At 65.0% G+C, this 57671-nt stretch carries 53 protein-coding genes and 2 pseudogenes (1 of these 55 running past the window's edge); 31 read left to right on the top strand and 24 right to left on the bottom strand.

Annotated elements, in window-relative coordinates; all coding sequences use genetic code 11:
* Window positions 1-665: the 5' end (the start) of an MFS transporter gene (locus L1892_RS14635; RefSeq protein ID WP_235724338.1), read on the bottom strand. It extends 832 nt beyond the left edge of the window; the window shows 665 of its 1497 coding nt (coding positions 1-665); its start codon is at window positions 663-665; the stop codon falls past the left edge of the window.
* A 120-nt stretch (window positions 666-785) separates the two neighbouring features.
* Here L1892_RS14635 and L1892_RS14630 point away from each other — a divergent pair, with 120 nt between their 5' ends.
* The 6 genes from L1892_RS14630 (at window position 786) to L1892_RS14605 (ending at window position 4205) form a co-directional block, all read left to right on the top strand.
* Window positions 786-1259: a MarR family winged helix-turn-helix transcriptional regulator gene (locus tag L1892_RS14630; protein WP_235724337.1), complete on the top strand. Its 474-nt coding sequence runs from the start codon at window positions 786-788 to the stop codon at window positions 1257-1259.
* A complete protein-coding gene (locus L1892_RS14625) occupies window positions 1256-2155 on the top strand; it encodes an SDR family oxidoreductase (RefSeq protein WP_235724336.1) in 900 nt (299 codons plus the stop codon). The genes L1892_RS14630 and L1892_RS14625 overlap by 4 nt, the downstream gene beginning before the upstream one ends.
* A 42-nt stretch (window positions 2156-2197) precedes the next feature.
* Window positions 2198-2593, top strand: coding sequence for a nuclear transport factor 2 family protein (locus L1892_RS14620; RefSeq protein WP_235724335.1), 396 nt, complete (start codon window positions 2198-2200; stop codon window positions 2591-2593).
* Window positions 2594-2668: 75 nt separating this feature from the next.
* Window positions 2669-3037 (top strand): ArsR/SmtB family transcription factor, encoded by a 369-nt coding sequence (locus L1892_RS14615; protein ID WP_235724334.1) that lies wholly within the window; start codon window positions 2669-2671, stop codon window positions 3035-3037.
* A complete protein-coding gene (locus L1892_RS14610) occupies window positions 3015-3539 on the top strand; it encodes an SRPBCC family protein (RefSeq protein ID WP_235724333.1) in 525 nt (174 codons plus the stop codon). The genes L1892_RS14615 and L1892_RS14610 overlap by 23 nt, the downstream gene beginning before the upstream one ends.
* Before the next feature lie 9 nt (window positions 3540-3548).
* Window positions 3549-4205: a dihydrofolate reductase family protein gene (locus L1892_RS14605; RefSeq protein WP_235724332.1), complete on the top strand. Its 657-nt coding sequence runs from the start codon at window positions 3549-3551 to the stop codon at window positions 4203-4205.
* 153 nt (window positions 4206-4358) lie between these two features.
* Here the strand turns inward: L1892_RS14605 and L1892_RS14600 are convergent, their stop codons facing one another.
* The gene (locus L1892_RS14600) at window positions 4359-6341 is read right to left on the bottom strand and encodes a phage holin family protein (RefSeq protein ID WP_235724404.1); all 1983 of its coding nucleotides are present in this window, start codon (window positions 6339-6341) and stop codon (window positions 4359-4361) included.
* Between the two features lie 34 nt (window positions 6342-6375).
* On the opposite strand from L1892_RS14600, the gene L1892_RS14595 reads away from it, so the two are divergent.
* Window positions 6376-7188: an MBL fold metallo-hydrolase gene (locus L1892_RS14595; RefSeq protein WP_235724331.1), complete on the top strand. Its 813-nt coding sequence runs from the start codon at window positions 6376-6378 to the stop codon at window positions 7186-7188.
* A gap of 3 nt (window positions 7189-7191) precedes the next feature.
* On the opposite strand, the gene L1892_RS14590 is transcribed toward L1892_RS14595, so the two are convergent.
* Window positions 7192-7935, bottom strand: a complete 744-nt coding sequence (locus L1892_RS14590) for a CPBP family intramembrane glutamic endopeptidase (protein WP_235724330.1) — start codon at window positions 7933-7935, stop codon at window positions 7192-7194.
* Complete coding sequence (locus L1892_RS14585; protein ID WP_235724329.1) at window positions 7932-9020, bottom strand: NAD(P)H-binding protein; 1089 nt, start codon at window positions 9018-9020, stop codon at window positions 7932-7934. The genes L1892_RS14590 and L1892_RS14585 overlap by 4 nt, the downstream gene beginning before the upstream one ends.
* Window positions 9021-9195: 175 nt before the next feature.
* On the opposite strand from L1892_RS14585, the gene L1892_RS14580 reads away from it, so the two are divergent.
* The 4 genes from L1892_RS14580 (at window position 9196) to L1892_RS14565 (ending at window position 12716) form a co-directional block, all read left to right on the top strand.
* A complete protein-coding gene (locus L1892_RS14580; RefSeq protein ID WP_235724403.1) occupies window positions 9196-10011 on the top strand; it encodes a sulfurtransferase in 816 nt (271 codons plus the stop codon).
* 67 nt (window positions 10012-10078) lie between these two features.
* Window positions 10079-10786 carry a type 1 glutamine amidotransferase domain-containing protein gene (locus tag L1892_RS14575; RefSeq protein WP_235724328.1) on the top strand — a complete coding sequence of 236 codons (708 nt, stop codon included), beginning with the start codon at window positions 10079-10081 and terminating at the stop codon, window positions 10784-10786.
* Window positions 10786-11214, top strand: a complete 429-nt coding sequence (locus L1892_RS14570) for a PPOX class F420-dependent oxidoreductase (protein WP_235724327.1) — start codon at window positions 10786-10788, stop codon at window positions 11212-11214. The genes L1892_RS14575 and L1892_RS14570 overlap by 1 nt, the downstream gene beginning before the upstream one ends.
* Before the next feature lie 47 nt (window positions 11215-11261).
* Window positions 11262-12716 carry an esterase/lipase family protein gene (locus L1892_RS14565; RefSeq protein WP_235724326.1) on the top strand — a complete coding sequence of 485 codons (1455 nt, stop codon included), beginning with the start codon at window positions 11262-11264 and terminating at the stop codon, window positions 12714-12716.
* Window positions 12717-12736: 20 nt separating this feature from the next.
* On the opposite strand, the gene L1892_RS14560 is transcribed toward L1892_RS14565, so the two are convergent.
* The 7 genes from L1892_RS14560 to L1892_RS14530 form a co-directional block, all read right to left on the bottom strand.
* On the bottom strand, window positions 12737-13615 hold the full coding sequence (locus L1892_RS14560; protein WP_235724325.1) for a siderophore-interacting protein: 879 nt from the start codon (window positions 13613-13615) through the stop codon (window positions 12737-12739).
* Window positions 13612-14712, bottom strand: a complete 1101-nt coding sequence (locus L1892_RS14555; protein ID WP_235724324.1) for a threonine aldolase family protein — start codon at window positions 14710-14712, stop codon at window positions 13612-13614. Before L1892_RS14555 ends, L1892_RS14560 begins: the two co-directional genes overlap by 4 nt.
* Window positions 14713-14879: 167 nt before the next feature.
* Entirely contained in the window at window positions 14880-15329 is a 450-nt protein-coding gene (locus L1892_RS14550) for a hypothetical protein (RefSeq protein ID WP_235724323.1), read from the bottom strand.
* Between the two features lie 28 nt (window positions 15330-15357).
* The gene (locus L1892_RS14545; protein WP_235724322.1) at window positions 15358-16479 is read right to left on the bottom strand and encodes a molybdopterin-dependent oxidoreductase; all 1122 of its coding nucleotides are present in this window, start codon (window positions 16477-16479) and stop codon (window positions 15358-15360) included.
* On the bottom strand, window positions 16476-17132 hold the full coding sequence (locus L1892_RS14540) for a methyltransferase domain-containing protein (RefSeq protein ID WP_235724321.1): 657 nt from the start codon (window positions 17130-17132) through the stop codon (window positions 16476-16478). The genes L1892_RS14545 and L1892_RS14540 overlap by 4 nt, the downstream gene beginning before the upstream one ends.
* Complete coding sequence (locus L1892_RS14535; RefSeq protein WP_235724320.1) at window positions 17129-17803, bottom strand: TIGR04282 family arsenosugar biosynthesis glycosyltransferase; 675 nt, start codon at window positions 17801-17803, stop codon at window positions 17129-17131. The genes L1892_RS14540 and L1892_RS14535 overlap by 4 nt, the downstream gene beginning before the upstream one ends.
* Window positions 17800-18456 (bottom strand): glycosyltransferase family 2 protein, encoded by a 657-nt coding sequence (locus L1892_RS14530; RefSeq protein WP_235724319.1) that lies wholly within the window; start codon window positions 18454-18456, stop codon window positions 17800-17802. Before L1892_RS14530 ends, L1892_RS14535 begins: the two co-directional genes overlap by 4 nt.
* Window positions 18457-18569: 113 nt before the next feature.
* Between L1892_RS14530 and L1892_RS14525 the strand changes: the two genes are divergently transcribed.
* Genes L1892_RS14525 through L1892_RS14515 form a run of 3 tightly spaced genes read left to right on the top strand, consistent with a single transcriptional unit; the run spans window position 18570 to window position 21754 of the window.
* Window positions 18570-19955, top strand: a complete 1386-nt coding sequence (locus L1892_RS14525) for a glycosyltransferase family protein (protein WP_235724318.1) — start codon at window positions 18570-18572, stop codon at window positions 19953-19955.
* A 15-nt stretch (window positions 19956-19970) separates the two neighbouring features.
* Entirely contained in the window at window positions 19971-20672 is a 702-nt protein-coding gene (locus L1892_RS14520) for a response regulator transcription factor (protein ID WP_235724317.1), read from the top strand.
* Complete coding sequence (locus tag L1892_RS14515) at window positions 20669-21754, top strand: sensor histidine kinase (protein ID WP_235724316.1); 1086 nt, start codon at window positions 20669-20671, stop codon at window positions 21752-21754. Before L1892_RS14520 ends, L1892_RS14515 begins: the two co-directional genes overlap by 4 nt.
* Here L1892_RS14515 and L1892_RS14510 read toward each other — a convergent pair.
* Together L1892_RS14510 and L1892_RS14505 are read right to left on the bottom strand one after the other, a co-directional pair.
* A complete protein-coding gene (locus L1892_RS14510; RefSeq protein WP_235724315.1) occupies window positions 21734-22777 on the bottom strand; it encodes an NAD-dependent epimerase/dehydratase family protein in 1044 nt (347 codons plus the stop codon). The two genes, L1892_RS14515 and L1892_RS14510, sit on opposite strands and share 21 nt — an antisense overlap.
* Window positions 22774-23604 carry an S-methyl-5'-thioadenosine phosphorylase gene (locus L1892_RS14505; RefSeq protein WP_235724314.1) on the bottom strand — a complete coding sequence of 277 codons (831 nt, stop codon included), beginning with the start codon at window positions 23602-23604 and terminating at the stop codon, window positions 22774-22776. Before L1892_RS14505 ends, L1892_RS14510 begins: the two co-directional genes overlap by 4 nt.
* A gap of 173 nt (window positions 23605-23777) precedes the next feature.
* Between L1892_RS14505 and L1892_RS14500 the strand changes: the two genes are divergently transcribed.
* On the top strand, window positions 23778-24236 hold the full coding sequence (locus L1892_RS14500) for a cupin domain-containing protein (RefSeq protein WP_235724313.1): 459 nt from the start codon (window positions 23778-23780) through the stop codon (window positions 24234-24236).
* Between the two features lie 443 nt (window positions 24237-24679).
* The gene (locus tag L1892_RS14495) at window positions 24680-24871 is read left to right on the top strand and encodes a hypothetical protein (RefSeq protein ID WP_235724312.1); all 192 of its coding nucleotides are present in this window, start codon (window positions 24680-24682) and stop codon (window positions 24869-24871) included.
* A gap of 24 nt (window positions 24872-24895) precedes the next feature.
* Here the strand turns inward: L1892_RS14495 and L1892_RS14490 are convergent, their stop codons facing one another.
* Window positions 24896-25618 (bottom strand): mycothiol-dependent nitroreductase Rv2466c family protein, encoded by a 723-nt coding sequence (locus L1892_RS14490; RefSeq protein WP_235724402.1) that lies wholly within the window; start codon window positions 25616-25618, stop codon window positions 24896-24898.
* Window positions 25619-25870: 252 nt separating this feature from the next.
* Here L1892_RS14490 and L1892_RS14485 point away from each other — a divergent pair, with 252 nt between their 5' ends.
* From L1892_RS14485 to L1892_RS14475, 3 genes are all read left to right on the top strand, one after another.
* Window positions 25871-26398: a Uma2 family endonuclease gene (locus L1892_RS14485; RefSeq protein WP_235724311.1), complete on the top strand. Its 528-nt coding sequence runs from the start codon at window positions 25871-25873 to the stop codon at window positions 26396-26398.
* Between the two features lie 57 nt (window positions 26399-26455).
* Window positions 26456-26908, top strand: a complete 453-nt coding sequence (locus tag L1892_RS14480; RefSeq protein WP_235724310.1) for a PaaI family thioesterase — start codon at window positions 26456-26458, stop codon at window positions 26906-26908.
* Window positions 26909-26980: 72 nt separating this feature from the next.
* Window positions 26981-27583: an LGFP repeat-containing protein gene (locus L1892_RS14475; RefSeq protein WP_235724309.1), complete on the top strand. Its 603-nt coding sequence runs from the start codon at window positions 26981-26983 to the stop codon at window positions 27581-27583.
* 63 nt (window positions 27584-27646) lie between these two features.
* Here L1892_RS14475 and L1892_RS14470 read toward each other — a convergent pair whose 3' ends face one another.
* Window positions 27647-28228 (bottom strand): HD domain-containing protein, encoded by a 582-nt coding sequence (locus tag L1892_RS14470; protein WP_268900333.1) that lies wholly within the window; start codon window positions 28226-28228, stop codon window positions 27647-27649.
* A gap of 221 nt (window positions 28229-28449) precedes the next feature.
* On the opposite strand from L1892_RS14470, the gene L1892_RS14465 reads away from it, so the two are divergent.
* Together L1892_RS14465 and L1892_RS14460 are read left to right on the top strand one after the other, a co-directional pair.
* Window positions 28450-28878, top strand: a complete 429-nt coding sequence (locus L1892_RS14465; protein WP_235724307.1) for a nitroreductase family deazaflavin-dependent oxidoreductase — start codon at window positions 28450-28452, stop codon at window positions 28876-28878.
* Window positions 28879-28943: 65 nt separating this feature from the next.
* A pseudogene (locus tag L1892_RS14460) lies at window positions 28944-30481 on the top strand (class I adenylate-forming enzyme family protein).
* Window positions 30482-30491: 10 nt separating this feature from the next.
* Here the strand turns inward: L1892_RS14460 and ygiD are convergent.
* Window positions 30492-31262, bottom strand: a complete 771-nt coding sequence (ygiD, locus tag L1892_RS14455) for a 4,5-DOPA-extradiol-dioxygenase (protein ID WP_494516550.1) — start codon at window positions 31260-31262, stop codon at window positions 30492-30494.
* Between the two features lie 137 nt (window positions 31263-31399).
* Here ygiD and L1892_RS14450 point away from each other — a divergent pair, with 137 nt between their 5' ends.
* The gene (locus L1892_RS14450) at window positions 31400-31921 is read left to right on the top strand and encodes a MarR family winged helix-turn-helix transcriptional regulator (RefSeq protein WP_235724305.1); all 522 of its coding nucleotides are present in this window, start codon (window positions 31400-31402) and stop codon (window positions 31919-31921) included.
* Window positions 31922-31933: 12 nt separating this feature from the next.
* Here L1892_RS14450 and L1892_RS14445 read toward each other — a convergent pair whose 3' ends face one another.
* Window positions 31934-33490, bottom strand: coding sequence for an APC family permease (locus L1892_RS14445; protein WP_235724304.1), 1557 nt, complete (start codon window positions 33488-33490; stop codon window positions 31934-31936).
* A gap of 289 nt (window positions 33491-33779) precedes the next feature.
* Entirely contained in the window at window positions 33780-34214 is a 435-nt protein-coding gene (locus tag L1892_RS14440) for an Lrp/AsnC family transcriptional regulator (RefSeq protein WP_235724303.1), read from the bottom strand.
* 111 nt (window positions 34215-34325) lie between these two features.
* Here L1892_RS14440 and L1892_RS14435 point away from each other — a divergent pair, with 111 nt between their 5' ends.
* Window positions 34326-35387 carry a Glu/Leu/Phe/Val family dehydrogenase gene (locus L1892_RS14435; RefSeq protein WP_235724302.1) on the top strand — a complete coding sequence of 354 codons (1062 nt, stop codon included), beginning with the start codon at window positions 34326-34328 and terminating at the stop codon, window positions 35385-35387.
* A gap of 10 nt (window positions 35388-35397) precedes the next feature.
* A complete protein-coding gene (locus L1892_RS14430) occupies window positions 35398-36162 on the top strand; it encodes an enoyl-CoA hydratase (protein ID WP_235724301.1) in 765 nt (254 codons plus the stop codon).
* Between the two features lie 23 nt (window positions 36163-36185).
* Here L1892_RS14430 and L1892_RS14425 read toward each other — a convergent pair whose 3' ends face one another.
* Both L1892_RS14425 and L1892_RS14420 read right to left on the bottom strand, forming a co-directional pair.
* A complete protein-coding gene (locus L1892_RS14425) occupies window positions 36186-38243 on the bottom strand; it encodes a DUF8754 domain-containing protein (protein ID WP_235724300.1) in 2058 nt (685 codons plus the stop codon).
* Window positions 38244-38273: 30 nt separating this feature from the next.
* Window positions 38274-39353: an SDR family oxidoreductase gene (locus L1892_RS14420; RefSeq protein ID WP_235724299.1), complete on the bottom strand. Its 1080-nt coding sequence runs from the start codon at window positions 39351-39353 to the stop codon at window positions 38274-38276.
* A 656-nt stretch (window positions 39354-40009) separates the two neighbouring features.
* Between L1892_RS14420 and L1892_RS14415 the strand changes: the two genes are divergently transcribed.
* On the top strand, window positions 40010-42232 hold the full coding sequence (locus tag L1892_RS14415) for a pentapeptide repeat-containing protein (RefSeq protein WP_235724298.1): 2223 nt from the start codon (window positions 40010-40012) through the stop codon (window positions 42230-42232).
* 461 nt (window positions 42233-42693) lie between these two features.
* Here the strand turns inward: L1892_RS14415 and L1892_RS14410 are convergent, their stop codons facing one another.
* The 3 genes from L1892_RS14410 to L1892_RS14400 all read right to left on the bottom strand — a co-directional run bounded on the left by L1892_RS14410 (window position 42694) and on the right by L1892_RS14400 (window position 46648).
* Window positions 42694-43803, bottom strand: coding sequence for a hypothetical protein (locus tag L1892_RS14410; RefSeq protein ID WP_235724297.1), 1110 nt, complete (start codon window positions 43801-43803; stop codon window positions 42694-42696).
* Between the two features lie 368 nt (window positions 43804-44171).
* Complete coding sequence (locus tag L1892_RS14405) at window positions 44172-45260, bottom strand: DUF4238 domain-containing protein (protein ID WP_235724296.1); 1089 nt, start codon at window positions 45258-45260, stop codon at window positions 44172-44174.
* 179 nt (window positions 45261-45439) lie between these two features.
* Window positions 45440-46648 (bottom strand): hypothetical protein, encoded by a 1209-nt coding sequence (locus tag L1892_RS14400; RefSeq protein ID WP_235724295.1) that lies wholly within the window; start codon window positions 46646-46648, stop codon window positions 45440-45442.
* A 307-nt stretch (window positions 46649-46955) separates the two neighbouring features.
* On the opposite strand from L1892_RS14400, the gene L1892_RS14395 reads away from it, so the two are divergent.
* On the top strand, window positions 46956-47141 hold the full coding sequence (locus L1892_RS14395; RefSeq protein WP_235724294.1) for a hypothetical protein: 186 nt from the start codon (window positions 46956-46958) through the stop codon (window positions 47139-47141).
* Window positions 47142-47520: 379 nt separating this feature from the next.
* On the opposite strand, the gene L1892_RS14390 is transcribed toward L1892_RS14395, so the two are convergent.
* Window positions 47521-48075 carry a hypothetical protein gene (locus L1892_RS14390; protein ID WP_235724293.1) on the bottom strand — a complete coding sequence of 185 codons (555 nt, stop codon included), beginning with the start codon at window positions 48073-48075 and terminating at the stop codon, window positions 47521-47523.
* Window positions 48076-48333: 258 nt separating this feature from the next.
* Here L1892_RS14390 and L1892_RS14385 point away from each other — a divergent pair, with 258 nt between their 5' ends.
* From L1892_RS14385 to L1892_RS14365, 5 genes and pseudogenes are all read left to right on the top strand, one after another.
* Window positions 48334-50313 carry a type I restriction-modification system subunit M gene (locus L1892_RS14385; RefSeq protein WP_235724292.1) on the top strand — a complete coding sequence of 660 codons (1980 nt, stop codon included), beginning with the start codon at window positions 48334-48336 and terminating at the stop codon, window positions 50311-50313.
* Window positions 50310-51635: a restriction endonuclease subunit S domain-containing protein gene (locus L1892_RS14380; protein ID WP_235724291.1), complete on the top strand. Its 1326-nt coding sequence runs from the start codon at window positions 50310-50312 to the stop codon at window positions 51633-51635. Before L1892_RS14385 ends, L1892_RS14380 begins: the two co-directional genes overlap by 4 nt.
* Window position 51636: 1 nt before the next feature.
* On the top strand, window positions 51637-54762 hold the full coding sequence (locus L1892_RS14375; protein WP_235724290.1) for a type I restriction endonuclease subunit R: 3126 nt from the start codon (window positions 51637-51639) through the stop codon (window positions 54760-54762).
* A 31-nt stretch (window positions 54763-54793) separates the two neighbouring features.
* Window positions 54794-57037: an AAA family ATPase gene (locus L1892_RS14370; protein WP_235724289.1), complete on the top strand. Its 2244-nt coding sequence runs from the start codon at window positions 54794-54796 to the stop codon at window positions 57035-57037.
* A 474-nt stretch (window positions 57038-57511) separates the two neighbouring features.
* Window positions 57512-57671 (top strand): annotated as a pseudogene (locus L1892_RS14365) (ISL3 family transposase); the annotation flags it as partial.

The following is a 57671-nucleotide window of genomic DNA, read 5'->3' as shown; positions in this document are numbered from 1 at the left end:
AGACCGACGGCGCCGCCGATATCGAAGTGTCCGCCGTTGCTGTCGTCGATGTGCGGGACGAGTACCGCGACCAGCACGGTGACCACCAGGGCCAGCGCGGCCGACACCCAGAACAGTGCGCGCCAGTCGAATTCCTGGGCCACCCAGGCAGACAACGGCAGGCCGATCGCGCCGCCGACACCGAGCGTGGCGCTCATCGCGGCAACCGCCATCGACGTCAGCTTGGGCGGTGTGACCTCCCGCATCAGACTGATGCCGACCGGGATGAAGCCCATGGCCAGGCCCTGCACGGCTCGGCCCACGATCATCGGGATCAATGACCCGCCGAGCGCACAGATCAGCGACCCCACCACCAGCAGCATCGCGCTGCCGAGCATGATTCGCTGTTTGCCGAACATGTCGCCCAGGCGCCCTGCGATGGGCATGGCCACCGCCGCGGCCAACAGCGTGGCGGTGATGACCCAGGACGCATTGGAGATCGACGTGTCCAGCAGTCGGGGCAGTTCCGGCTGGATCGGGATCACCAGCGTCTGCATCAAGGATGCGACGAGACCGCCGAAACACAGGACGGCAACCACCGCGATCGCGGCGCCGGTGTGCTTGTCGTCGGTCAACTCGGCGTCCACCGGGACGGCCGACTGCTCGCCGGATGGCGAAGTGCTCATGGGCTCCCTTTCCTCATTCGCAAGACTCCCCGAAACTGATGTGTAGCGTACATATGTACGATGCACATACCAACTCGTGGGTAGATTGCCAGGTGTCGTGACCGGGAGGGGATGTCGGATATGCCGGAAATCGGGGACGAGTCGGTGTGGCAGACGCCGCTCTACCAAGGGTTGGCCGAAGAGCTGCTGCGGATGAGTCGACGTAAGACCCATATCGTTCCCGGGGCCATGTTGGAAGCCTCGGCGTTCGCGATTCTGTGGACGCTCTCCGACGGCGCCCCGCGCACGCTGCGTGATCTCGCCGACGAACTCGACCTGGATCGGTCAACGGTCAATCGGCAGGTCAACGCGGCCATCAAGCACGGCCACCTGGAACGTTTCGAGGTGGCCGGTCAGGCGAGTCGGCTGATCCGGCCCACCGCAGCCGGCGAGGCGGCGTTCGAGCACGACGGACAGTTGCGTGCCGATCGGCTCCGGCGGGTGTTCGCCGACCTCGATCCCGGGACACCCGAAGCGCTGCTGCACGAGTTGCGCGCATTCAATGACGCCTACGAGCGCACCTACGTCCGCCAGCACGAAACTGCCCAGCGGTGACCGACACCGATCCGACCGGGCCTGAGGTGGCTTCCTCCGGCACCTACCTGGTGACCGGAGCCGCCTCCGGGATCGGCCTTGCCGTCGCGGATCGGCTGTGCGTTGCCGGGCACCGGGTGATCGGTCTGGATTTGCGTGACGTCGACGTGTGCGCGGATCTGTCCACCCCCGCCGGGCGGCGCGGTGCGGTCGAAGCGGTGCTCGCCTCGGCCGGCGGCCGGCTCGATGGTGCGGTTATGGCCGCCGGTCTCGGGCCCGCGAAAGGGCGTGAGGACAGCATCGTGGCGGTGAACCTGCTCGGTGTCATCGAACTGCTCGAGGGCCTCCGTCCAGCGCTCGCGGCCGCCACCGACGCAAAAGTGGTGGTGTTGGGCTCGAACTCGGCCGCCACGACCCCCTTTGTGCCACGACGTGCCATACGTCTGCTGCTCGACGGTGACGACGAGCGTGCCGTTCGGCTGATTCGACGTCGTCGTGGTGTGGCGGCGCCGGTGGCCTATGCCGCATCGAAACTGGCGGTGGCGAGGTGGTGTAGGCAGCGCGCGGTCGCCGATGAGTGGGCCGGTGCGGGAATCAGGTTGAACGTGATCGCGCCCGGACCGGTATTGACCCCGCTGCTCCGTGCTCAGCTCGACAGCAGCACCGGTGCTCAGGTGCGGTCCTTCCCGGTCCCGATCCGGCAATACGGCACCCCGCACCAACTCGCCGACTGGATCACGATGATGCTCTCGCCGAGCGCGGATTTCCTCGTCGGCAGCGTGCTGACCGTCGACGGCGGAACCGATGCCTTGCTGCGGCCCGACGGCTGGCCGCGGCAGCTTCCGATGCATGCTCTTCCGCGCATGTTGTGGACGATGTACCGTGCCCCTCGGGACGGTCGTGTCGCACAGTATTGAGGGTGCGGTCCACCGGTCGGCATCACAGGCGAGAGGACGGGCATGTCCGCATTCCGGCAGGCGATAGACGTACGCGACATGGATACGGTGGAGCAGATGCTCGCCGACGACGTGGTGTTCCGAAGTCCGGTCGCATTCAAACCCTATGAGGGCAAAGCGATCACGAGCGCGATCCTACGCACCGTCGTCCAGGTCTTCGAAGACTTCCACTATGTGCGCGAGATCGGCGAGTCGGGTGGCCGTGATCATGCTCTCGTCTTCGAGGCCAAGGTCGACGGACTGGCCATCACCGGTTGCGACTTCCTCCGATTCGACGACGACGGCAAGATCGTCGATTTCATGGTGATGGTTCGTCCGTTGCGTGCCGCGGAAGCGTTGGCCAAACAGATGGGCGAGCGGTTCGAATCGATCGTCGAGATGGCCTCGCGTAGTTCCTGATCATTCTCTACGACATTCGACCGGCGTCGCTGCTGTAGACCTTTACATTTTCCGATATAGGAATATGATGGCTTCATGGCGCGAGCGGCGACGACCTCCGACGCATTCAATGCGATTGCCGAGCCGCAGCGTCGCGAGATCCTGATCCTATTGCGCGGCGGCGAGCGGCCGGTGAGCGACGTCGCGCAGGATCTCGGCATGAGTCAGCCGCAGGCGTCCAAGCATTTGCGCGTGCTGCGGGAGGTCGGGCTGGTACAGGTTCGCGGCGCGGGAAAACAGCGCCTGTATGACCTCGACGCCCGAGGGCTGCAACCGGTTCGCGAGTGGTTGGGCGGTTTCGAACGGTTCTGGAACGAGAGCTTCGATCGGCTCGACGAGTACGTCCACGACCTGAAGCAGGCGCGAAGAGAGGGAGGTTTCGATGACAGCGAACAACGAGGCTGACGCCGCCGAGGTGACCGTCGACCGTGAGGTTGTGGTGTCGCGGATGATCAGCGCACCAAGGGAATTGGTATTCGAGGCGTTCACGCAGGTTCGTCATCTGTCCCGATGGTGGGGGCCGGACGGATTCTCCTCCACCACCCGATCGTTCGAGTTCCGGTCCGGAGGAATCTGGGATTTCGTCATGCACGGGCCGGACGGGACCGACTACCAGGAGTGGATCACCTGGCAAGAGATCATTCCCTCCGAGCGAATCGAACTGCTGCACGGAGCCTTTCGCGATGATCCCGACGCCTTCACCTCGGTCCTCACCTTCGAACCGATCGGTGATCAGACCCGGATCGTGATGCGCACGGTGTTTCCCACCCGCGAACTCCGCGACGAGGCGGTGCAGCGCTATCACGCGATCGAAGGCGGCGAGCAGACGCTGGGCAATCTGGCGTCCTACGTCGACGAACTCGTCCAAGACGGTGCCGCCCCGAACGCTGCCACCGGGCGCGAGTAGGACAAGCGCATGTCTCTGGTTCGGGTACACAACTTCTCGGTCTCACTCGACGGTTTCGGCGTTGGCGAAGGCCAACAACTCGACGCGCCGTTCGGCCACGCCGGACATCGTCTCATGCAGTGGGCGTTTCCCACGCGGACATTCACCCAGATGGGCTTCCACGGTGAGGGCCCGGGCGATACTGGCGTCGACGAGGCGTTCGCGAGCCGGTGGGCTACCGACATCGGCGTCGAGATCATGGGGCGCAACAAATTCGGGCCGCAGCGCGGTCCCTGGGCCGACGAACAATGGCGCGGGTGGTGGGGCGACGACCCGCCGTTTCACAGCCCGGTCATCGTGCTCACCCACCACCCGCGTCCGACGCTGCAGATGAACGGCGGCACAAGCTTTCACTTCGTCGACGCCGCGCCCGCCGAGGCATTGCAGCGGGCCAGAGAACTTGCAGAGGGCAAAGATGTCCGAATCGGTGGTGGCACCACCACGATCCGCGAGTTCCTGGCGGCGGACCTGATCGACGAGATGCACATCGTCGTCGTGCCCATTCTGCTGGGTCGCGGTGAGCGGCTCTGGGACGGTCTCGAGGGTCTCGATGAGGGGTTCCACATCGAACCGGTGTCGTCGCCGAGTGGGGTTGTCCATCTGACGTTTTCGCGGCGGCAGGTGTGAGCTCGTGTTGAGGTTCGGGGGCGGGTGCGGCGGGTCTGGTCTCGATACGTCACTCGCCTAGCGGCTCGTGGCTACTCGACCAGCGATATGGTTGTTGGCAAAGTGGGGAGCGACGCGGGTTGGTGACTACTCGACCAGCGATAGGGTTGGTGGCTACTCGGCCGGCGAAGGGGCGTCGCGCCAACCGGTCAGCACCGCGTGGACGGCTTCGGCGCCGTGCAGGGGGTCGGGTGGGTGCGGGAGGTCTTTCGGGAACAGCAGGAACGGTGTGCTCTGCGGGCCGCCCATCCCGCCGTGCGAGCCTACCTGTTCCTCGAAGGCAGCGACCTCGTCGGTCTCGGGCCAATAGGCGCCACCGACCATGATGTCTGCGACATTGTCGAATGTATCTGTGCGCCGGATCTTCTCGAGTGCATCCGGGCCGAACCCGCGCAGCGGGTCGGTGCCGGTGACCGCCCCGGTGGCCACGTCGACCGAACCGTCGGCGCCGAGCACCACCGACCCGCCGCCGGGCACAGCAACCAGCAGGAAACCGATCCCGGGGTGGCCGCATAGTCCCGCGAGTAAACCTGGATAGGCGTCCTCGATCGACTCGGTATCGGCGCGGCCGTCGATGCGCGGGAAGCTGATCAGGCCCAGGTTCCCGGAGCCCAGCACAACCGGTCGATCAGACGGCGGGGACACGTCGGTTTTCTCACCCGCAGAACCCATACTGGCCGAGGCATAGAGCCGCCCCTCGGCATCGGCCTGCGCCGAGAGGTCTTCGGACTCCGGCCGTTCGGGATCGCCGCACAGCCGGTCGACCAGCTGTGCCAGACTCTCGCCGTAGCGCCGACTGAAGGTGGCGCCCTGACTCTGCCCGTGATCGGACAGCAGCACAACCCGGTAGTCGCGGTCGGCCTGTTCCACGGTGGCCAACAGCAGTCGGATGGTCTCGTCGATCTTCGTCAGCACCGCAAGGGTTTCCGGCCGCGAAATACCCGAGTGATGCGACACCTCGTCGTAGCCGATCAGGTCCGCGTAGATGATGCTGCGACCGTCGATGAGATCGCGGACCACCGCGGCCACCGTGATGTCGTTGGCCACCACGGTGGTGAAGGCCCGCACGAACGGGTAGACGCCGCCGCGTCGGACCCGTGGCCGGATGTCGCGCCGCCGTTGATGAAACCCCTGGCGCAGTTCGCGCTGGATCTCGGCGATCATCCGCACCACTGTGCGCAGTGCGCTCGACGGGTCGAAGAAGTACGACGCGTAGCCGGCGTCGCCGCCGAGTCGGGCGCCCCGCATCCGGCTGACCACCAGCACGTTGTCGTCGGCGCCGCCGGTGAACAGGTTGCCGCGGCTGGCGCCGTCGAACGCCAGCAGCCCCGGTCGGTCGGCGCGTTCGGCCTCGCGTTGTTCGTTGTCGCGGGGGTTGCTGAACACCGCAACGGTGCCGGTGGTCTTGTCGTACCAGCGAAACGCGGGGACGTTGTGGTTGCAGCCGTGCAGGATGCCCAGTTGGGACGCACCGGTCTGGCTGCTCCAGTCGGTGTGCCAGGGCACCAGCCGGTGGGTGTCGCGGACCAGCTTCGCCATCGTGGGGGTGACCCCATCGGCGATGGCGCGCCGCAGCACGCCATGACCGAGGCCGTCGATCTGTAGGCACAGCAGACCCGGAGTGGTGGTGGCCGGTACCGACGGGCGCCGGCGGAAACGTTGCCGACGCACCTGCATGATCCGGTAGGAGGTGTCCGAGCGGGATGCGATCACACCACCGACCACGGAACTGAACACCGAGAGCAGCGCGGCCATCACGAACAGGTCGAATGTGCGGTCCACGCTGGCGACCGGCACGAGGATCATCGACAGCATCAGCAACAGCCCGCCGGCCAAAAAGACCGCGACGAACAGCATCACCGGTCCGATCCATGCCATCGCGCGCACCACCAGCGGCCACAGGATCGCGTTGAGCAGACCGAACACCAGCGCCAACGCCAACGCCGCCGGCAGCGTGGTCGCCCGGCCGTCCACCACGACCGTGTCGAGGGTGACCCCACCGAAGACGGCGTCGAGAACCAACAGGGCGAGTGCCGAGATCAGCCACAAGACGATGAGTTCGACGACGATGCCGACGACTCGGGCGGTGCTGCGCATGGCGTCCTTTCGATTGCCCTGCGATGGTAATGGCATGACCCATCCCGGCGACGACCCTGCGACCCGCCGCGATACCCGCCCGGACTCCGAACTGCGCTGGCTGGGTCATGCGAGCACTCTGCTCGTCGATCGGCAGACCACCGTGCTGACCGACCCCATCCTCACCGGACGGGTTGCCCATCTGCGGCGGCGACGCGGCCCCATTCCGAGCGACCCCGACGTTCGTGCTCCCGATGTGGTGCTGTTGTCGCATCTGCACGCCGACCACACGCACCTGCCGTCCCTGCGGCTGCTCGGTCAGGACGTGCCGATCGTGGTGCCGCGCCACGCGCCCGACGTACTCCCTGCCTTGCGAGCCGTCGGGGGTCGGCTCATCGAGGTCGTGGCGGGCGACGAGATCACGATCGGTGGGTTGGGGATACGGGCCGTGCCCGCCGATCACGACGGCAGGCGATGGCGTCGCGGGCCGGCCGATACCGTCGCGCTCGGCTATGTGATCAGCGGGCAGCGGACGACCTACTTCGCCGGCGACACCGACCTCTATCCGGATATCGGCGACTGGGTTCCCCGCTGTGACCTCGCGCTGCTGCCGGTTGGCGGTTGGGGGCCGAACCTGGGGCCCGGGCACATGAACCCGACGCGGGCGGCCGAAGCAGCCGAGATCGTCCATGCCGGACTGGCCATTCCGGTGCACTTCGGGACTCTGTGGCCGATCGGACTCGAACGTGTGCGGCCGGACCGCTTCTTTCGGCCGGGCGCGGACTTCGTATCACTCTTAGCGGACAACGCGGTGGCCGCCATCGAGCTGCAACCGGGTGAAGGGATCGAGCTGGGCGAGTCCTCGTGACACTCACGTACCGAAGATCGGCGGCAGACAGAACAGGATGATCGCGCCCCAGATCACGTGGGTACAGATCGCCGCGAGGACTCCGTCGGTCGCGCGACGCAACACCGCGCACACCGAGCCCAGCACGATGGCGGCGAACCCGAGCATCACGTTGCCGCTGGCCAGCGTGACGAGAGCGTAGAGCAGCGTCGACCAGATCAACGGTTGATGCTTCTGCACCGCCGAATACACCGCTCCGCGGAAGAAGATCTCCTCGGCCAGACCGTTGCCGAGGGTGATCGCAGTGATCAGCACCACGCTGCCCTCGTCGCGGAACGCGAGCACGTTGCGCACCAGGGAGGCCAGCACCTCGATTTCGCGGGTGATGAGCGCGCCCAGGACGAAGGCGGCACCCACGGCGAGACCCACCGCGATGCCGAGCGCGGCCGCACCGACCGCAGACGCCGACCCGGTCGACGCCTTCGGCGAGGTCTCGGACTCCGGCGGTCGCCACCCGAACCGTCCCAGCCGGATCGGCCCCGACAGAAACCCACCGATCAGCCAGGCGGCCGCCAACGCGATCGTCATCGGGACAAAGGATGCAGCCCCCGGTTCGGCGGACAGCGAGAAACCCAGGATGATCGCCCCGATCACCACGAAGACGGCGACGACGATCCGCCGGCGCCGCAACGCATCGGGGTCGTCGCGCGTGGTGCCGGGAGCGGGCTCGGTTAGTCGCTGGGCGAAGGTCGTGAGGTCGGCAGTCATCCTGTCAGCAGGGATACCATGCTTTGCGCTACTCGTCCCGTCGACGACACCGTCGTGGACACCGTGGAACCGATCATGCGGCGCACCCGCATCACATCTCCGCCCGCCCACATGGGGTCGGTCTCGGCCAGATGATGCAGATTCGACAATTCGCAAACCGGCCGGGGTGCGGGACTGCGCACGGCCGCGGCGATGGCCTTGCGCATAGGGGTCAGGCCGCCGGGCAGCGCCGGCACGATCTCGCGGATCGTGTGTTCGGACGCGGCCATCGGCTGATCCAGCGAGGTCACCAGGTCTTCGGTCAGCGACGTCGGTACCGGCACGATGCGTCCGGCGACCTTGCCGACCAGCCGCGTACTCACGTCGGGGAAGGGGAGGCGCAGCCGAGGTTGCCCGATGGCCCGCAGATACTCGGTGAGGACTTCGCCGTAGCGGACGCCCTCATCGGGGCCGGCGATGTCGTAGGCGCCGGCCGGGACCTCGGGCCGTGCAACAGCGGTCAGATAGTGCAGCACATCGCGTATGGAGATCGGGTCCATCGGGTTGCGGGTCCACCCCGGTTCCGGGATCACCGCGAGCCGGTCGGCGACGTAACGGATGATCTCGAACGAGGTGGACCCGGCACCCAGGATCACCGCGGCCCGCAACCACACCAGATCGGCGCCGCCCGGGATGTTGAGCGCATCGGCGGCGTCGGCGCGACTGCGCAGATGCGGCGACAGGCGGTTGCGGTCGACGTCGGGAACAAACCCGCCGAGGTAGATGATGCGGCGAACCGACGCGTCGCGGGCGGCCAACGCCACGTTGTTCGCCGCGCGCACATCGGCATCGTCGAAGTCGTCCTGACCGATGCCGTGCACCAGGTAGTAGAGGGCGTCGATCTGGCCGGCGTCCTGCAGCGCAGCGTGCGCCGACCATTGGTCGTCGGCATTCATCTCGACGGCGGTCACGGCGTCGTACCAGCTGAACTGCCGCAAGGATGCGGTCCGCCGGCTGCTGACCACCACCTCGTGTCCGGCCGCGAGCAGCGAGCAGACCAGCCGCGACCCGACATATCCGGTCGCGCCGGTGACGAACAGTCTCATCGAAGTCCCCCTGGGCATGGTCGCTGCCAGTTGTTCATACCCCGACGCTACGAGGTTCAACCCCGGCGCGTCGCGCGTGCGCGCGAAGGTGCAACACGATCGCGACGGCGATCACGGCGAGGTAACGCCGGTCGCGCGACGCGGCGTCGTCGTCGGCAGTGACAAGATCGACGACATGCTCATCAGTGTGGACGAACTCACCGAAGCGATGCTCTCCGACCGGCCGCCGGTGATCCTCGACGTGCGGTGGCAGCTCGGTGACAGTCACGGTCACGAGCACTACCGCGACGGACACATCCCGGGTGCGGTGTACGTCGATCTCGACCGCGAACTCGCCGCACCCCCGTCGCCGGAGGACGGGCGCCATCCGCTGCCCGATATCGCCGACCTGCAGGCCGCGGCCCGGCGTTGGGGGATCGACGACTCGTCGCCGGTGGTGGTCTACGACGACATCGGAAATCTGGCGTCGGCGCGGGCATGGTGGTTGCTGCGGTGGGGTGGGCGCCACGACGTCCGGATGCTCGACGGTGGCCTCGGTGCGTGGCGTGCCGCCGGACTTCGCGTCTCTGCCGGCGACACGACGCCTCGCGCCGGGTCGGTGACACTCGACGCGGGACACCTGCCGGTGGCGGAGATCGATGACGTGGCAACGACATCGGCGATCCTCGTGGACGCGCGCGCCGCCGAGCGATACCGAGGCGAGGTGGAGCCGGTCGATCCGCGCGCAGGTCATATCCCGGGCGCCATCAGCGCACCCACGGCTGCCAACCTCGGCCCCGATGGTCGGTTCCTACCCGCCGAGGAACTCCGGGAGCGGTTCGTGGCCTTGGGAATCGGCGACGACGACGAGGTGATCACCTATTGCGGCTCCGGGGTCAACGCCGCCCATGCCGTCGCGGCGTTGCAGATCGCCGGGCGGTCCGCCGCGTTGTACCCCGGGTCGTGGTCGCAATGGTCGGCGAATCCGTCCCGTCCGGCCGAGACCGGGTGACGCCCCGCCGATCGTGAGTACCGTGGGGAACATCGGAGCGCCACAGACGAGACCGAAGGAGGCCGACATGGCACAGACGGTGCTGTTCGTGATGACCGGATCCGACCACTGGACCCTGAAGGACGGAACGCGGCACCCCACCGGGTTCTGGGCCGAGGAAGCGGTGGTCCCACTCGAGGCCTTCGTCGACGCGGGCTATCAGGTGACCGTGGCCACGCCGGGCGGGGTCCGGCCACCCGTGGACGAAGGCAGTCTCAGTGCGCGGAGCGCCGGTTCCGAAGAGGCGGCCGCGCACTATCGGGAGGTCATCGACAACGCGCCCGAGTTCCAGAAGCCGATCGCGTTGGCCGACGTGAAGGTCTCCGACTACGACGCGGTGTTCTTCCCGGGCGGGCACGGTCCGATGGAGGATCTCGCCACCGATGCCGACGCGGCCGCCGTGCTGACCGCGGCGATCGGCGGTGATGTTCTGCTCGGCATCGTCTGCCACGGTCCCGCAGCGTTGCTGTCGGCCAGTGATGCCAACGGCCAGAGCGCATTTGCCGGTCGTACGGTCACCGCCTTCACCAACGCCGAGGAGGAGCAGGCCGGCCTTGCCGACCAGGCGCCATGGTTGTTGCAGGATCGACTCACCGAAGCCGGACTGAAGGTGATCGCCGGTGACCCGTGGGCCCCACACGTGGAGACCGACGGCGCGCTCTACACCGGCCAGAACCCGGCATCGTCGGCTCCGTTGGCCCGAGCCATGGTCGAGCGACTGGAACAGGGCCGCTGATGTCCACCGGCCCACTGCCGCCGGCGGTCACCGAGATGCTGGCTCAACCGAATCCCAGCGTGATGGCCACGTTGCGCAAGGATGGATCACCGGTCTCGGCGGCCACGTGGTACCTCATGGACGGCGACCACGTGATCCTCAATATGGATGACGGACGGGCGCGGCTCGGTCACTTGCGCCGCGATCCGCGGGTGACGCTCACGGTGTTGGCCGAGAACTGGTACACCCACGTCACTCTGATCGGTCGGGTGATCGAGTTCCGCGCAGACGAGGGTCTCGCCGACATCGACCGGCTGTCGCGGCATTACACCGGCAGTCCATACCCGCAGCGCGACCGTCCACGTACCACCGCGGTGATGGAGGTGCAGCGGTGGTTCGGCTGGGGCGAGATGAAAGACAACGACCAGTCGCAGTCGGTTCAGTCCTGATCCCAGAGCGGTCGATGTGCTGATAGCGCGAGCCGGAAGGAGTCGCGGTGGCCACCATTCGTCACGGTGACCTCGTCATCGAGGTCCCCGATGATCTGTCACCGGACGAGGTCGCCGTGCGCGACATCGGCGACGACGACCCGCTCGTGCAGGCGCTGTCCGCCGCTGACGATCTCGCGCTGGTGCACAGGGTGGCCATCACAATCGAGCGGCCGCTGTTCCGCACCGTCGAGGCGTCGACGTGGGGGCGTCCGGTCGCCCCACTGCTTCGCGTGCGGTCGGTCGGCGACGGTGACGTGCTGCTGTGTGAACGCGGCGGATGCTACTCGTGGGCCACGCACCGCGGCACACCGCCGGACGACCACAACGTCAGTGCAGTGCGGCCGACGGTGTTCGACGAACCGCGGCGCGGCGAGCCCGAGCTGAGTATCCGCCTCGCCGCGGCCGGTGTCGCGGAGAACACATTGCGGCTGTTCGGGATTCGCCTTCGTCGACCGCTCGCCGGTGACATCGTGGCTGCGTTGGAGTCGCGAATAGCGCGGCCATCGCTGGTCGAGATCGCCGATTCCGATCCCACCACCTGGACGCCGATCCAGCCCGCGGACGTCAGCTTCGGTGCCGGGACCAGTCGCGTGGTGCTGTTGGTCCACGGCACGTTCAGCACCACCCGCACCGGCTTCGGCTGGCGGGACGCGGGCTGGCGTGCGGTGCTCGACGACCTGATCGGCGCCGAGGGCACGACCGTGCTCGGCTTCACCCACCGCACCCTGAGCGAAGATCCCGAGCAGAATGCCCGGCAACTCGTCGCCCTGCTCGACCAACTGCAGGCCGATCGGATCGATCTCGACATCCTCACCTACAGCCGCGGCGCGCTCGTCGCGCGCAGCGCCATCGAACTGGTCGGCATGCCCGTCGGCGTCGTCGTCCGTGACGTGACCATGCTGGGCGGGCCGAATGCCGGAACGTTGCTGGCCGACCGCAGCAACTGGTCGACGTTGCTCGACCTCTACACCACGCTGCTCGCCGACGTGATCCGTCGATTCGCCGGTGCCGCCGGAGGTGCTGCGGCGCAACGGGTGCTGACGCTGATCTTTGCGGTGGTGAAGGGCATCATCGACCAGGCTCTCGATGCCGAGCAGGTGCCCGGGCTGGCCGCCATGACGCCGGGGTCGGCCTTTCTGGACCGGCTCAACGCGGGTTCGGCTCCGGACGGCGGGGTGACGTACTCGACGGTCGTCACCGACTTCGAACCGAGCGAGGTCGCCGACATTTCGCAGAATCTTGGTGCGGCGCTGGCGCGGATCGCCGACGAGGTGGTGGATCCACTGATGGGTGACGCCGCCAACGATCTGGTCGTCGATGTCGGCAGCATGTCGCTGATCGACGGGGCGGAGGTTGCGGCCACCGACATCCATCGGGTCCCGAGTTCGTCTGGCACACATCATCTCTCGTATCTGCTTACCGACGAGTCGTTGCGCATCGTCTCCGAGTTGCTCGACTGAGCTCCGCCAACGATTACCGGCTACAGACCGCGCCGCTCAAGCGCCTCGTCGAACTCCTCGGCCGCGGCCTTCTCGCCCTTGCCGGCAGCGATCGCACCTTGATAGACGTCGAACAACTCGTCGCCGTACGCCGCATACCGACGGGACCACTCCTCGCCGTCTGATCGCCAGTACCCGATGGTGTCGTAGCTTTCGCGTCGCCAATGGTGCTCGTTACGTAGCCACTTGCGCACCGCGCGGGACTCTGCGGCCTCACCGGCGAACCAGCAGTAACCGGGTCCGGCCGGAAGTGTCAGGTGCCGCATCGTCTCCGCCAGCACACTTGGTCCGATCCCGTTGCCGCTACCGGGAACCAGCACGATATCCGCGTCGTGAGCGACGTCGTCCAGGTAGTCGAGCTCGATGGCAGCCGGTACCTCGACGACCGCGATGGTTGATGTGGTTCCGTTGTCTTCCTGCAGAATCCGCGCCAACGCGGGGAGTCCGGCGAGGTCGGCGGCCAGCAGTCGCCACTGGGTGGGCGGAGGTCGGTACCAGCCGCGGGCATGTGCCATCACCACCTGGTGGCCTAGCTCGGCGCGTTGCGCCCATGCGGTGGCCGGCCCGTGGGAGTGGACGACGAAGTCCACCGTCATCGTCCCGGTGGCGTGATCTATGGCGCGCACCGAATAGTTGCGTGCCTCGGGGGCCGATTCCGGATCGTGATAGCCCCACACGCCGTTGCGGCACTCCATTTCCGGTGTGGCAGTTTCGCCGGGAAGCGGGAAGTAGATGCCCACCGCCTCGTCAGGGTCACCGGGCAGGGCGAGGCGGGCCAGGTCGGGCACGTGGAATTGCACCCGCCGCAGCCGCAGGGTCAGGTCGGTGGTCGCGGTGACACGCGCCGTGGAGTGCGTCATGAGTGCTGCGGGTTGTCGGTTGCGGTGGTCGTCGTGAGGTCTTCGATGGTGGCGAGAAGTCCATCGACTGCGTCGGCGGTGGTGGCATGCGAGGTCACCAAGCGGGCAACGCCGGGTGCGGGGATGCCGTGATGGAAGACGTACCCCTGTGCGGTGAGGCCGTCGATGACCCGCTCGGGGAGCGCGCAGAACACCAGGTTCGCCTGCGCGGCACCCTGGACCGTGACACCGGCGGTGGTGCGCAGTCCGGATATCAGTCGCTGGGCCATCTCGTTGGCGTGTCCCGCGTTCCGCAACCACAGGTCGTCGGCCAGGTAGGCCAGCACCTGAGCCGACTCGAAACGCATCTTGGAGGCCAACTGGCCGCCACGTTTGACCCGGAATCGGAGTTCATCATGCAGGGTGGGGTCGAACGAGACGATGGCGTCGGTGGTCATCCCGCCGTTCTTCGTGATGCCGAACGAAAGGACGTCGACACCGCTGCGCCACGTCATCTCGGCCGGTGACACGCCGAGGTGGACGATCGCATTGGCGAAGCGTGCACCGTCCATGTGTATCCGCAGACCGGCGTCACGGGCGATCGCGGTGAGAGTGCGGATCTCGTCGAGCGAGTACACCGAGCCGGTCTCGGTGGCCTGCGTCAGGCTGAGCACCTGTGGTTGCGCGCTGTGCACGTCGCCGACGCGATGGCGCACCGCCCGCCGCATCTCGTCGGGGTCGATCTTACCGTCATCGCCATCGAGGAGAACGAGTTTCGCTCCGCCGCTGAAGAATTCGGGCCCGCCGCATTCGTCGACCTCGATGTGTGCGCTGCGATGGCACAGAATCGATCCCCACGGACGCGTCAGCGCCGCCAACGCAAGGGAATTGGCGGCCGAACCGGTGGACACGCAATGCAGGTCGACGTCGGTGCCGAAAAGCTCGGCGACCCGTTGGCCCGCCGATGCGGTCACCGTGTCATTGCCATAGGCCAGATGTGCCTGCGCCGATACCGCCACCACCGCATCGACGATCCCGGCGCTGGTACCGGCGGCGTTGTCGCTGGCAAACATCATCGCCGGGTCAGTTCCGTGACTGGTCACACTCGCTGTACCCATCGCGCCCAGTGTATCGATCCGCACTGGGTCGCTGAACGGGGCTGGAGCTTGCGGAAGCCCCGTGCGTAGGGCCCTTCGTGACGCTCGCTCGCCCTCAGGGGGCAGGTGATGAGGGCCGCTCGTTCCTCGCTCGCCCTCAGGGGCAGGTGGTGGCGCTCGTTGGCTCCTCAGGGAGCAGGGGGCGTGAACAGCGCGGGGTCGGGAACGGGGCGCAGACTCTCGCCCCCGCGGCGCAACCAGACCGCCGCGCCGACCACCGTCACCCACACCGCGAGGAGGACGATGGTCAGGCCCAGCCCGAAGTTGCGGTCCAGGATGGTGCTGTTGGCGATCTGATCGTCGGCGGGACGGGGTGCGATCACCGGCAGCGCCAACAGGATGAGTACATTTGTCAGACCCAACGCGATGAGGAGTGTGCGGCTCCACCACACCGGAAGACGATCCCGCAGTAGCCACGAGACACCGAGCGCGATCGGTGCCAGGACCGCGTCGTGGGCGAACAAGCCGACCGCCAGCCAGACGACGACAGACAGGCGATCGGCCGGCGTCAGCTCCCACAGCAGCCATCCGCCGTAGCCGCACGCGGCGATCCCGCAGGACACCAAGATGATTCGCACGGACCGCTCGATCACTGCACCACGCCCATCACAGGACCTCGATCCGCGACACCCACTTGGTCTGCATCACACCCGGCAGGTTCGGGGCGATGAGGCGGGCGGGGTAGCCGTGATCGATGTCGAGTGTCTCGCCGTTGAGCTGCAACGCCAGCAGCGTCAACGGGTCCTGCGACTGAGCCGTGGGCAGGGTGCTGACCGCATACAGTCCACGCTCCAGTGAGATCACCCGGATACCACGTGCGCCGGTGGCGCCGACCAGTTCGGCGAGGTCAACCAACCGCACTCCCGTCCACGTCGCGCCGACGCTCCATCCCTCCACACACGCAATCGGCAGGTCAACGGTGTGCTGGGGAAGTGCGCGCAGATCGGCCGAGGACAACTCCCGATCGGCGCCGCCGCTGGCGATGCTCAATCGGTAGTCGGTGTCGGTGGCCGCCGTGATGACCCCGGCGGCCTCGGCGGTGCGATTGATCGGCAGCCCCTGCGGGCCGTCGCCGCTGCGCGGGGCGAGGAAGGCCACCGGCCGCAGCAGGGGGATGGTCTGGCCCGCGAACGCCAGCGCGCCCAGACCACCGGCCACCCAGGTCAGGTTGAGGAAGCCGCGCCGCGTGAGCCCGGACGGTCCGCGACGCTGTGCCACCGGCCGAGAATCGACTGGGCCGTCGAGCGCGGCCCGGATCACCGGCAGCTTCACCGCGATGTGGATGGCCAGCGCACCGATCGCCACATAGGCCATCGCGTAATGTGCCGTCGGGAAGAAGAACGCCCACGGATACCACTGAGCGATGTTGAGCAACCCGGTGAGCAATTGGAAGATGCCGGCTGCCACCAGAACCGCGATCGACGCACGTTCTAGGGCGCGTGCCGGTGACCCGATCAGTGGCCGGTCGAACAGCTTCGGGTACACCACGGCGAGCTTGGCCAGCAGCAGCGGGATCGCGACACACCCCGAGATCACATGCACCCCTTGGGTGACGCGGTAAAGCCAGATGGGCCGGGCGATCCACTCGAACCACGACGGTGGATGCTGGATGCCGTGGCTCAACAGGCCGGTGGCAAAGCAGATACCGAAGCTGATGCCCAGCGCCACACCGATCCGTGCGGTGACCCGCGGGCTACGGATGCCCGCGTCGTCGTCGGTGGTGGTCACGGCCGGATCATCTCCACCACCTGGCGCCCGGCATGCTCCCAGGTGCCCAGGATAGTCAAACCGCATCCGTGACAAAGACTCTCGGCGCCCAGTAAGCCGATCCGTGCCCACGGGAACCAGGTGCTGGCGTAACTGTCGCCTTCCACCCGCACTTCCTCGTACTCGATGTGTTCGACCGCCGGGTCGATTTCGACGAGCACCGTCCCACCGGGCCGGACGAGCGCAGCGGCGCGGGAGAGCACGCGATCAGGTGCACCACCGATGCCGATGTTGCCGTCGATCAGCAGGGCGGTGGTCCATCGTCCCTCGCCGGGCAGCGGGCCGTGGATGTCGCGGTGCAGCACTGTCACCCCGCGGGCACGCGCCATGGCCACCGCGACGGTGGAACTGTCGACGCCGAGCGCGATGAGACGTCGGGTGACCAACTCGTCGACCAAACGTCCCGGCCCGCAGCCTAGGTCGATCGTCGCGCCGTGACACCGGTCGGCAACCAACGTGTCGAACTGCCGGTCGAGATCGTCAGCCGCGGAGTCCGTGTCGCACCAGCGGTGCACCGGCCACTGCTGCGCCGAACCGTCGGTGCGGCGCAGCACGGTGTGCCGTGACGCGAACATCGCGTCGAACGGATTCGGCGCTCCCGCCGAAGTGGTCATCGCACTGCTCCGAGAAGTTCGGCAGTACGGGCGAACTCACTGGTGTCCGGACATTCCCGGGCCACTTCGGCGATGTCGGTGGGCAGATCCACATCTGTCATCGGGTCGAGCAGGGCGACGGTCAATCCCGCGTGGCGTAACGCGGCCTGGGTTGCGATGCCGGTGTCCGGACGCGACATCGTGACGGTCGACAGTGCCCGGGCCCCCCGGCCCAGTGCGGTGCCGAACGCCCACCACCCACCGTCGTCGGCGATACCCAGAACACAGCGTCGGGCGCGCGGCTCGAGTCGCCGCAGTGCGCTGCGCAGCTGGTCGGCCCGCACCTGTGGCGTATCCATCCCGATCTGGATGACCCGCTGTGCACCGGTGTCCGCGGCATCGAGATGGGCATTGACCAGTCGCTGCGCGAACCCGTCGCCACGCTGGGTGATGAGCGTGCAACCGCTCAGCGCCTCGATGAGGTCGACGCTGCGCACCGCGTCGGCGAGCCGGCCGGTGAGCGCCACAATCACCGAGGCCCCGGCCACTCCACGAGCGGTGCGCACGGTGTCGAGCAGGGCGGCGGCGGCCAGGGTTGCTGCGCCGACATCACCGAACTCGCCGGCCAGGCGGGTCTTGGCGAGGCCGGGCACCGGGGCCTTGGCGACGATGAGTACTGCCGCGCTGCTCATCGCAACACCACCAGGAAGTCCCGCGCGGCTCGTGCCGACCCTCGGATGGACCCGGACACCTTGGACTCGCCGGCGGTGCGCACGGTGTAGCGCACATCGCGTTCGACGACGCGCAAGCCGTGCTGCCCGGCCCGGAGCAGCAGTTCCACGGGGTATCCGCTCTGTCGATCACCGACGTTCAGTCCGTTGAGCGTGTCGCGGCGGATGGCGCGCATCGGTCCGATGTCGTGGATGGGCAGACGGTAGCGGCGGCGCAGGTAGGCGGCGACGACCGCGGAACCCGCGCGTGCATGCAGGGGCCAGGTCCGGGGATGGTCGGGGCGGCGGCGCCCGACGGCGAGGTCAGCGCCGCGATCGAGTTCCGCTACCAGCATCAACAGCTCCTGTGGGTCCATCGAGCCGTCGCCGTCGATGGTGCACACCACCTGCCGGCGGGCGGCCGCAACACCGGCACCCACTGCGGACCCGTAGCCGGGCTCGGGCTCGTACACCACCGTCGCCCCGGCTGCGCGCGCCGCCGCGGCGGTGTCATCGTCGGAACCGTTGTCGACCACGATGCTCTGCACGCCCTCGGGAACCCGGGCCAGCACATCCGAGATGGACCCTGCCTCGTTCCGGCAGGGGATGATCACCGCGATCTCGCTGGCATTCACCCTGTCCACGGTAGGAGCGGGACCGGTGAAGCGACAGGGTTTCGGTGATGACAGAAGTGTGACGGGTTGACAGTCGACGCCCGCCGACGGTGTGAAACCAATAGCGTTGCAGCATGGCCGACACGGTGACCGAGGACGAACGGGAGGGGCACAACGGCGCAGACGTTGCCGCGCCGCCTCCTGTTCGCCTGCGTCGAGACATCGTAAGCGTCTGTATCGCAGTGCTTCTGGTATCCGTTGCCGCTCTGGTGCCGTTGGTGTTCGACCGAACGCTGCTGGCCCGGATCTTCGCCGAGGCGCCACCGTTGTTCGCGCACTGGCTGCCGCATACGGGCCCGGGTACCGTTCCGGCGATCGTGATCGCGGTACTGGCGGTGGTGGCCATGCCGGCGTTGGCGCTGCGCCTGTCATTTGTGGGATTGTGCGTGGTGACCTGGGCCTGGGCTCTGGCGTGGACGGTGAGTCTTGCGCTGATCGATGGTCCACAGCGTGGCTACGCGGGACGGTTGGAGCGACCCGACGAGTACCTCTCGGAGGTGTCCGGCGTGGCGAGCATCCCGACGATGCTGCGGGAGTTCGCCGACCGCATCGTCGACGGTCAGCCCGATTCGTGGACGACGCATGTGTCCGGACACCCGCCCGGCGCGTTGCTGAGCTTCGTGGTGCTCGATCGGATGGGTCTCGGCGGCGGGGCCTGGGCGGGTACCTGGTGCATCGTGACCGGTACCAGTGCTGCGGTCGCCGTGCTGATCGCCGTGCGACGACTCGGTGACGAACGATGGGCACGACGATGCGCACCGTTTCTGGTGCTGTTTCCCGGCTGGGTGTGGGTAGGCGTCTCGGCAGACGGCTACTTCATGGCGGTCGCGGCATGGGGCGTGGCCCTGATCGCGGTGGCCGCGACCGAACGTGGCTGGCGACGAGCACTGTGGGCGACGGTGGCGGGCGTGCTGCTCGGTTTCGGGATCTTCCTCAGTTACGGACTCATCCTGGTGGGGGTGGTGGCGCTGGCGGTTCTGCTCGCCGCCCGGACCGCGCGTCCGCTGCCGTGGGCGTGTGCCGGTGCGCTCATCGCGGTGGTGGCGTTCTGGGCCAGCGGATTCTGGTGGCTCGACGGCTATCACCTGGTTGTCGAGCGGTACTACCAGGGCATCGCGAGCGATCGGCCGTTCGCGTACTGGGGCTGGGCCAATCTGGCGGCCACCCTCTGCGTACTCGGTCCGGCGGCTGCGGCCGGAGTCGGGCGCGCATTTCGGTGGCCACCGCGACGGATGTGGCACAGTGCGCCCACGGTGTTGTTGCTCGGTGGGCTCGCGGCCATCGTGATCGCCGACCTCAGCGCGCTCAGCAAGGCGGAGACGGAACGGATCTGGTTACCGTTCTCGCTGTGGGTGATGGTCGGTACCGGACTGCTGCCGATCCGGCATCAGCGAATCTGGTTGGTGCTACAGGCAACCCTGGCGCTGCTCGTCAACCATCTGCTGTTGACCTATTGGTGAGTCGAGAGGTGGGTGATGGTGCGCATACTCGTGGCCGACGACGACCGGGTGGTCGCCGACGTCGTACGGCGTTATCTGCAACGCGACGGAATGGAGGTGACGGTGGTGGACACCGGTGCCGCGGCACTTGCCCACATCGCCGCCGAGCCCATCGATCTCGCCATCCTCGACGTGATGATGCCCGAGGGCGACGGCATCGAGGTGTGCGAGACGATCCGCGCCGGCCGCCACGCCGACCTGCCCGTCATCATGTTGACCGCGCTCGGCGAAGCCGACGACCGTGTCGCCGGGCTCGAATCCGGCGCCGACGATTACGTGGCGAAACCCTTCAGCCCCCGCGAACTGAGCCTGCGGGTGCAGTCGGTGTTGCGGCGGGCACGGGCGAACCACACCGCGCCGGCGGCGTCGATCACCGACGGCGAGATCTCGGTGGACCCGGCGTCCTGTGCCGTGTTGGTCGGGACGCGTGAGATCTCGACCACCAAACGCGAATTCGATCTGTTGGAGTTCTTCGTCGCGCACCCGGACGCGGTATTCACGCGCGAGGAACTGCTCGACCGGGTGTGGGGGTGGACGTTCGGCGACATCTCGACGGTCACCGTCCACGTCAAACGGCTGCGCGCCAAACTCGGTGCGGCGGCACGGATCGAGACGGTGTGGGGTCGCGGGTACCGATGGAACGCGGCGCCGGCGCCGCGAGAGCGGAGCAACAGGTGAACACCGAGACCCTACGCATCTTCGCGGTGGCGCTGGCGATGACGGCGCCGATCGCTGCGGCGGGCGCCGCCGTGATCTATCTCATCCGGGGAATGTCGTTGCGTGCCAACATGGTCGCCATCATCTTGGTGCCGTTGGCGGCAACCTTCACCGCGATCTTCGGGGTCAGCGGCTTCATGTTCACCGACGACAGTTCGCGGGTGGTCGCAGTGCTTGCGGCGGTGGCGTTGGTGACCGCGCCGCTGGCCCTGCTGCTCGGCCATTTACAGGCCAAACGCACCGTGTGGGAACGTCAGATGCGTGCGCAGGAACGTGCCGCCGAACATTCGCGTCGCGAACTGATCGCCTGGGTGAGCCACGATCTGCGGACTCCGCTGGCCGACATCAAGGCGCTGGCCGAGGCGCTGTCGGATCAGGTGGTCACCTCGCCGGACGAGATCGCCGACTTCGCCCGCGAGATCGACACCAACACGATCCGGTTGTCGCAGATGGTGGATGACCTGTTCGAGATGTCGCGCATCAATTCCGGTGCGATGACCCTGGAGTTGGAGCCGGTCGACGTCCGGGAGGTGGTCGACGAGGTGACCACCGCTCTCGGTGGCGCCGCTCGCCGCGCCGACATCTCCCTCGGTGTCGTCGCCCCGAATACGCCGGTGGTGGCCACGGCGAGTTCGTCGGCGCTCTCACGTGTCCTGACCAACCTGGTCGTCAATGCGATCGCGCACACCGGGCGCGGTGGAGCGGTGGATCTGGTGGTCGCCGACCTCGGCGCGAGCGTGTCGATCGCGGTGGACGACGACGGCTCCGGAATCCCTGACGAGGACCTGCCCCGGATCTTCGAGGTGGCCTACCGGGGCACCACGTCGCGTAGTCCGGTCAACGCCGACGGATTGCCCGTCGGCTCCGGTATGGGTCTGGCGATCGCCCGCGGTCTGATCGAGGCGCACGCCGGTGAGATCGTCGCGGCCAACACCGAACGGGGCAGCCGATTCGAGGTGGTGCTGCCCCACACACCGCGCGCACCGCGTACGGATACGTCGGTCCGCGCCGAACTCGGCCGGTCAGCGCGCCGCATCACGTAGCGGCGCCGTCGCGAATTCGGCGAGACCCTCGTCGGGGCCGATGCGCGCGGTGAAACCCAGCGTCTCCCGTGCTCGGGTCGGATCGGCGACGATGTGCCGGATGTCGCCGGGCCGCACCTCGCCGGTCACCATGGGAGTCGGTCCGGTGATGCGCCGCGCCAACACACCGGCCACTTCGCCGATCGAGATCGGTTGTCCCGAACACACGTTCAGTGCGGAGAAACCTTCGGTGTGCGCGGTGATCGCCATAGTGTTCGCCCGTGCCACGTCGTCGACGTGGACGAAATCGCGCATCTGGCCGCCGTCTTCGAACACCAGCGGGGCCTGTCCGGCGGCGAGTCGGGAGCGGAAGATCGACGCGACTCCCGCGTACGGGGTGTCCCGCGGCATTCCCGGTCCGTACACGTTGTGGTAGCGCAACGCGACCACTGCACCGCCGGTCGCGATGGACCACGCACGCGCGTAATGCTCTTGGGCCACTTTGCTCGCCGCATACAGACTGGTGGGGCGCAGCGGTGCGTCCTCACCGGTCAGTTCCCAGGAGATGAGCTGCCCGTCCTTGGTGTGATACTCGAAATCTCCGGCGTCGGTGCGGGCCGGATCGCGGACTGGGAGCTGCTCGACCCGACTACCGTCGGCTGCCCGCAACCGACCAGAGCCGTAAACCACCATCGACGACGCCAGAACGAGCCGGCCACACCCGGCGCGATGCATCGCCGCCAGCACGGCCGCGGTGCCGAGGTCGTTGTGTCGAGCGTACAGCGGTGCATCCGAGGCGGTGACGCCCATCCCGACCATCGCCGCCTGATGGCACACCACGTCGACGCCGTCGAGTAGGTCGGCGATCGCGTCGACGTCGGTCACATCCACCTGCGTCACCCCGTCCGGGGTGAGCGGCCGGCGGCCGTGGGCCTCGGCGATCATTGCGTCGACGGCCACGGTGTCGATGTCCTGCTCGCGCAACTGACCGACGATGCGTGACCCGATGAATCCGGCTGCGCCGGTGACCAGAACCCGGGTCACGAGATCTCCGCGAGCACGGCGTCCACATCGTGATCACCTGTTGCGCAGGGGCAGTGGGTTGACACATCGATTGTGCGGATCGCGTCGAGCAGCAGGCCGGCGAATGTCGGCAGATTTCGGGAGAACTCGGCGAACACCTCCGCCGCGGTCACCCCATCGCCTTCGGACACGCCGGCGTCGAGATCGGTGACCAGGCAGGCATTCGCGTAGCAGATCTGCAGTTCGCGAGCCAACGCCGCCTCGGGGTGCCCGGTCATGTTGATGACCGACCAACCCTGGGCGGCATACCAACGACTTTCGGCGCGCGTGGAGAACCGTGGGCCGTCGATCACCACCAGCGTGCCGCCATCGACCGCGTCCGACCGGGTCATCGCCGCTCGCAGCGCAGGGCAGTAGGGGTCGGCCAGCGACACGTGGATCGGCCCGTGCGAGTGGCCGGTTGGTAGCCGATCGAAGAAGGTCTGGGCGCGTCCTCCGGTACGGTCCACCAGCTGATCCGGGACGATCACCGTGCCCGGCCCGTTGTCTGGCTGCAGCCCGCCAACTGCGGATGCGCTGAGGATGCGGCGAACGCCCACCGACCGCAGCGCCCACAGGTTCGCCCGGTAAGGGACGGTGTGTGGCAGGTATTCGTGGCGCGCGCCGTGGCGGGGGAGGAAGACGATGCGCCGACCGTCGAGGGTGGCCTCGGTCAGGACCGCCGACGGATCGCCGAAGGGGGTCTGGACACGATGCTCGACGACGTCGTCGAATGCCGCCTCCTCGGCCAACCACGAATAGAAGCCCGAACCGCCGATGACCCCGATCGCTGCGTCTCGTTCGACCATGCAGCCATCATCACCGAGGAACTCCGGTCGGGGGCGCAGATTGGCACGACGGTCACACTTTCGTCACCGGCCGGGCTGTGGTTGCCGGTGGCGTGGCCGCGGACTTCGCACAGCGACCGGGCAGGTTGTCCGAACACGGTGAACGCGCCCGGTGCGCGCGGTACCTTTCGACCATGCTGCGATCCCTGCGCGTTCTCGCCGGACTGTGCGTGGTTGCGGCGCTCTCCGGTGTCGGCACCTCACCCGCGCTCGCCACACCGTCGTCGGGGATCTCCGCGGTGACGGTGGCAGAGGGGGACGTCCCGGCCGGACTGCTGCCGTTCGTCCCCGACGGCGTCCATGTGGCCGTGCGGGAGATCACGATCGCTCCCGGTGGCACCACCGGCTGGCATTATCACGACGGCGATCTGGTCGGACTGGTGCGATCGGGGACGCTGACCCACCCCGGCCCGGACTGCGTCCCGACGATCTACGGTCCTGGGACGATCATCGAAGAGCCGCGCGGGCAGCAGAATACGCATGAGGGCGAGAATCTCGGCGACGTACCCGTGGTGCTCGACGTGCTCTATCTGATTCCGCTGGGCAAGCCGTTGTCACAGGACGCGGCGGCGCCGCCATGCGCGCAACCGTAGTCGGCGCGAGTCACAGGAACTGACGGCGCGAACCGGGAACATTCGCGAACTCCGGCAACGTCCTACTCTCGTTCGGCCGATGGGCCGGAACCCCAACCGGGTCTACGAGAGGAACACCAATGATCATCGCCATCTACAACCTGGGCGTCGCCATCTGGAATCTGGTCGTGAGCATCATCTGAGCACAGCCGACCGGCTCGGCCCGGCCCGGGACGTCGGACGGCCGCTAGGCGAAATGCGCCCCACAATAGCGCCCCTACCAGCACGTTCGTGAACACAGTGTTTGCGAAGGTGCTGTGCGGGGTGCTTCTGTGGGGCGCATTTCTGCTGGATCGACACACAGAAGGCGGGTGCTACACAGCTCGCGACCAGTGAACCTCAAGTGATCCCCAAGCGTGGTCGGCGAACCTCATCGGTGAGGACACCGAGACGAGGAGTACACCATGGCCGCGCGAACACACACGGTCCCGACGCCGCGCTGGGCGCATCGCCGCTGGACGTCGATGCTGGACACCACCGCGGTCGCCGTCCCGCAGATCCTGATGATGGGACTGATCATGTTCGCCGTTGCCGAGAGCCCCGCACCTGCCACCGAGTCGACCGAGCAGCCGCCGGTGGTCGTGGTCGCGCGGTGATCCGATCCCGGCCGGTCCGGCCACTCACTTCTTGGTGCGCCGGCTCCCGCCGTGCCAGTCCTCTTGCAACCCGGCTTCGGTGGTGTCCACCCCGAACGCGGTCAGCTGGGGACGCTCGCGCAGGCTGCGCTTCAGTTCGGCGAAACCGGGAAAGCGGGCCAGCCCGACGACGTGATCCCACAGTTCGACGGCATCTTCGTCGCTGGGCAGGCGGCTGATGACCGGGCCGAAGAACGCCACCCCCTCTGGCGGCTCGAAGTGGATGATCGGCGTGCCGACGTCGCGGCCGGTCAGCCCCAGCGCTTCGTCGGTCTCGGCCCGGATCTCCGCGTCCAACGATGTGTCGTCCAGCGCGGCGGCGTGATGGGCCGGCAGGCCCAGTTCGTCCAGCACGGGTTTCAGAAAGTTCTCGGTGCCTCGATCATCGCGTCCATCGACGATGTAGGTCCCGGTGTGCGAGTCGAAGATCCGCGTGCCGAACGCCTCGTACAGTCGTCCGATCGGTTCTCGTCCGTGTTCGCGTCGCACGCTTGCGGCGGCCCGGAGCAATCGCAGTCCCGCAGTGTGCCCGGCCTCGTATTCGGGCGGGAAATGACTGTCGTAGTCGATGTGCGAGTTGAGCAGCCGAAGCGAGATGAACCGCCAGTCGACGTTGTAGTCGCGTTGCGCCTGGACCTTTCGAACCCACTTGCTGGTCATCCAGGCGAAGGGGCAGACCGGGTCGAAGTAGAAGTTGATGTCGGACATCGGTGTCGCTTCCGGTTGCGGACGGGTCTCGGACTCGACCATAGCGCGCACGATGGGTGGCCGGCGTTTCCGTGGAATGTTGACCAGGTTGTGCACAGATCGGGTCATCGTCTGACGATTGAGCCTCGACATGACAGATTCGGCTCCGTGGCCATTCACCCTGCAGAGCGCGAGGTCTCGTACTCGATTCGTCCGATCCGATGAGCTGCGGCCTTCCATCCCGAGCTCACCAACCCGACTACACTCCTGAGCATGTCCCGCCCAGCTCGCGCCCATTTGCTGTCGCTGGATGAGTGGTGGGAAAGCGGCGAGGACCGTGAGGTCCGAGTCGAACTGCAAGAGGGTGTGCGGATAGTGGCGCCTCGGCCGCGACCCGCGCACGCACGCGTGGTGTTGAGTCTCGCCACTCAACTCAGCGACCAGCTCCCACCGGGCTTCGAGGTGCTGATCGAGGTCGATGTCGTGATCGATCCCAACACCCCGGCCACCGTGCGCGTGCCCGACCTCATCGTTCGCTCCACGACGTCCGTGGAGTTCCCGATCACCGCCGATCAGCTGGCGCTGGCCATCGAGGTGATGTCGCCGGGCTCGCGACGCACCGATCGCGTCACCAAGAGCAGCGAATACGCCGAGGCGGGCATCCCGCACTACTGGATCGTCGATGAAGACCTCTCGGTGACTGCATTGGAGCTGACACCGGGCGGTTACGTGGCGACCGGCTTCGTCGGCGACATCGTGACGTCGACCCCGTGGCCGATGCGGATCTCGCTGGAGCGGTGACGACGGGCCGAGGCAAAGTCTCGCCAGGTCGGGCGTCCAGGCGGATACTTGCAGTCTGTGGACACCATCGCAGTGCAGGACCGGCTGTTCCCGACGATGAACTGCTTCGGTTGCGGACCGGCCAACGAGCGCGGGTTGCGCCTGAAGAGTTTTGTCGACGGCGAGCGCGTCATCGCCACGTTCACACCGTGGCCCGAGCACGACAACGGGATCGGGTATCTGAACGGCGGCATCATCGCCACACTGCTCGACTGCCACAGCGCCGCGGCGGTCATGAACGAGGCGTCGGTGCAGGGGTGGCACTCACTCGACGGAGCGCTGTTGCCGTTCGTCACCGCGGGTATCGACGTCCGCTATGTCCGACCGAGCCCGCTCGATCTGCCGGTCGAGCTCCGCGCGACGATCGTCGAATCGGTCGAGGCCGAGATCGTCTGTGATGTCGAACTGCGTTTCGACGAGAAGGTCCGCGCCACCGGACATGCGGTGTGGAAACGATGGCGGCCCAGGTGAATACGACCTCCCGCGACGGATGTCCGATGCCTCACCGGCAGCCGGTTTCGGTGGGTCCGTACACTGCCGGGGATGCCGAATCCTGATCCAACTCCGCGTCCGCTGGCCCGACGAGCCCTCCGCACCACCGCGGTAGTCATGATGACTCTCGTGTTCGGTGCGCTCGGATTCATCCAACCGGCGTCCGCGGACGTGGTCCTCGGTGGCCACGCGGTAGGCGGCAAGATCGGCGAGGCCTATCTCGGCAGCGGTGGCGTGTTCAAGTGGGGTGTGCCGACCTCCGACGAACGCGCTGCGGCCAAGGGCGGTCGCTACCAGACCTTCGCCCGCGATGTCACCTTCTACTGGCACCCGTCGGCCGACAATGGCACCGCGCACCAGATCGGCGGCGCCATCCGGCAGCGGTGGCAGGCGGCGGGCGCCGAGCGCGGACCGCTCGGATTCCCGGTCACCAATGAGTTCAAGGCCGGCAGCGGACGCGCCAACGACTTCACCGGGGGGTCGATCTGCTGGAGCAAGACCGGCGGTGCGCAGATCGTGTGGGGCGGTATCCTGCAGAAGTGGCGGGCCACGGGGGCGGCCGGCGGGTATTACGGTGTGCCGCTCGGCGGCGAGTACCGTGTCGGGTCGCGCTTCGCCCAGGACTTCGCCAACGGGACGATCTTCTGGCCGTGAGTGTCGGCGCCGGCAGCGGATGCGGCCTCGGCTCTGGCCACGTCGTAGTGGCGTTGGCCGCGGTCAACCAGCGATGAGTACGCGATGATCGACGGCGCAATCGGCGAATAGTCGGCGTACGGCGACGCGGGCCCAGGCGCACCGGAAGTACGGTTCGCGCTGCGCGTGGGCGCGGGCGTTGACCGAGTCGGGGCCGTGGCGCGTCAGCATGTTCTGCATGCGCTCGTCGAGGGGCAGATACTGTCCCTGTGGTCCCGACGTCTGGTCGGCCACGGTCAAGGCGTCGCTGACGGCGTCTTCGGTGAACTCGAAGCTGCTGAGTTCCTCGCCGAGGCCGTGTATCTCGGCGCAGAATCGCGCTCCGGAGTGGTGGGCCACCAGAGCGCAGATCTCCGGCGACCATCCCAGCGACTCGAGGTGGTGGGCACCGTCGATCGGATGGAATCCGCAGGACGCCAATTGTGGCGCGTACCCGACGTCGTGCAACCACGCCGCCGCGATCAGCGTCGGCCGATCCGCGGTGGGTACCGTCTTGGCCAGCCCCAGCGTCCTGGACACCACACCTTCGGTGTGCCTCAAACGTGATGGCAATGGTGTCAATAGTTTTCGTGACAATTCCGCTGCAGAAAGCACCAGTGGGTGCATACTCGCATCTTCACTCATGACCAACCCCCGACTATCACCCCGAAGGTTACTAGGCAGTAAGTCTCAACGCGAGTTGTGTGCACTACGTCACTACCTGGTGCATCAGACAGTCGAGAGTCGCCGTGACATCGGCCGCGTTCTGGCCGGTTCGCGCGTCCGATCGTCCCGGGCGGGGTAGGAATGGTCGCAGGGGGATCGACCGTGCGACGAAGGAAGTGACCATGAGCGAGACCGACGACTGGAATACGCAGATCATCAACGAGTTCCGTGCGAATGAGGGCAAGGTGGGTGGCCCGTTCGAAGGTGCGCCGATGGTCCTGCTGCATCACACGGGTCGCAAGAGCGGCAAGCAGAACGTCACCCCGCTGATGTTCATGCCCGATGACGACGATGCGGCGCTGATGTACATCTTCGCGTCCAAGGCCGGTGCCCCCACCCATCCCGCCTGGTATCACAACCTCACCGCGTCCGGAAGCGCCCGTGTGGAGGTGGGCACCGAGACCTTCGACGTCGCCGTCAATGAGGTCGTCGGCGACGACCGCGACCGTATCTACGCCGAACAGGCCAAGCGGTATCCGGGGTTCGCCGAGTACGAGGCCAAGACCGCAGGTGTCCGCACGATCCCGGTGCTGGCGTTGCGACGGGTCTGAGTACTCGCGCGCGTCGATGCGTCGAAGCGGGGTCGTCGGCGGCTGTCCCGGAGTACAAACGAAGAATGAGTGACAGCGCCGTCATTGAGATCGGTCGTGACCGGAATCCCTTCGGCGTCTCCGGCGTCGTCCGCGACGACGATGGCGTGCCCCGGTACACGGGTCTGCCGGCGACGCTGGTCGACGTTGTCCGCGAGCGTGCCCTGTCGGCTCCGAAGGACGAGGCCGTCGTCGAACTCGGTGGACGCCGCCTGACGTACGCCCAGTTGTGGGACGAGGCGTGCCGCGTGGCGGGCGGTTTGCGAGAGCAGGGCGTGACAAAGGGCGATCGCGTCGCACTACGGTACGCGGCGGGTGTGGACTGGGTGCTGGCCTTCTGGGGCACCGTGCTGGCCGGCGGTGTGGTGGTGGCGGTCAACACACGAATGACCGACGCCGAAGTGCAATTCGTGCTCGACGATGCCGCGGTGCGGGTGGATCTCACCCCGGACACGCCGCTGCCTATCGGGGAGCCGTACGTCGCCGACGACCTCACGGCTCGCGACGTCGCAGCGTTCTTCTACACCTCGGGAACGACCGGCCGTCCGAAAGGGGTGCCCACCACCCACGAGGCGTTCATCGCCAATGCCGAGAACATGATCCGGTGCTCTGGCATCTCCCGCGATCTGGGTTCGGATTACCGCACCCTGGTCTCGGTGCCGCTGTTTCATGTGACCGGCTGCAACTCGCAGCTGTTGGTGGCCGCTTATGTCGGCGGTACGTCGGTGATCATGCCGCAGCTCGACGTTGCGACCATGGCCGACATCGTGGTGGTCGAGCGGATCGGCTACCTGATCACGGTTCCGGCGGTCTACGCATTGCTGTTGAGACATCCCGCCTTTGCCGGCGCGGACGTGTCCGGGGTGCGGGTCGTCGGCTACGGCGGGGCGCCGATCGCGCCCACGCTCGTCCAACAACTCCAGGCTGCTTTCCCGCGGCGACGGTGATGAACGGCTACGGAATGACCGAGTCCGCGTCACTCATCACGGTGTTGCCCGACGCGGATGCCGTCGCCCACGCCGACTCGGTGGGCTACGCCGTACCGTCGGTGGACATCGGCATCGTGCCGATCGGCGACGACCGGAGTGTCGGCGAACTCGTGGTCCGCGGTGCCAACGTGACCGGCGGCTACTGGCAACGCCCGGATGCGGATGCGGACACCATCATCGGCGGGTGGTTACACACCGGGGACGTCGTTCGGGTCGACGATGCCGGTCGCGTGCACATCGTCGACCGGATCAAGGACATCATCAATCGTGGGGGCGAGAACGTGTCCAGTATCGAGGTGGAGGCGGTTCTGTTGTCGGCCCCCGGCGTGCTGGACGCCGCGGTGCTGCCGGTGCCCGACGACGTGATGGGCGAGAAGGTCGGTGCGGTGCTGGTGTCGGAGTCCGGGGAGCTCGACCTCGACGCCGTCCTCGACCATTGCCGGCGCAGCCTGGCCGACTTCAAGGTGCCGCAGTTTGCCGCCGTGTCGGGAGAAGCGTTGCCGCGTAACGCGGGTGGGAAGCTGCTCAAACGTCGGATCCGGGACGAGGTGACGTGGGGAAACCCGCTGCGGTAACGCGGGCGCGTCAGTCCACCACATAGGACGTCATCGACAGCGACCCGTACGAGCAACCGTCAACGAGGACGGTTGTGGACGAGTCGTCGGAGGTGCCGGCCGCCAGGCCGGCGAGATACACCGAGGGTAGGAAGTGGTCGGGCGTGGGCACCGCCGCGGCATAGTCGTTGTGGCCGGCCAGTGTCGGGTAGTCGGCGGGGTTGGTGAGCATGACCTCGCGTGCGGCGTCGTCGAAACGTTGTGCCCAGGCGTAGCCGGACTCCGGGACCGAGAAGTCGACGGCGCGCAGATTGTGCACGATGTTGCCGCTGCCGATGATCAACACACCCGATTCGCGCAGCGGGGCCAGTTGTGCGCCGAGATCGAAGTGGTAGTCCAGATCGCGTTCGCCGTTGATACTCAATTGGACGATCGGGATGTCGGCGTCGGGGAAGGCGTGCGCGAGTACCGACCACGCGCCGTGATCGATACCCCAGCTATCGGCATCTGTGCCCACCCAGGTGGGTTTCACGACCTCGGCGACCTCACCGGCGAGATCAGGCAATCCCGGTGCCGGATAGTCGAACTCGAACAGTTCGCGCGGGAATCCGTAGAAGTCGTGAATCGTGCGGGGCCGCGCCATGCCGGTGACCGCGGTGGCGTTGATGTACCAGTGGGCACTGATCATCAGGATGGCTCGCGGGCGGGGGACCGACCGGCCGAATTCTGCCCACGACTGGGTGAAGCGGTTGTGTTCGATCGCGTTCATGGGGCTGCCGTGCCCGAGGAACGCCATCGGCATCGTCGAGGGGGATGCAGCGGTCATTGTCGTTCCTTCGCAGTCGGTCGAGGAAGCGCATGCGAGTGTGCATGAATCTTCATGAATTCTGATCGTACGACCATCTGTATGAAAGTTCAAGAACTTGCTACGCTGCGATCATGACGCTCACTCCGGACGAACAGCGGGCGTTTCGTGGGTTCCTGACGTTGTCGATGCTGCTCGACGATGCTCTCGACGTTCAGTTGCGGCGCGACAGCGGGCTGACCCACTCGCAGTACATGATCCTGTTCCGGCTGTCGGAGGCGCCAGAGAAGACCATCGGCATGCGGCGTCTGGTGGTCCTCGCGCACAGTGAGCAGAGTCGGTTGTCGCACGCCGTCACGGTGATGGAGGGTCGGGGGTGGGTGCGACGGGTCAAGTCGTCCGACGGCAGCGACCGTCGTGCCGTGTCGGTGATGCTCACCGAAGCCGGAATGGACCTGGTGCGTGCGGCTGCGCCGAGACACAGCACCGAGGCGCAGCGACTGATCTTCGATGCCCTGGACGCCGATGATCTCGCACACCTGAACTCGGTCATCGATCGTGTGTTGCCGCACATGTCCGCACTCGGACTGGATCTGCCCTCGCCGCAGGAAGACCCGACCATGTGGGATGGTCGGGTCGACCCGCGTGATACGTGAGAGAAACGGTGGTCAGTCGTCGGTCGACGCCTGCTCTGCGCGTGCGCCGGTCGAGACGTACTCGGGCTCAGTTGTGAGTGTTGCGGGAGGAGCGGCCAGTCGCCGTCCCAGGACCGAATGGCGCCGACCGTAGATAAGGTAGACGACGACACCCAGCACCATCCATGCGACGAAGCGAATCCAGGTCTCCACGGACAGATTGATCATCAGCCATCCGCACGCGATGATCGCGATCGCCGGAACGATCGGGCTGCCGGGAACCCGGAAGCCGCGCTTCAGGTCGGGCCGCGTGCGCCGCAACACGATGACACCGGCGCAGACGAGGACGAAGGCGAACAGGGTGCCGATGTTGACCATCTGCTCGAGTGTCTCGATGGGGAACACCGCCGCGATCACCGCGACGATTCCGCCGACGAGCATCGTGATGCGAATCGGATTGCCGGACTTGTTGGTTGTGCCCCACGACCGGGGGACGAGCCCGTCGCGGGACATCGCGAACAGCACCCGTGTCTGCCCCAGCATCATCACCATCACGACGGTGGTCAGGCCGGCCAGTGCGCCGACGTTGATCGCTGTCTGCGCCCAGGTCACCCCGTGGTACTCGAATGCGGTCGCCAGGGTGGCCGTGCCGTCGTCGACGAGTGGTCCGTCGGTGCGCAGCTGTTGATAACTGACCATGCCGGTGAGGACGACGGTGACGGCCACGTAGAGGACGGTGACGATGGCCAGCGAGCCCAGAATGCCCCGGGGAATGGACTTCTGCGGATTCTTGGTCTCCTCGGCGGTGGTCGCCACGACGTCGAACCCGATGAACGCGAAGAACAGCAGGCTGGCGGCGGCCAACAGGCCGTACCAGCCGTAGTCGCTGCCGTGGGAGCCGCTGAGCAGCGAGAACAGCGTCTGCTGCAGACCGGCCCCGCTCTCGGTGTTCGCCTCCGTCGGTGGGACGAAGGGCCGGTAGTTGTCGGTGTTGATGAAGAAGGCGCCGACGATGATGACCAACAGCACCACCGCCACCTTGATGGCGGTGACGATCGCCGATACCCGCGACGACAGTTTGACGCCGAAGGCCAGCGTCAGCGTGATGGCACCGATGATCACCACCGCGCCCAGATCCAGGCTGACACCGCCGATCTCGACCGTGGTCGCAGTGCCGAGGAAGTCGGCCAGATACAGTGACCACCCCTTGGCCACCACCGAACTGGCCAGAGCGAACTCGAGGATCAGGTCCCACCCGATGATCCAGGCGATGAACTCGCCGAACGTGGCGTAAGAGAAGGTGTAGGCGCTGCCGGCGACCGGGACCGTCGAGGCGAACTCCGCGTAACACAAGGCCGCCAGGCCGCAGGCGACGGCGGCGAGGACGAAGGCCAGCGACACCGATGGTCCGGCGACGTCACCGGCCGTGCGGGCCGTGAGGGTGAAGATGCCGGCACCGATGACGACCGCGACTCCGAAGGTCGTCAGATCCCGCGTGGTCAGGTCCTTGCGTAATCGACTGCGCGGCTCATCGGTTTCGGCGATCGATTGCTCGACCGACTTCGTCCGCCATATGCCGACTCCGGGCATGGTGTCTCCTCAATGCGAGTTGTGCTCGCGCAGTGTGCATCCGGCTGCCGGGAACTCCCGCTTGTGGCGGTCGGTCGGGGTGCGCGGGATCGGTGTCCGCGGGCTGCGCCCCGGCCTGTCAGGTGAGTGCCGGCAGTGCCCGCCATGCAAGCAGTGTGATCTGGCACACGCCAGATGAAGACGTGAAATCCTGGTCAGGACGCAAAGATTGTCGTGCTGATCGGCTTCGTGTGGAAATTTCTTGCGCGCAGAGTCATGAAGGCACTTGCCGAGTGCCGTTGGTGCGTCGTCACCGATGCCAGGAGCCGAGCACGATCATCGTCTTCGTTCCGGTCGCTTTGCCGCCCCGACGCAGATGGTTGATGACCTGCTGCAGGTGGCTGTGGTCGCGGGCGCGCACCTTCACCAGCATGTCGGGATCGCCGGCGATCGTGTAGACGGCCTCCACCTCGGGTATCTGCGTCATCGCCTCCATCATCTCCTCGGGTTGCGACGTGCCCACGTAGCGCACCTCGGTGAAGGCGTGCACCGGCCAGCCGACTGCCGTCTGGTCGATCGTGGCGGTGAATCCGGTGATCACCCGCTGGGCACGCAATCGATCGACGCGGCGCTTGGTCGCTGCGACCGACAGATTGACCCGGCCGGCCAGCTCCGAGAAGGTGGCGCGGCCGTCCTCGGACAGCAGGGCCAGCAGGGCCAGATCAACATCATCGAGATCGACCATGCGCAACAATTTATCGAATGCGCTCTCGTGGTGGCAAAGGTTTGCGACATGTGAGCCAGTTCGCACCAACTCCTTGCGGCAGCATTTCGGTCGGCCATAGTGTCCTGCGCCATGACCACACCCCTCACCGCATCCGACCTGACCGCCGAACTCCACGAACGCGACTTCGAACAGCTCGTCCTCTGCCGAGATCCCGAGGTGGGACTGGAATCGGTTATCGCCGTGCACGATACGACGCTCGGGCCATCACTGGGCGGTGTGCGGATGCGCCGCTATCCGTCTCGGGCAGCCGCAGTGGCGGATGCGATGAATCTCGCCCAGGCGATGACCTACAAGGCTGCGCTCGCCGGACTGCCGCTCGGCGGCGGCAAGAGTGTGATCAACGCCGATCCGCGCGTGGCAAACCGCGACGAGGTCTTGATCGCCCACGCCAAATACATTGCGGCACTGAATGGTCGCTACGTCCCAGCACTCGACATGGGCACATCTGTGCGCGATCTGGAACTGATCGGACGTCACGTCCCGGTGGTGTGCGCGCAGCGCGGCGACCCGTCCTACTACACCGCGCGTGGCGTGGTGCGCAGCATCGAGGTCGCGCTGGAGGCATGTGGTCGATCCGTCGCCGGCAGTCGCGTGGCGATCCAGGGGTTGGGCAATGTCGGTCTGCACGTCGCCCGCATGCTGTGTGCTGCCGAAGCGGAGGTGCTCGCCGCCGACATCGATCCGGTGCGGGTGCACGACGCGGTCGACGAACTCGGGGTCACCGCCACGGATTTGGCCGATATTCTGTTCGTCGATGTCGATGTGGTGGCACCGTGCGCCGCCGGCGGAGCCATCGACGAGCATGCGGTCCCGCGGTTGCGAGCTTCGGCACTCGTCGGTGCCGCCAACAACATGCTGTCGACCCCGGCGCTCGCCCGCGATCTGCGCGAGCGTGGCATCGTGCACGTTCCCGACTTCGTCGCCAACGCCGGTGGGCTCATCGCGGTAGAAGCCGAACTCCGCGACGACGAGAGCGGTCTTGCCGACCGTGTCGATGCCATCGCCGACACCGCCCGCGACATGCTGAACCGATCCGAGCTCGGCGGAATTGATGTGGTGAGTGTGGCGCTGTCGATGGCCACCGAGATCATCGAGGGAAATCGCAAGTATCGGCCGTGGTTCCGCGCGTAGTGTCACAGCGGTGACCGAACCGCTACTGGTGGATGTGCGTGACGGCGCCGCGCTGGTGACTCTCGATCGGCCGCAGGCGCGCAACGCGCTCAGCCCGGATCTGGCCGATGGTCTGAGCTCGGCACTGCGCCGACTCGACGCGGACGACGCCGTTCGGGCGATCGTGCTCACCGGTGCCGACCCGGCATTCTGCGCGGGACTCGACCTCAAGAGCCTGGCCGGCGACGGACCCGCCTACCTCGAGGCCATCCGCGAGTCGAACTGCATCCGGCTGGTCGGTGAGCTCGCCACACCTGTGGTGGGTGCGGTGAACGGTGCGGCATTCACCGGGGGTTTCGAGATCGCGCTCGGCTGCGACTTCCTGGTCGCAAGTGATCGAGCGATCTTCGCCGACACCCATGCCCGCGTCGGGGTGCTGCCCGGTGGCGGGATGACCGTGCGGTTGCCGGACCGCGTCGGGCCCGGCTGGGCGCGGCGATTGTCGTTCACCGGGGAAGTGGTGGATGCGGCCCTGGCATTGCGCATCGGGTTGGTGACCGAGGTCGTCGCACACGAGGATCTGCTGGGACGCGCATGGGACATCGCACGGCGGATCGCCGATGCCGACGGTGAGATGTTGCGCTCGGTCAAGCGGATCTACGACGCGGGCTGGGATGCGACAACTGGTGCTGCGCTCGCCGTGGAAGGTGAGTTGGCGACCATCGCCACGCCGGACTGGCCTGCGCTGGAGGCGAATCGGCGCGACATCATGGCGCGCAACCGGGCGCAGCTGTAGGTTGCGGGGAGTCGGGACCGGACTCAGCGTGCGGCTGCGCGCCGCTGCAACGCCAGCTCCCGTATGTGCGCGATGTCCTCATCGGTGAACACCCCGTTCACGCCGGAGATCGCCGCCAGCTTCATCCCGTGTTTGAGGCCGATCTGGTAGATCTCCTTGACCTTCTCCCAGCTGATGTTGCGGCCGACGGTGAAGGTCTCGTAACGGCCCTCGAGGGCGAGTGCGACGGTTTCGGCGAGGCACGCGTAAGCCACATGCGGTGGTAGGCCGATGTCGCCGAGGTGCACGTCAGTGCCGGGCAGTTCGATCTCGCCCGATTCGATGACGAGTACGTCTGGACGTTTGGCCACGTCCTCGGGCGAGAGGTCCAGAGGTCGAGCGACGTCAGTGATGATGCAGCCCGGTTTGACCGCCATGATGTCGAGCACGCGCTTGCCGGCCCCGGAGGTCGCGGTGACAACCAGGTCCATCTCCGATAGCTGCGCGTCCGGTATCGCCGCAACATGGACGGTGGCGCGCGGGTGCTCGCTCTCGATGTCGCTCTTGAGTTCGAGCAGCTTTGCCGATTCCGGTGACACGAGCCAGAGTTCGTCGGCGGCCAGTGCCAGCAGGCGGGCACACACCGAGCCGATCGAGCCGGTGGCGCCGATGACCATCGCCTTGCCTTTCAGCCGGCCGTGCCCGTCGCGTTCGACGAGCTCGAGGCGGTCGAGCGCGTCGTGGGCGGCCCACAGTGCACCGGAAGCGCTGTAACTGTTGCCGGTGGTGATCGGCAGTGGCGCCTTCGTCGCGACGGTGACGCCGGCGTCGCCGACGACCTTGGTGAACGCCCCGAGCCCCATGATCTGCGCGCCGAGTTTCTGCGCCGTCTCGGCGGCGGCGAGCAGGCGGGCGTAGGTGAATTCGGGACTGTGCGCCATGAGTTCCTTCGGGGTGCCGCCGACGCTGATCAACCAGCCCTCGGCCTCGGCGCCGGTCGGGGAGACGATCCCGGTGATGTGGCTGTAGACGAACAGCGGCGCGTAGGCCAACATCTTCTCGATCGCGTCGGTCACCACCGCCGGAGTCACCATGGTGATGGTGCGCAGTGGCTGCACCTTCGTGAAGTTCTCCTGCGAAAGCGGATGGATGACGAACGCGAACCGGCTCTTGCGTTTGGGTCCGTTCGGAAACAGGAGCCGGGGTTCGATACCGGCCGAGGTGATCATGTCGAGCAGATCGTCGTCGGACAGTATGGCGGATTCGTGCACCGACGCCATCATCAGCGCCTCGAGCACGGCGGCGTTGACGGTCACTGAGAACGGTTGTGGCGTCGCATCGATTACCATGTCCACTCCGCGGGAGGTGAGTTCGGTGAGCCGCTCGTCGTCGATCGAGGCCGTCACCAGGGTCTTGCCGGCGAGGTCCTCGAGGCCGAAGCCGGTCAGCTCCTCGTAGGTGGCGACCACGACGTCGGCTTCCCGGGCGGAGGTGCGCGCCATCAGTCGATTGTTGATGAAGCTCGGCATGCCGATCCGGGACCTGATCGGAGCGGGCAGAACCCGCATCGGCAGGGCGCCGACGTCGGCGAACATCGCCAGAGCCGTGACCGCGTCGAGTCGTGCCGGGACGTCGAAGCGCAGCAGCGGGTCGGCGAGGGTGATGTTGTCGGTGTACTCGCGCAGGACCCGTACCGTGCGGTCGTGGTTGGCGCCGCCCAAGGCCGCCACCCGGGCGTTGCTGAAGAACCCGGGCATCTCGGTCTGAACGTGACGGATGGCCCACTCCTGCAGGATGTCCCGCAGCCGATGGCCGTCGGTGACCAGCGTGTCGGTGACCGCTCGACGGACTTTCTCCAGCGCGGCGAGATCACCGTGGTAGAGGCCGACGGCACGCGCCTCACGGATGCCGGTCACCGCCACGACGGAGGCGCCGCGTTCCTGCCACGACCGGGCCAACGTCTCGGCGTCGGCGAGGTTGCCGTCGGTGCCCTGTCGGACGATGCGAAACCGGTGGTGGAGGAAGTTTGCGGTGATGTCGTAGTCGCGCTGTGACGAGGCCAGGCTGACGTTGGCGATGAGTCCGGAGGTGCGGGCGGCCATGATGTTTCGATCCTGTGCGGTGGTTGTGCGTCAGACCATGGCGGCCGAGCCGATGTCGGGGTGCGCGATCATGAAGTCGAGCAGCCGGTCGGCGTAGTCGGCGAACGGTGGACAGTCGACACCGGTCCCATCGAGCTCGGCGACGGTGTTCTTCGTCGAGTACGAGGTGCGGGTGGAGAAGTAGTCGATCACCTCGGCGGGCATGCCGAGAGCCCATACAAGCCCGGGAACGGTGTTCAGCGCGGTCCGCACGATGCCCAGCGGCACCGGGAGGTAGACGACCCGTTTGCCGAGATGGCGGGCGAAGATCTGCGCGACCTCCGCGGCGGCCGGCGGTTCCGGGTCGGTGAGTGCGTAGGTGCGGCCGACCGTCGCCTCGTGCACCGACAACTCGTCCATCGCGGCGCTGACGAAGTCACGCGGCACCAGCGAGGTTCGTACCGTCTCGTCGACGGCGGGCAGCACCGCGATGGGCAGCCGCTGGCGGCGCAAGAATTCGGCGACGAAGTACGGCCCGTCGTACTTCTGCGTCTCGCCGGTGACCGAGTCGCCGACGACGATGCCGGGACGATAGATCGTCGCCGGCAACCCGTCGGCCATCGCGGCGCGGACCAGCTTCTCCGCCTCGAACTTGGTGGCCTCGTAGTGGTTGTAGAACTCCTGGCCGACATCGAGATCGTCCTCGCCGAACTCCCCGTCGTAGCGTCCGCTGACGTAGCAGGTGCTGACGTACTGCAGGCGGCGCAGTCCGGCGAGGCCCTGGCAGAACGCGATGACGTTGGCGGTGCCGTCGACGTTCACCTTCCGCGCGATCTCGAGTCCCACCGCGAGGTCGTACACGGCGGCAAGGTGCCACACCTCGTCGACGTCGCGTGCGGTATCCGCAGCGAGACCCAGGCCCGGCACGGTGATGTCGCCGACGACGAGTTCGGTGCGGCCGGCGATGCCGGGGTGGGCCTGCTCGATGGCGGCGAGCCGCTCGCGGGCGGTGTCGAGATGGCGATCCTGAACCACACACAGCATCGTCGAGCCTGACCGGCGGTCGAGCACACGCGGTAACAGCGCTGATCCGAGAAAGCCGGGAAATCCTGTCATCAGCACCGTCGACATCTCGCGGTCGCCTCCTCGTCGAGCAGCGACGCGTCGAACGGCGCCGCTACCCGAACTATATTGCGGCCGACGGCGGTTGCAGTCGGGCTCTCGGCCACCGGTGGTGGGACCTTCGGCCCTTTCGTGGCGTGGGTGGGGAGCGCAGCGTCGAGTGTGGCGCGTGGCTGCGACCATTGCCGCGCGCGCCGAGAATCTGGACTCGTCACCGGGGAGGACAGTGAATTCCTGGACTGGTATCCCATCGAAAGTCTGTACTCGCACGCAGCATGGTCCTGATACCTGCAGTTACTTGGGTGGGCTGACGGACTGTCGGGCCTGGCTTTGGTGTCGTCGAAGTGTGACTACTCGCGAGACTGGTGGCACCCCCCAACACCATTGGTTGGCAGCTTTGCACCGGGTCGCCGGACTCAGTTTTGGCCGCTCGCCGACCGCTTGGACAGCTCTGCACCATAGCCCGTCGCAGGCCCCGTTGACTCTGCGCTGTCGAGGCAGGATTGGTGCGGAGCTTGTCGGCGCTCCTTGGGCCGCTGGTTCGGGGCGAGCGTATGCATTGCGGTACCCGAGCCGTCGCACGCCGTTACCATCGATCGGATCTGTGGCTACCGACTGTGCCGCCTGTGGGTGCGCCGGTCCCCAACTTCTTCGAGGAGCCTTCCGTGGAGCCGATCACCCCCGCCGAATACGCCCTGCTCGTCGCCACCGAAGCAGACGAAGCGTGCGACCTCCGCACCTCGTCGGAACGAGCCGACCCGACGTGGGTGCCGTCGATCGAGGCCGCCACCGGACCGACGGACGACCGGAAAGTGCGCGCGGACTACTTGCGGCACCTAATGCTCGACCAGCAGCTATCCATCCACCTGATCGGCGCGCGAATCGACGGCAACCTCGACCTGTCCGGCAGCCACGCCCTCACAGTCAACACAGAACGCTGCGTCTACACCGGGAACGCCCGATTCGACAGGACGACCTTCACCGGGAACGCCCGATTCGACAGGACGACCTTCACCGGGGACGCCACGTTCGGCAGGGCGATCGTCACCGGGGACGCCACGTTCAGCGGGGCGGTCTTCACCGGGAAAGCATGGTTCTCCGGGGCGACGTTTACAGGGGACGCATGGTTCTACGGGGCGACCTTCACCGGGGACGCCGAGTTCTACGGGGCGACCTTCACCGGCATCGCCGGATTAGACGGGGTGACCTTCACCGGGAAAGCAAGGTTCGGTGGGGCGACGTTCACCGAGATCACCTCGTTCCGTCGGGCGTGGTTCACAGGGGACGCATGGTTCTCCGGGGCGACCTTCACCGGGGACGCCGACTTCGACGGGGCGACCTTCACCGGGGACGCCGGGTTCGACGGGGCGACCTTCACCAGGTACGCCTGGTTCCGCGAGGCGACGTTCACAGGGGACGCATGGTTCTACGGGGCGACCTTCACCGGGGACGCCGGATTCGACGGGGCGACCTTCACCGGGGACGCCGGATTCGACGGGGCGACGTTCACCAGGGGCGCCGGATTCGACGGGGCGACGTTCACCAGGGGCGCCGGATTCGACGGGGCGACGTTCACCAGGGGCGCCGGATTCGACGGGGCGACCTTCACCGGGGACACCCGGTTCGGGCATTCTCGATGGCGCGTGCTCGACTGGTCGGCGACCACGTGGAAGACAGCATCAGTGGTGACGACGGGCTTGGCGGCTGAGACGGTGACACTGGATCAGGCTGTGTTCGAAGAGCCGGTGCAACTCGAACTGGCGGCGGCACAGATCACCATGAAACGCACGCGTGCCACCACACGCCTGCACATGGTGGTAGCCGGCGCGACGGTGGACCTCGAGGATGCCGACCTCGCCGAAGGATCACTCATCGAAGCCGCCCCCGTCACGGTGCCAACAAGCGACGGGAAAGGCAGTGTGCCTGGAGGCGGGAGCTGGGTACCGATCCCGCAGCTACGCAACGAACACGGCGGCGTCGACGTACCGCACGGAATGCTGCTGCATCAGTGGCTCGGCCACATTCTCGCCTTACTGCGCCTGGACCGGGATCTGAGCACGGCGCTCAGCCACGCACCCAGCGCCTCGGTGAAATCCCTGAAACGCGCGCACATCGCAGGCACCACATTGTCCGGAATGGCGCTGCGGGCCTGCACCTTCACCGGCGCCGATGGCTTGGACAAACTCATCATCACCGGCGAAGGCATCCTCACCAACAACCGCGGAGAGAAAGACAAAACGCGGCCGTGGCCGGCGTACGGACGGAAGTGGTGGCGCACCGGCCGTCGTGTTTTGCACGACGAACGTGGACTGCGTGACCCACACGCCACCACCGATGCCACCGACACCTCCGGTGAACCCGCCACAACTCCGACCGCACCCTTGACCCATCGAAACGTCTCCGCCACCTACCGCTCCCTCCGGAAAGCGTTGGAGGACTCCAAGGATGAGCCTGGTGCCGCCGACTTCTACTACGGCGAAATGGAAACGCGGCGCCTCGCAGCGACACCGTTCTCGGTGGAACGGTCGCTGCTCACCCTGTACGGGCTGGTGTCTGGGTACGGGCTGCGGGCCTGGCGCGCCCTGGCCTCGTTGGTTGCGCTGGTCGGTGTCGCGTCCTTGTGTTTCATTCGCGGTGACAACCCGTTCATTCCGTGGGAATGGGTGCGGACGACGACACCCGCCACGACACCGGTGATCGACCCGGACAGTGTGGTGTGGCCGTTGGCGTTCGGCGCGCAGGAAACCATCGCCCTGTTCCGGCCAGCTGGCGCCGTCGGTGTCACCCTCGTCGGATTCGGTGTGGTCGTCGACATTATCGTCCGCATCCTCGGCCCCGTCCTGTTGGCGTTGGCGGTGCTGGCAATCCGCAACCGCACCAAGCGTTGACAGGGCGCCTGGCCGCGGCTTGTTTTTCAAGTCCCGCTGTCCGCGATTCCTGTCGCGAGTTCTCTGCCCGCCGAACGCGGTCGACCGCACTGTCCGACACCTCCACACCGGCTCGGCCGATTGGGGACAATTAGGAATTCTCGGTGGCGTGGGTCACTCCCAGCCCAGAGTTTGTGACACTGCGGCGTTCCAGTCCAGCAATCCAGAAAAGTGCGCTGCAGTCCAGAAACTGAGCGCGCGCGGCAACACGTGCCGCGCGCGGTAAGACTCTGGACTGGTGAGCTGGAGAAACAGTGAATTTCTGGACTGGGATTTGGCGGGAACTCTGGACTCGCTTGCAATATGGCTCTGACCTGGAGCTTCTGTGCGGATCGGTCCCCAGTGCATCGCTGACGCTATTGAAATAACCAGGAAGGGTATTCGCGTACTACTGCGACGGTCTATCGTGGTGCGGGTGCTCGCTAGGTCTTTGCGTCGGCGGTCATACCGCGCAGAAGCGCGCGTCCTGCAGCAAGGCTTGCGTGAATCATTGGCGCGGTAATTGGAATACTACCTTCTCCACGCCGCTGCACGATGCTGATAAACGTCCCTTCCGCTTGGTTGTCGGATCTGATGGCGCCATGCACCAGGAACGGCTTGAGTTCCTCACCCTGAGGTGGAATGTCGATCAGAATGAAGGACAGGCCGTCTTCGGCTGGCACGAGATCAATCCTCAGTCCAAGGGGTGGTGGGTAGAGGTGATGATCGAGAACCTGCCTGTACCTCACGTCCCGGCCGGGAGCTGCTGGAACGCCGCCGACTTTCGAGATGACCTCGCCGCCAGGCACTTTCTTAGCTTTTGCGCCGATGACGATAAGCCCTCCGTCCTCGCCATTGCAGAAACGGGCGACGGCTTGCGCTAGTGAGATCTTCCCATCGAGGGTTTTGAGGTCGTACTCCTGTGATTTCGCGTCGAGCCAGTTTCCCTCCGGTTGGCCGACGAGAAGGTGGGCGGCGCCACCACGGACAAGATTCGCGACGGTCTGTCGCGTGATTGTCGATTCCGCGAATGCATCGCACAGCCGCATCGCGTCCTCGGCGACCGAATAGAGATCGGCCAGCGTCCGGCCCCGGTATGGCGTCTCGATCGTGACCGCGAGGAATAGGAACTGCGGGTCAGAGAAGCGGTCGTCCGATTCGATGACCCGGAGGCTGGACCGCGACGCGGCCAGCAGTGGGGCAAGCAGCAGTCGCACGTCCGAGATCGCGGTGCCCTCGTCACCGTCAGCCGGCCATTGCACCTGCTGGGAAAAAGTCGTGGTCAACATCCCGCCGTCCCACTCAAATCTGATGGGGGAATACGGCCCGTAGTCGAAATCGACGTACCCAATGGGGACTAGTGAAATGGCCGAAGCCGAAGAACCGACGGCGTATAAGTCCGCTTCCGAAGCGAGTTCGCGCCGCAGGTCAGAAGCCCTGATTTCGGCGAGCTCGTCCTCCACGAGCACGACTTCCCCATCACTAGATGTGCGGCGCCTCTCGCCGAGTACGGTCCATTCCTCTGCTGAGCGCGCGAACTTGATAGCCTTCACTGTGTTGACCATAGCTACGCGCGTCAGTGCGTGGCATGTGCCGCAACGTCGGCCGCCGAGATCACGTTTGCTGCTCGGGCAAGCATGAGAGCCTTGTCTCCAACCGTTGGTCCACATTTCTTGTCCGCGTCCTTTACCAGCCCAGACGAGTAGAGATCCCGTAGATTCTTAGCTGAGCGGTACATCCCGTCACTCATCCCATGGTCCACGAGTCGAGCAGCGGTCCGCTCCGTCACGTATGGACTCCCGAATCCTGTCCGCGATGCGCTCAAGTCCGGTTGAGAGTTGGTCGCTGAGTTCGGTCTCGCGGAGTTCATCCAATCTGTGCGAGCACGCCCTCGAGTTCTGGACTGTGGCCATTCTCACGGTTAGATGCTTGGCCTTGTGTACCAACGATCCACCGGCCACGTCGGCGGATTTTCGGCTGGTATCCACCGGTTCCTTGGCGTAGCGCTAGCCAGTAGCAGGCGGATCGTCTCGCTGTCGTCCAAGTTGGTGTAGTCGGGCTCCTCGTATGGTGGTCGCGGAGGTACCGCCGAGTTCTCGATGATCTCGTCGACGGGACGTTCGAAGGCGGTCTTGGCTGATGAAGCGACAATTTCTTGGTTGAGTGCCTCGGTTTCGCTGGTGTCCAGGGTGAATGGGGATGGTGGTTGAAGGTCGGGGTGAAACATCACGAGCACTCGGTTTGGGCTGAGAGGATAAGCTATGACTGCGCTGTAACCGCTAGCGATGAATGCGTTGCGAGGGCGTGGTGGTCCGGCGATGGCGACGACCGGCTCGTCGCATGTGACCAAGGGGGCTTGGGTCTCGTACATAGTCCACAGGCGTTTGAGTAGTGTTGACGCGGTTACGTTTCTGACGTCCGCGAGCATCACCCGTATGGCCTCGTGCTTCGGGTCTGGTAACTGATCGTTCATCGAGTGCGAGATCTGTGCGGCTGTTGCTGTTGGGGCGATCGCTGGGAGGAATCGGCGCTTGACCGAGTCCGGAGTGTTCACGATCGCCAGAGTCCGTCGCCTAGCGTCGACAGTCCGGCTGATCTGCAGGCCGAGGAACACTGCAAGATCGGCTTTGGCGGCGTCGTCGACGACGAGACCGGTGTCGCCCTCGACCAAGTCCTCGATGTGGCGAGAGCAAGTGTCTTCAATCCTCGACAGGTGTGTTTCAACCCATCTGAGCGGCAAGTCGGTGGTTTCGTCGTCGTCAGGCAGAGTGTATAGGTCACGTTCGAACGCAAGGCTTTTCGGAGGCAGCGGCCGTTTCGCTCGACCAGTATCCACGTCGACGGCTTTGACGAGTCCGTCGATCGCCCATCGGCGGAGGTAGAACACCGGGATGAAATGATGCCGGGATGCGACTTCCCCTTCGGCAAGAGTTCGTGATTCCTCAGCGAATGCGTCAGTTAGCCACTCGTGATCGACTCGATTGGCGGCAATCATCCTGAGTGCATCCATCATTCGAGTCTAACCAGATCAAGGCCGGACCGGATGACTGTGCGAGACTTGCGTCTCGCATCTGCGCGATGCCGTCTTCATGTACGGATGAACCCTAGAAGAGTCCCATTCTGTCACCTAGACAGGGCATTTCGTCTATCCCTCACCGCCCGAATGTATACGAATCGGTGGATCGAGGTTTAGCAGGTCTGGTCAGGCTCTCCATGCTTGTTGATCCAGTCCTGCAACATCTCGTCGATTGCACGGCCTTTGTTTAGCTGGTTACTCGAGATGATGTGCTGAAATTGATCGACGAGCTCAGTCTTGCCGCTGCCCGGCATGTTCTTTCGCGGCTGCACCTTGGCTTTCTGGTCGGTTGCCGGTCGCGATGGGGGTTCCAGTAGCTCGACGCGGGGGAACTTGCCCATCAACTCGACCATGCGTTCAACTTCGATTTTGATCGCCTCGCCCGGTTTCAGGTCCCATCCGAGACACTTCAGATTGACAGACTCGAGTACCTCGCCCTTGTTGTGCACGAAGTCATTTCGTATTAATCTAATGTCCCCAAAGAAGTCGTTCACGATATCGCTCGGTTTGAATGGCTGCTCACCTTCCGGCAGGCCGCGGCTCCAAAGGTCTGCGAGCTGCCGTCTGAACTGCTCTTCCCATACTGCGTGCATGTATGCGAACCACTGCCCGTACTGGATGGTCTGCACCTCGGGGTAGTAGTCGAACGAACGCATTCCAGTCCCCGCGACCATCATGTTGCTACCCGAGTGAATCGCAGCAATCAGGTGCTGGACGTGGATACGGTCGGGCCCCGGTTCGGCGGCCCAAAAGTTCGGTGGCTCCGGCATCCACTTGTACGGATTCTCCGGGTCGACGTTCGTGGCGCGCATAGTTCGGTAGTGTCCGATATCTGCCCGTTTGCCGCGGAGGTACTCCATGTGGGCGTTCTCCCACTCTTTGACCCACGCGAGCGTTGTCGTGTGGGCAGTCATCGACACAGTCAGCGAGACCATGAAGCTGCGTTCCAATTCTGTGACGATGTCCTTCGCGGACTGGACGTCGTCGACCACTGTGCCGCGTAGTCCTGGCAGTACGTCTCTGATTGCCTCGAGTAGAGATCGGAAGGTGGCCTCGAAGTCGGCTGCTGGATCGAGATTGCTTGCGCGCTCGATGACTCGCTCAAGTTGTACGGCAAGAGGCGTCCCGTCGATAGGTGGATCGGCCTCGGCAGCGAGCTTGATTGAGTCGCTGCTATGTCGGACGAGCAACACCCTGCCCTCCGGGGGTATATCGCCCCCGCGCTGCTGGTATGCGCCAAGGGCTTGAAGCGTCGATTCGACGAATCCTTCCGCGGTCTCCAAGATCCTCAGCCAGCGTGCTGCTCTGCTCTGCCTGTTCACGCGATCAGTAAACAGCGTTCCTCTGACATTGGCTGAGACTGCTCAGATTTGCAGAACGCGCGCAGGCACTCATCTTCGACGGCGCCCGGCGACTGGCGCGGCATTTAAACCGGTGACACCCTCGTTTGGACGCGCATTATCGAGCGATCCGAAGGATATGGCGAAGCGTGCTGTAGACGTGCTCGGTTCGGACATCGCGACCCGAGCACTGGGAGTCGCAGACCCACGGACACCAAAGCAGTGGGCGTCGGGAACGCGCAGCGTCCGCGGCCACCAGACGCTGTTGAGGCTTCGCACCGTTCATCTGGTGATCGAAGAACTCAAGTCCTCCCACGAGGTCGCGGCCTGGTTCACGCTCTTCAATCCCGACCTTGGGTGCAGGGCGGCTCTGCAAGTTCTCGACGAAGAACCGTTCGAGGAATCAGGTGGTCTGGTTCTCCAAGCCGCGTTGGATTTCACCGCGAGCCGCAGGGAGCGAAAGCAGCCCGCGTGAGACAGTCGAGGGCCGAGGGTAGCTTCGAACACCTGGGCTCAGGATAGCCATCGCAGCGGTAGAGCATGCGCTGCTGCCGATCGCCCAGATTGTCTCCAAATGATACTGCCAGAACGCTCGGGGCTTCTGTGGGTCATCGTCCATGCCGACACCTCCTCGTCGCTTGAGATCGATCTCGCTCAGATGGCGTACGAAGCTGAGGGCGATGATGACCAGAACGAGTCCGGTCACTGCAGCGCACGCAAGGGGGGCCGATGCGATGGCTGCCTGAACCCAGGTGTGAAGTTGTGTCGTGGAGACTAGCACGGGACAGGCTACTGCCCGCACGGAAGCCACTTGCTGGACCGCAAGGTCGATCCTGCTCTGATGCGGCCGGCCTTTACAACTCTGAGGAGCTTGTCGTGATTTGCCCTGTCAGAAGGTTCGCGAGATCCCGGCTGTGGGCGTCTGACCACTTCGGCATCAATGCGCCGCAGCGCAGATGATCAACGAGTACTCGTGCTGACTCTCGCCAGGGCAGGTTTTCGAGTTGGGCCACCGACTCAGGGTCTGTCAGGTCGAAGTAGATCCTCAGTGCGTCCTGGCTGCCGCCGAGCCTCGCAGCTTTGAACCGAACGTCGGGATCGAAGTCGAGCGCGTCGTAGAGCTCACGGAGCACAGGGACCGAATGACCGACCGACTTGAGGAAGTGGGTACGGCGCACGTAGATGCACCCGAGGAGCCATCGCCCTTCGCCATCGTCTCGGAACTGCAGGTATGCAACCTCCATCCTCCCAGCGTTGACTGTGCACGCGCGGAAGTACGTATCGTCCGGGCTTCCGGTCGCGGGCAACGCGCTGACACACCATGACCTGACAACATCTTGTTCGCCGTCGGTCAACACCGTGGCTCCGTACTCGGCAAAGAACTCGGCAACGAGATCGAACTCGGGCATCCTCGACAGCGTGGCGAAACGCTCCTCGGGGCTTGGTGCAGCGACGGACAACGAAACTCCTCGGGACCCTAGTTTGATCAGCGCAGGCAGTGGTCCGATCACACCACGGATGACGACTCGCCGCGCGCTGGCGTCGGGTCGCGGTGCTCAAGACAGTCGCGAAGTGAAGCGCGTCGATTCAGTCGGAAGTCCTCTACAGGTGACAGTCGTGACCCACTAGATTCTGAGGCAGCCAAGTAAAGGGAGAGCTGCACACGCATGAGCACGACGAACGCCAACCTCATCTGGAAGATCGCGGAGCTGCTGCGGGGCCCGTTTCAGCCGAACCAGTACGGCGATGTGATCCTCCCGTTCACCATTCTCCGCAGGTTGGACTGCATCCTCGAGCCTAAGAAGGACGAGGTCCTCGCTGAGCACAAGAATCTCGTGAAGTCGAAGGTCGACCCGGACATCGTCCTCAAGACCAAGTTCAAGCTGCCGTTCTACAACACCTCACGCTGGGACTTCCGGGCGCTGACCTCCGACGCCGAAGGTATCGCCGACAACCTGGCCGACTACATCAATCACTTCTCCCCGAACATCCGCGACGTGTTCGACGGCTTCGGTATGGAAGACCTCATCGAACGCCTCAGCAAGTCCGATCGCCTCTACCTGATCGTCAAAGAGTTTGCGGCCGTCGACCTGCACCCGAAAGCGGTCAACGGCTACGAGATGGGCTTGATCTTCGAAGAGCTCATCCGCAAGTTCGCCGAATCCAACAACGCCGCCGCCGGTGACCACTTCACCCCGCGCGAGGTCATCGCCCTCATGGTCGACCTTTTGTTCGCCACCGCCGACGACGCCCTCACCAAACCGGGCACCGTGCGCACCATCTATGACCCAGCCGCGGGAACCGGCGGCATGCTCTCAACGGCGTTCGACCACCTGCTGGAGATGAACCATAAGGCGCGGCCGGTTCTGTATGGGCAGGAAATTAACCCACGCTCGTACTCAATGTGCAAGTCCGACATGATCATCAAGGGTCAGGATGTCGGCAACATCTACCTCGGCGATACCCTCACCGACGACAACTTCCGCGGCCGGCACTTCGACTACCTTCTCTCCAACCCGCCCTTCGGTGTCGACTGGAAAACCCAGCAGCGAAGCGTCGACGAGGAGCACCGTGTTCGCGGCTTCGCCGGACGCTTCGGACCCGGCCTCCCGCGAGTCTCCGACGGATCACTGCTGTTCCTGATGCACCTGATCTCCAAGATGGAACCGGTCAAACAGAACGGCGACGGCGGATCACGCCTGGCGATCGTCCTCAACGGTTCACCCCTGTTCACCGGCGGCGCCGGATCAGGTGAATCCAACATCCGGCAGTGGATCATCGAGAACGACATCCTCGACTCGATCATCGCTCTGCCGACCGACATGTTCTACAACACCGGCATCTCCACCTATATCTGGATCCTCGACAACAACAAACCGGCCGAACGCCAGGGAACCGTCCAACTCATCAACGCCGTCGACATGTTCGGCAAGATGCGCAAGTCGCTGGGCTCCAAACGCAAGTTCCTCCGCGACGACGACATCCAGCAGATCGCGCAGCTTTACCTCGATCATGTCGACAACCCGGGTTCCGACGACGCTGCGTCGCTATCGAAGGTGTTCGCCAACGGCGACTTCGGCTACCGCACCATCACCGTCGAACGACCATTGCAACTTGCTTTCCGCATCGACGACGCGAGGATCGACGCAGTCCTCGCGGTGAAGGCCATCACGAAACTGAATAATGGTGACCAGGAGGCGATCCGCAAGGCGCTGGTGTATCTGTCGGATTGGGAATGGGCCAACCGCGATGCCTTCGCCACCGAACTCAGAGAGGCACTGCGCGACAACGGCTTCACCAAACCAGGAGCGCCCATCCTCAAGGCGATCTGGTCGACGATCGGCGAACACTCCGACGCCGCCGACGTCATCACCGACCGCCACGGCAACCCCGAACCCGACCCCTCCCTCCGCGACACCGAGAACGTCCCACTCACCGAGGATGCCGACGAGTACTTCGAACGCGAAGTCCTGCCCCACGTTCCCGACGCCTGGATCGACCACGACAAAACCAAGACCGGCTACGAAATCCCCTTCACCCGGCACTTCTACCGCTACACCCCACCCCGACCCCTCGAAGAGATCCAGAAAGACCTCCGCCAACTCGTCGGGGAGATCCAGGAGATGTTGAAGGAGGTGGGGGCGTGAGCAGATCGAGCAGCAACTCTCGCTCAACCACAGGCATATCGTGGCTTCCTGAAATACCGTCCCATTGGTCGATCGAGAAGTTTCGCTACCTTTTCGACGAAAGTACCGAGAAAAATGGGCCGTCACCTGTGGGAACGATGCTGTCGGTCTCAGGCTACAGAGGTGTCGAGGTCAAAGAGTATGACGACGAGGGGCGCCGGCGAACCGCAGAGGAGGTCGAAGACTACCGTGTCGTCAGGAAAGGTCAGTTGGCCGTAAACACGATGTGGTTGAACTACGCGGGCTTGGGTGTATCCGAGTACGAAGGCCATGTGAGTCCCGCCTACCGTGCTTATTGGGTCAGCCCGCGGCTGCATGGGCGATACGCAAACTATCTCTTGCGATGTACTGCGTACGTGGATGGCTACACCGCGCTGCTGACCGGCATTCGCCCTAACTCGCTGCAAATGAGCCGGAACGATTTAATGGGTTTTCCTGTGATCGTTCCCCCGATGAGTGATCAGCTTCGTATCGCAGACTTCCTTGACCGCGAGACGGCCAAGATCGATGCGTTGATCGCCAAGCAGGAACAGTTGATTGCGACCCTGCATGAAGACCGCATCGCCACCATCACCCACGCGGTGACAAGGGGACTTGATCCGAGCGCCGAACTGGAGGCCACGGGGTCGGATGTCCTCGACGCGATCCCGCCAGGCTGGAACCTTGTGTCACTCCGAAGGGTGCTGATTCGGATTGACCAGGGCGTCAGCCCTCAAGCGTCTAGCGAGCTTGCGGACCTTGGATGGGGGGTGTTGAAAGCGGGCTGCGTCAATGGTGGAAAATTCGAGGAGCGTGAACACAAGAAGTTAGACGCTGACTTTGATATTGATCCCGCAATCGTCGTCCGCAGCGGAGACCTACTTGTGAACCGTGCGAGTGGCAGCCCCGAACTCGTTGGGTCCGCGGCGATCGTCGGAGAGCTGCACTACTCGCTGATCCTTTCAGACAAGATATTTCGGTTGGTGCTGAACGATCGCGCCGACACTCACTTCCTGGGGTGGGTTCTGAACTGCCGGGTGTATCGAGACCAGGTAAAGCAGCACATAAGCGGTGCGGAGGGATTGGCAAATAACCTCCCGTCGTCCTCTCTGCGGGGCTTTCGCATCCCGCTTCCGGGAATTCGCGAGCAGCGCCAGATCGCTGACTTTATCTCCGCCCGGACTGGCGAGATTGACCGACTGATCAAGAAGTGTGACTCATCTGTAGGTCTGCTTCGGGAGTATCGAGCCGCGCTCATCTCGGATGCGGTAACCGGCAAGATCGATGTGCGGGAGATGGTGTGACATGCCGCAGCATCATGAGGTCACCCTAGAGACTGAGATCTGTGAGTACTTGGCCGCTCACGGTTGGTTGTATTCGCCGAACGATGCTGGGTACGACAAAGCGTCAGCGTTGTTCCCGGAGGACGTGTTCGGGTGGCTGGCGAATACCCAACCCGAGGAGTTGGCGAAGCGGGTCAAGCCGGAACTGACGGGGAAGGCGCGCGCGGCGGCCGAGTCCAAGGTGCTGGCCACTTTGGCCAAACGGCTTGATACGGACTTGAAGGCCGGTGGCGGCACGTTGAACATGCTGCGCAGTGGGTTCAAGGATCTCAACGCCAAGTTCCTGATGTGTCAGTTCAAGCCGAATACGACCCTGAACGAGACGACCGCGAAACGCTATGACGCGGTGCGGCTTCGGGTGATGCGGCAGGTGCACTACTCGTCGCGGAACGCGAATGCGATCGATCTGGCGTTGTTCGTCAACGGGGTTCCGGTCGCGACAGTCGAGCTCAAGACGAACTACACCGGCCAGAGCATCACCGATGCGGTGCGGCAGTACAAGAAGGATCGGTTGCCGAAGGGCGAGCCGCTGCTGGAGTTCGGGCGGCGGGCGGTGGTGCATTTCGCGGTCTCCAACAGCGAAGTCCAGATGACAACAAGGCTGGCCGGTGACGACACGTTCTTCCTGCCCTTCAACCGAGGCAACGACGGGCATGCCGGTAACCCGCTGAACCCGGATGGGTCACCGTCGTCGTACTTGTGGGAGCAGATCTGGGACCGTGACACCTGGCTCGACATCCTCGGGCGGTTCATGCATCTGCACATCGAGGAGAAGGTAGACCCGGCCACCAACCGGAAGCGTCGCAAGGAGACGATGCTGTTTCCCCGCTTCCACCAGTGGGATGCGGTCACCAAGCTGATCGAAGCCGCCAAGAAGGAGGGGCCGGGCAACAAGTACCTGGTTCAACATTCCGCGGGGTCGGGGAAGACGAACTCGATCTCGTGGTTGACGCACCGGCTGTCGGTGCTGCACGACGATGCGAACAAACCGGTGTTCGATGCCGTGTTGGTCATCACCGATCGGACGGTGCTCGATTCCCAGTTGCAGGAAGCGATCCGCCAGATCGATGACACCCCGGGGATGGTGGCCCACATTGACGCGCTGAGCGGGTCGAAGTCGGGCAAGCTCGCCCAGGCGTTGGAGTCAGGGACGAAGATCATCATCGTCACCATCCAGACCTTCCCGTATGCGCTGGACGTCATCCGGACCGGTAAAGGGCTGGAGGGGCGCGCGTTTGCGGTGATTGCGGATGAGGCGCACTCCTCGCAGGCCGGTGATGCGTCGAAGCAGCTAAAGAAGGTGCTGACTGCGACCGAGCTTCAGGACATCGAAGACGGTGGCAGCGTCGACACCGAAGATGTGCTGGCTGCGGAGATGACTGCGCGTGCGGCGGCGTCGAATATCTCGTTCTTCGCGTTCACGGCCACGCCGAAGGCCAAGACGCTGGAACTGTTCGGGCGTCGACCGGCTGACGATGTTCCCCCGGAGCCGTTTCACTTGTACTCGATGCAGCAGGCCATTGAGGAGGGCTTCATCCTGGATGTGCTGCGCAACTACACCCCGTACAAGACGGCATTCCGGTTGTCGCACAACGGGCACAGCTACTCCACCGAGGACACCGATGCCGGCGGAACCGTCGTCGTCGACGCCGATCCGCGTGCGGAGTCGCACCTGGTGGACAAGCGGGAAGCCATCAAGTCGGTGATGAACTGGGTGCGGCTGCACCCGACGAACATCGCGCAGAAGGTGCAGATCATCGTCGAACACTTCCGGGCCAACGTCGCCTGGCGGCTCGACGGTAAGGCCAAGGCGATGGTGGTGACGAGTTCACGCATGGCGGCGGTGCGCTACAAGTTGGCCTTCGACACTTATATTGCGGATCAGGGATACACCGATCTGGCGGCCTTGGTGGCGTTCTCCGGTGACATCACCGATGCCGACCACGGCCTGGACAAGGTCACCGAAACCAGCATGAACCCGGGGTTGAAGGGACGCGATCTGCGCGACGCGTTCGCGACGGACGAGTATCAGGTCATGTTGGTAGCCAACAAGTTCCAGACCGGTTTCGATCAGCCACTACTGGTGGCGATGTACGTGGACAAGCGACTCTCCGGGGTGCAGGCGGTGCAAACCTTGTCGCGCCTGAACCGCACCGCGCCCGGTAAGGATCAGACCTTCGTCATCGACTTCGCCAACGCCGCTGAGGATGTGGTCGATGCATTTGAGCCGTACTACGAGGCCACGACGCTCTCGGATGTCACCGACCTCAACATCGTGCACGCCACGATGGCCAAGCTCGACGCCGCCGACATATACCAGTGGAGTGAGGTCAACAGCCTTGCCGCCGACTTCGTCGCGAACAAGGGCAACAACGCCCTGACCAAGTGGGTCACGCCCGCGCAGCACCGGTTCCGAGATCGTGAACGAGACGCAACGACCGCTGGAGACACCGTTGCGCTCGATGAACTGGACATGTTCCGCAAGGACGTCGGGACGTTCATCCGCCAGTACGACTTCCTGTCCCAGCTGTTCGACTACCAGGATGTCGACCTGGAGAAGCTGTCGATCTACCTGCGCTTCCTCGCGCCGGTCATCCGGCGGGAGAACGTGCAGCACGCGATCGACTTGTCGGGCGTCGACTTCGAATACCTCCGGCAGAACAAGCAGTCAACAACTAGCGGCACGCTCGAAGGTGGTGCGCAGCTGCCGCCGGCCGGTGAGGGTGGAGGCAGTGGGTCGGTTCGCGATCCGGAAATGGTTGAACTCGACGACGTGATTGCCACGATCAACGACCTGTTTGAGGGTGACCACAGCGACGCTGACGTCCGCAGCGTGGTTACGCATCTGCGGGACAAGTTGGAAGAGAGCGAGAATCTGAAGACTCAGGCTCGCAACAACTCCCAGGCGCAGTTCGAAGCGAGCCCGGACATCGATATCGAGTTCAACAGTGCCGTGATCGAGGCCATGGATGCCCATTCTGATCTGTCTGCGCAGATTCTGAACAACGCGGTGATCCGAGACAAGTTGGTGTCGGAGTTGGCGCCGGCGATCTATCGAAGACTGCGAGTCCCGGAGGCGACGGCATGAGATGTTCGAGAACCGGAAGGTGGGAAGTGTGATGGGCATCGGCAAACGACACTACGAGCTGCTGGCGGTCACAGGTGGATACGTAGGACCAGTTCGCGGAATTGTCCACCTGCCTCTCACCGATGGTGTGCAAGCGCTCTACGGCCGAAATGGTGTCGGCAAGACGCAAGTTCTGCGCATTGTGGAGTCGGCTGTAACTGGCCGAGCGATTTTCGACCCGTCTTTCCGTGATCCTGTCGAACAATTCCGATATCTGCCGGGAATCAGTTTTGCCCACCTACACTTTAGGCTTGCTCGCGGCGGTGAGCACGACTACAAGTCAAGCCCTCTGCTGAGGGCTATCGCGGATGGTGCCAAGGGTTTAGCCCAGGCGACTATGGGTAAGAAGGCGGAAGAAAGCCGGGAGGATTCGGAACCCCACGATTCGTACGCCCATCTACGGCCGAGGTCGCTCGTGGACCTCATTGAGAATCTGCTAGCACAAATTTTTTCGGCTGATGGAGATAATGAGATTTTCGACCGTCTCGCCGAGATTGCCAAACAGGGGCGATTCACTCTTGTTCCGGTCGGGACTGTCGATATTCCTAGGTGGCGGGTATGGCTCGGGTATCACCCAACTTCCGAAGAAGTCGACCGCGTACAGGAGATGGTGAAGTCGCCAAGTGAAATCCCCGAGGTGGATTTGGACGACGAAGATTGGTATCCAGCAAACGCTGCGGAACCGATTCTTGGGCGTCCTCCTCGGAGTGATAGCAATTCTGCATATGATGGCGCGGTGCGGGCCATCACCGATTATGTCGGCGATTCCGATGGCGTTCCGCTTCCGGCGTGGTGGCAGGTGCCTGCATACGACCTGGGATTCGAGATCCGAGTGCCTGCTGCTGACCTTGTTGGTGGTACCCACGACCGTGACTGGATTGGCGGTCGGGAGACTCTGGAGTCTGCACTCCAGACCGTTCGCGCTGAGTCGCGCAATCGCAATATTGGGCTGACCGGAGATGTTGGGGAGCTCAACGAGGCCGTAGCTGGCGAGATTGACCGGGTGCGTGAGCGTGCGAATGACACGCTTCGTCAGATATTTGATCCGGCGCCGCGACTTATGTTCAGAGTCGGTGGACCGGCAAACTGGATCATCGGTGAGGTCCCGTCCTGGGTGCACGACCACGGCGCGCTCGACGGGCCACTGTATGAATTGACCAGCCTCTCCTCTGCAGAACTCCGTTGGGTGCGAATCGCTCTCGGCGTAGCCGAAATGCGGTTCAGTGATCGACCGACGGTAGTTCTCTGTGACGAGCCTGAGCAGGGTCTGCATCTGAGCGCGGAACGAAGGCTTCCCGAGGCGCTCACCTACATCGCGCAGCGCGACGAAGTCGCGGTGCTCGTGGCGACACATTCGCACTACACCCTGGTCAATCCGAAGGTGAGCGTCATCCGAGCCGAGAGAAGCGAGGAACGGGGGACGTCGCTCAATCCGAACAACACACTCAGCATCCTGAGCGCGGCCGCAAGACGACGGTCGGAGCATGAACTCAGCTTGGAGGCACCGGAACTTCAGGCGCTGATGAAAGTCGCCGTGGTCGTCGAAGGTCTACACGATGAGATAGTCTTTTCAAACCTCTTGCACGATGAGTTCAATTCGGCCGTAGCGGGAATCTTCCCGATGCACAGCGGGGCCAAAGCGTCCTCTCTCGCCGAGGCCAGGCTGATGATCGACGGCAGCAACGCGCCAATCCTGGTGATCCTGGACAACATCGCGCATACAGACGTTGAACCCATCTGGACCGACACGGTGGAGAAGTTCGATTCAGGAGATCTCGACGGTGCGCGAAACTTTGTTTTAGAGAACTTCCCGGCGTCCAAGAGTAGCGAACTCGGGTATCTGCGTCAGCTTGCGATAGCCGCGATCGAAGCGGGAAATCTGAGACGTATCAAGATCTACGGACTCAGCCGCCCCGATGTGGTGTGCTACCTACCCGAGGATCTGATCCTGACCCCGGGCAAGAAGAAGGCCCATTGGACGTGGGACCGATTCATTCAAGCTTTTCATGACGACGAGCAGGTCCGAAAAGCCAATCTAGGTGACAAATTCAAGCCCAGGAGCATTAAGACGTTCCTGAATTCCAATGGGTGGCTACCTTATGAGAAGGACCTTCCCAAGGCGATCGAGGATGCAGCCGTGGCGGCGAGAATCGCAGGCCGGCTACTCCACAACGATCTTGATAGACTTGCCGCTAAGGTCCTGGAACTATCTGACGTTTGCGACCGAAGAAAATGAGCCGTTTCACCGGCGTCGGCCACTCCCGGGGTGGCCGTTCGGGACCTCCCGCCAGAGGTACTCCGGGTATTCGTCGTACTTGCTGATAGGCAGCTCTCGATCCGAACCGTGTGACCGTCGTCGGCGGGCTCTTGCAGCCTTGGATGCCGCGCCGCGCGGAATGCCCTCTTGACGTTGCTTTTCTATAGCTTTCCTAGCCTCGGATCGTCGCATCCCGGCCTCAGATTTACGTTTCTGCGCCTCCGCCTTCAGCTTCTCCCGTGCTAATTGATCAGCTGTCACATAGCGAAGCTTGTGGACCAGCGCGGTAAGCTGGCTCTTCCTGATTGACGGTGCGTGAAACAGGTTCTGGCGACCACAAGATGTGGGGTGAGGAAGATCGCGTGATGTGGGCGGTGTGCCTGGAGAGGTAGGTGGGTCCTGCGGTGTAAGGGTGGAAGCTCCTACACAAACAACCGCACACCGACAGGACCCATGACGCAGCGTAGCGCGATTGCTGACACGATTTGCCGCACCATCGAGTTGGGGGTGTCGATCACCGACGCCGCTATCGACGCCGAGGACCGCACGCACCTGTTTTGCGAACTGCTGGCGCCTGGCAACGTCTGCCCGGCCTGCGGGCAGTCGGGCCGGC

Origin of the sequence: Gordonia tangerina, assembly GCF_021556435.1 — a bacterium.
In the GTDB taxonomy this organism is placed as follows: domain Bacteria; phylum Actinomycetota; class Actinomycetes; order Mycobacteriales; family Mycobacteriaceae; genus Gordonia; species Gordonia tangerina.
The sequence above is the reverse complement of the archived record's forward strand: the minus strand, read 5'-3'. Positions and strand labels throughout refer to the sequence as shown.

Coding starts and splice junctions, on each gene's coding strand:
- L1892_RS14475 (WP_235724309.1), top strand. CDS start 26,981: ATGCCGAATCCTGATCCAACTCCGCGTCCGCTGGCCCGACGAGCCCTC.
- L1892_RS14555 (WP_235724324.1), bottom strand. CDS start 14,712: ATGGGTACAGCGAGTGTGACCAGTCACGGAACTGACCCGGCGATGATG.
- L1892_RS14420 (WP_235724299.1), bottom strand. CDS start 39,353: ATGTCGACGGTGCTGATGACAGGATTTCCCGGCTTTCTCGGATCAGCG.
- L1892_RS14470 (WP_268900333.1), bottom strand. CDS start 28,228: ATGCACCCACTGGTGCTTTCTGCAGCGGAATTGTCACGAAAACTATTG.
- L1892_RS14445 (WP_235724304.1), bottom strand. CDS start 33,490: ATGCCCGGAGTCGGCATATGGCGGACGAAGTCGGTCGAGCAATCGATC.
- L1892_RS14590 (WP_235724330.1), bottom strand. CDS start 7,935: ATGACTGCCGACCTCACGACCTTCGCCCAGCGACTAACCGAGCCCGCT.
- L1892_RS14605 (WP_235724332.1), top strand. CDS start 3,549: ATGTCTCTGGTTCGGGTACACAACTTCTCGGTCTCACTCGACGGTTTC.
- L1892_RS14520 (WP_235724317.1), top strand. CDS start 19,971: ATGGTGCGCATACTCGTGGCCGACGACGACCGGGTGGTCGCCGACGTC.
- L1892_RS14485 (WP_235724311.1), top strand. CDS start 25,871: ATGTCCCGCCCAGCTCGCGCCCATTTGCTGTCGCTGGATGAGTGGTGG.
- L1892_RS14525 (WP_235724318.1), top strand. CDS start 18,570: ATGGCCGACACGGTGACCGAGGACGAACGGGAGGGGCACAACGGCGCA.
- L1892_RS14500 (WP_235724313.1), top strand. CDS start 23,778: ATGCTGCGATCCCTGCGCGTTCTCGCCGGACTGTGCGTGGTTGCGGCG.
- L1892_RS14505 (WP_235724314.1), bottom strand. CDS start 23,604: ATGGTCGAACGAGACGCAGCGATCGGGGTCATCGGCGGTTCGGGCTTC.
- L1892_RS14585 (WP_235724329.1), bottom strand. CDS start 9,020: ATGAGACTGTTCGTCACCGGCGCGACCGGATATGTCGGGTCGCGGCTG.
- ygiD (WP_494516550.1), bottom strand. CDS start 31,262: ATGCCGATGGCGTTCCTCGGGCACGGCAGCCCCATGAACGCGATCGAA.
- L1892_RS14615 (WP_235724334.1), top strand. CDS start 2,669: ATGGCGCGAGCGGCGACGACCTCCGACGCATTCAATGCGATTGCCGAG.
- L1892_RS14495 (WP_235724312.1), top strand. CDS start 24,680: ATGGCCGCGCGAACACACACGGTCCCGACGCCGCGCTGGGCGCATCGC.
- L1892_RS14440 (WP_235724303.1), bottom strand. CDS start 34,214: ATGGTCGATCTCGATGATGTTGATCTGGCCCTGCTGGCCCTGCTGTCC.
- L1892_RS14490 (WP_235724402.1), bottom strand. CDS start 25,618: ATGTCCGACATCAACTTCTACTTCGACCCGGTCTGCCCCTTCGCCTGG.
- L1892_RS14620 (WP_235724335.1), top strand. CDS start 2,198: ATGTCCGCATTCCGGCAGGCGATAGACGTACGCGACATGGATACGGTG.
- L1892_RS14570 (WP_235724327.1), top strand. CDS start 10,786: ATGTCCACCGGCCCACTGCCGCCGGCGGTCACCGAGATGCTGGCTCAA.
- L1892_RS14535 (WP_235724320.1), bottom strand. CDS start 17,803: ATGAGCAGCGCGGCAGTACTCATCGTCGCCAAGGCCCCGGTGCCCGGC.
- L1892_RS14390 (WP_235724293.1), bottom strand. CDS start 48,075: ATGCCCGAGTTCGATCTCGTTGCCGAGTTCTTTGCCGAGTACGGAGCC.
- L1892_RS14560 (WP_235724325.1), bottom strand. CDS start 13,615: ATGACGCACTCCACGGCGCGTGTCACCGCGACCACCGACCTGACCCTG.
- L1892_RS14465 (WP_235724307.1), top strand. CDS start 28,450: ATGAGCGAGACCGACGACTGGAATACGCAGATCATCAACGAGTTCCGT.
- L1892_RS14610 (WP_235724333.1), top strand. CDS start 3,015: ATGACAGCGAACAACGAGGCTGACGCCGCCGAGGTGACCGTCGACCGT.
- L1892_RS14435 (WP_235724302.1), top strand. CDS start 34,326: ATGACCACACCCCTCACCGCATCCGACCTGACCGCCGAACTCCACGAA.
- L1892_RS14375 (WP_235724290.1), top strand. CDS start 51,637: ATGCCGCAGCATCATGAGGTCACCCTAGAGACTGAGATCTGTGAGTAC.
- L1892_RS14540 (WP_235724321.1), bottom strand. CDS start 17,132: ATGACCACTTCGGCGGGAGCGCCGAATCCGTTCGACGCGATGTTCGCG.
- L1892_RS14595 (WP_235724331.1), top strand. CDS start 6,376: ATGACCCATCCCGGCGACGACCCTGCGACCCGCCGCGATACCCGCCCG.
- L1892_RS14580 (WP_235724403.1), top strand. CDS start 9,196: ATGCTCATCAGTGTGGACGAACTCACCGAAGCGATGCTCTCCGACCGG.
- L1892_RS14425 (WP_235724300.1), bottom strand. CDS start 38,243: ATGGCCGCCCGCACCTCCGGACTCATCGCCAACGTCAGCCTGGCCTCG.
- L1892_RS14405 (WP_235724296.1), bottom strand. CDS start 45,260: ATGGATGCACTCAGGATGATTGCCGCCAATCGAGTCGATCACGAGTGG.
- L1892_RS14370 (WP_235724289.1), top strand. CDS start 54,794: ATGGGCATCGGCAAACGACACTACGAGCTGCTGGCGGTCACAGGTGGA.
- L1892_RS14630 (WP_235724337.1), top strand. CDS start 786: ATGCCGGAAATCGGGGACGAGTCGGTGTGGCAGACGCCGCTCTACCAA.
- L1892_RS14385 (WP_235724292.1), top strand. CDS start 48,334: ATGAGCACGACGAACGCCAACCTCATCTGGAAGATCGCGGAGCTGCTG.
- L1892_RS14600 (WP_235724404.1), bottom strand. CDS start 6,341: ATGCGCAGCACCGCCCGAGTCGTCGGCATCGTCGTCGAACTCATCGTC.
- L1892_RS14450 (WP_235724305.1), top strand. CDS start 31,400: ATGACGCTCACTCCGGACGAACAGCGGGCGTTTCGTGGGTTCCTGACG.
- L1892_RS14575 (WP_235724328.1), top strand. CDS start 10,079: ATGGCACAGACGGTGCTGTTCGTGATGACCGGATCCGACCACTGGACC.